We start from the raw sequence: 56,539 nt of genomic DNA on the forward strand, positions 1-56,539 counted from the left end.
ATCGTGATTTCCATGCTGCTGGCGTTGCGCTTCTCCCGGGCCGCGACCCTGGCGTTCGTCATGGGCGCCGGGTTTATCGCCGATACCGCGAGCCTGCCGCTGGTGGTGTCGAACCTGGTGAACATCGTTTCCGCGGACTTCTTCAACATTGGTTTCAACCAGTACGCGGCGGTGATGCTGCCGGTGAACCTGGTCAGCGTGGCCGCGACCCTGGCGGTGTTGCTGTGGTTCTTCCGCCGCGACATTCCGCAGGCCTACGACCCCGAAGAACTGGCACAGCCGGCCAGCGCGATCCACGACAAGGCCACCTTCGTCGCCGGCTGGTGGGTGCTGATCATCCTGCTGCTGGGGTGTTTTGCCCTGGAGCCGCTGGGCATTCCCATCAGCGCGATTTCGGCGGTGTGCGCGGCCCTGCTGCTGGGCATTGCGGCCAGGGGCCACAAGATTTCCACCCGCAAGGTGCTCAAGGAAGCGCCGTGGCAGATCGTGATTTTCTCCCTCGGCATGTACCTGGTGGTGTACGGCCTGCGTAATGCCGGGCTGACCACGCACCTGGCCGGCTGGCTCGATCGCTTCGCCGACTACGGCATCTGGGGCGCGGCCATGGGCACCGGGCTGCTGACCGCGGTCTTGTCATCGATCATGAACAACCTGCCGACGGTGCTGATCGGCGCGCTGTCCATCGACGCCAGCCAGGCCAGCGGCCTGGTCAAGGACGCGATGATCTACGCCAACGTGATCGGCAGCGACCTGGGGCCGAAGATCACCCCGATCGGCAGCCTGGCCACCTTGCTCTGGCTGCATGTGCTGGAACGCAAGAACATTCATATCGGCTGGGGCCGCTACTTCAAGGTCGGCATCGTGCTGACCCTGCCGGTGCTGCTGGTGACCCTGGCGGCGCTGGCCGTGCGCTTGTCGGTGATGTGAGGGTCCACCGCGCACCCCGTAGGAGCCAGCTTGCTGGCGATGCAGGCACCGTGGTGTGTCAGGTATGACGCTATCGCGAGCAAGCTCGCTCCTACAGGGGGCAGGCGGAGGCTCAACTGGTTCCGGGGACGTTCGGCCAGAGGTCCGCCACCAGGAACAGGCGTTCGGCTTCTTCCCAATCGCCGGCGCGGTTTTCCGTCAGGCGCACCAGCAATTGCGCCGGAGCGTGCGGGTCGAGTTCCTCCAGCCAGGCTTGCAGCCGTGGAGCGCTCCAGGTTTGTTCCGCCGGGTAGGACGCTGGCGCCAGCCAGGCCTGGCGCGGCAAGGGTTGCCAGCGCCCGGGCGGGCTTTGATCGATAAAGGCCGGCCAGTCGCGCTGGTGCAGCCAACGCCCGCGCAGGTGCTGTGGGTGGGCGCCGCGGGGCGGTTGCGTGGTGCCGGGCCAGGGGTAGAGCAGGTAGCCGCCGAGCCACAAGTGGGCGCTGAAGTCCTGGATATCCATGGCCGCCAGCACCTCCAGGCTGTCGGCCCGGGCGGAGATCGGCAACTGGTGTTCGTTCAGGTGCGCCAGCTTGCGGTCCAGGCGGTCGTGGCAGCCGGGGCCCAGCCATAACGCGGTGTCTGCGCCGTTGCCCGATTGCGGGCCGAGGTAGAGCTTGATCGCCAGTTCCAGGTGGTGAATGCCGTCGCGGTCGCGCAGCAGCATGTCCAGTTCGCCCAGGGTGTGGCCGGCGCGGCGGATCGGCAGGTTGGCCGCCAGCAGCTCGACACCGGGCGCGTGCTGTACGGCAAATTGCCACAGGCGTTCGTAGTAGAGCCCCAGGCGCTTGGTCGGCCCGAGGGCCAGCCAGCGGCGCAGGGCACGGCCGTCCTGGTCCAGCTGGCGCAGCCAGTGCGCCAGCAGCTGCGGCGCCTGCACCCAGTCGCTGCCGGCCAGTGGGTGGCGCTGCGGCCAGGGGGTCTCGTCGAGCATCGGCGGCGCGAGGATGACCCAGGCCAGGTCGCGCACTTCGGGGTGGCGCAACTGGCGGGGGAGGTCGAGCAAGCCGGGAAACAGGATCATTCTGCGAGCATAGCGCCTAACGTCGAGGCTGAAAGGATTTTGTCTATGGCCGGCTTTCGCCCATAATCTCTGCTTTGCCCGTCCCAGAACCCCTGCAGGAGCCCCATGGAGCAATTTCGCAATATCGGCATTATCGGTCGCCTGGGCAGTTCGCAGGTGCTGGACACAGTTCGCCGACTGAAAAAGTTTCTGCTCGCCCGCCACCTGCATGTGATCCTCGAAGACACCATCGCCGAAGTCCTGCCCGGCCACGGCCTGCAGACCTCCTCGCGCAAGCTGCTGGGCGAAGTCTGCGACATGGTGATCGTGGTCGGCGGCGACGGCAGCCTGCTGGGCGCGGCCCGTGCCCTGGCGCGCCACAACATCCCGGTGCTGGGGATCAACCGCGGCAGCCTGGGCTTCCTCACCGACATTCGTCCGGACGAGCTGGAGGTCAAGGTCGCCGAAGTCCTCGACGGCCACTACCTGGTGGAAAACCGCTTCCTGCTGCAGGCCGAAGTACGGCGCCACGCCGAAGCCATCGGCCAGGGCGATGCGCTCAACGATGTGGTGCTGCACCCGGGCAAGTCGACGCGGATGATCGAGTTCGAGATCTACATCGACGGCCAGTTCGTCTGCAGCCAGAAGGCCGACGGCCTGATCGTCGCCACGCCGACCGGCTCCACCGCCTACGCCTTGTCCGCCGGCGGGCCGATCATGCATCCCAAGCTCGACGCCATTGTGATTGTGCCGATGTACCCCCATACCTTGTCGGGAAGGCCGATTGTGGTCGATGGCAACAGCGAGCTGAAAATCGTCGTGTCCAAGGATATGCAGATCTACCCGCAGGTTTCCTGCGACGGGCAGAACCATTTCACCTGTGCCCCCGGTGACACCATCACCGTCAGCAAGAAGGCCCAGAAACTGCGCCTGATCCACCCGCTGGACCACAATTATTACGAGGTCTGCCGGACCAAGCTCGGCTGGGGCAGTCGACTGGGTGGTGGAGGCGACTGATGCTCGATCCCGCGCGTAGCTACGACCTGATCGGTGACGTGCACGGTTGCGCCCTGACCCTTGAGCACTTGCTGGACAAGCTCGGTTATCGCAAGCAGGGCGGCGTCTGGCGGCATTCGTCGCGCATGGCGGTGTTCCTCGGCGACATCATCGATCGCGGCCCACGGATCCGCGAAGCCTTGCACATCGTCCACGACATGGTCGAGGCCGGCCAGGCGCTGTGCGTCATGGGTAACCATGAGTTCAACGCCCTGGGCTGGGTCACCCCGGCAGCGCCCGGCGGCGGCAGGCAGTTCGTGCGCGAACACACGCCGCGCCATGCCCGCCTGATCAACGAGACCCTGGCGCAATTCGAGCATTACCCCAACGACTGGCACGATTTCCTCGCCTGGTTCTACAAGATGCCGCTGTTCGTCGACGCCGGGCGTTTTCGCGTGGTGCATGCCTGTTGGGACGCCGGCCTGATCGAGCCGCTGCGGGCGCAATACCCCGATGGCTGCATCGACGAGCACTTCCTCCAGGCCTCGGCGATCCCCGGCAGCTTCGCCAATAACGTGTTCGACCGCCTGCTGCGCGGCACCGACATGCGCCTGCCCCATGGCTTGACCATGACCAGCGGCGATGGCCTGACCCGTTCGTTCTTCCGCACCAAGTTCTGGGAAGACGACCCGCAGACCTACGGCGACATCGTGTTCCAGCCCGATGCGCTGCCCGAGCCGGTGGCCCGCACGCCGCTGTCCTCGGCGGAGAAAAACAACCTGCTGCGCTACGGCGTCGATGAGCCGCTGCTGTTCGTCGGTCATTACTGGCGCAGCGGCAAACCGGCGCCGATTCGCTCGAACCTGGCCTGCCTGGATTACAGCGCGGTGCTCTACGGCAAGCTGGTGGCTTACCGCCTGGACCAGGAAACCCGCCTGGACCCGGATAAATTCGTCTGGGTCTATGTCGAGCGGCCGGAGGAGTCCTTGCCATGAGTGCTGTTGCAGTATTGCGTCTGCCGTTGAATGTGGACCTGAGTGGCTTCGTCAAACTGTTGCAACGCATGCAGGTACCGCACCGGGTCAGCGAGGAAGCGGGGGAGCAGGTGCTCTGGGTGCCGGACGCCATCAGCGAGGATGTGCGTTCGTTGTACGAGCGGTTTCCGGCGGGCGACCCCGAGCAGCAACTGGACATCCCCGAGGCCGGTGCCGCCATGCGTCGTCCGGGGTTCGTCGAGCAATTGCACCGTAGCCCGGCCACCGCGCTGATCCTGCTGCTGAGCCTGATTGTCGGAGCCCTGACCCTGCTCGGCGAAAACCTCGGCACCCTGCGCTGGCTGACCTTCCTGGAATTTCGCGTGGTCGGCGACTACATCCAGTTCACGCCCCTGGCCGACAGCCTGGCGGCGGGGCAGTGGTGGCGCCTGGTCACGCCGATGCTGATCCACTTCGGCTTCCTGCACATCGCCATGAATGGCATGTGGTACTGGGAGCTGGGGCGGCGCATCGAACAGCGCCAGGGCAGCATCAACCTGCTGGGCCTGACGCTGCTGTTCAGCCTGGTGTCGAACTACGCGCAATACCTGTTCAGCGGGCCGAGCCTGTTCGGTGGCTTGTCCGGCGTGCTGTACGGCCTGCTCGGGCATTGCTGGATCTATCAGTTGCTGTCGCCCAACCCGGCCTATCGCCTGCCTCGCGGAGTCCTGGCGATGATGCTGGTGTGGTTGCTGATCTGTATGTCGGGGCTGATCTCGGTGATCGGCTTCGGTGAAATCGCCAACGCCGCCCACGTCGGTGGGTTGCTCGTCGGATGCCTCACAGGTTTGTTGGGCGGCTTGTACAGTCGCCGTAAACTGGCCCTCTAACGCTGGAGACCGCTTATGTCGTCGTTTGTTGAAATGATTGAAAACATCACCCCGGACATCTACCAGAGCCTGAAACTGGCGGTAGAGATCGGCAAATGGTCCGATGGCCGCAAGCTCACCGCCGAGCAGCGCGAGCTGTCCCTGCAGGCGATGATCGCCTGGGAAATGCAGAACCTGCCCGAAGAGCAGCGCACCGGTTACATGGGCCCGCAAGAATGTGCGTCGAAGTCGATCGAAGTGCCGAACATCCTGTTCAAGTCGGATGCCATCCATTGATCGAGATCGGCCGTGGCTCCATCAGTAAAATGTCGGCGCGCCTGGACGGGGCGGACGTGCAGTATGCCTTTCGCCTTGGCGACACCGAGGTGCCGGTCAACCCATTGATCGGCAGCACCGTGCGCCTGGAATACCTGGGGGCGATCCACTGCACCCATTGCGGGCGCAAGACCAAGACCAGCTTCAGCCAGGGTTACTGCTACCCGTGCATGACCAAGCTGGCCCAGTGCGATATCTGCATCATGAGCCCGGAACGCTGCCACTACGACGCTGGCACCTGCCGCGAGCCGTCCTGGGGCGAGCGGTTCTGCATGACCGACCACGTGGTGTACCTGGCCAACTCGTCGGGGATCAAGGTCGGCATCACCCGCGCCACCCAGCTGCCGACCCGCTGGCTCGACCAGGGCGCCAGCCAGGCGCTGCCGATCATGCGCGTGGCGACCCGCCAGCAGTCCGGTTTCGTCGAGGACCTGTTCCGCAGCCAGGTGGCCGACAAGACCAACTGGCGCGCCTTGCTCAAGGGCGACGCCGAGGCGGTAGACCTGGCGCAAGTGCGCGACCAGCTGTTCGCTTCCTGCGCCGAGGGCCTGCGCGCCTTGCAGGAACGCTTCGGCCTGCAGGCGATCCAACCGGTCAGCGATGTCGAGCCGATCGAGATCCGCTACCCGGTCAAGCAGTACCCGGCCAAGATCGTCAGCTTCAACCTGGACAAGAACCCGATTGCCGAAGGCACGCTGCTGGGGATCAAGGGCCAATACCTGATCTTCGATACCGGCGTGATCAACATTCGTAAATACACGGCCTACCAGCTCGCCGTGCATCAGTAGAAGGATTCGCCGCATGCGCACCGAACAACCGAAGATGATTTACCTGAAGGACTATCAGGCGCCCGAGTACCTGATCGACGAAACGCACCTGACCTTCGAGTTGTTCGAGGACCACAGCCTGGTCCATGCGCAACTGGTGATGCGCCGTAACCCGGCGCATGGCGCCGGCCTGCCGCCGCTGGTGCTCGACGGCCAGCAGCTGGAGCTGCTGTCGGTGTCCCTGGGCGATCGCGAGCTGACGGCCGCGGATTACCAGCTGAGCGCCAACCACCTGACCCTGCAGCCGACCAGTGAATCCTTCACCGTCGACACCAGCGTCAAGATCCACCCGGAAAGCAACACCGCCCTGGAAGGCCTGTACAAGTCCGGCGGCATGTTCTGCACCCAGTGCGAGGCCGAAGGCTTTCGCAAGATCACCTACTACCTCGACCGCCCGGATGTGATGAGCAAGTTCACCACCACCGTGGTGGCCGAGCAGCACAGCTACCCGGTGGTGTTGTCCAACGGCAACCCGATCGCCAGCGGGCCGGGCGAAGACGGCCGGCACTGGGCGACCTGGGAAGACCCGTTCATGAAGCCGGCCTACCTGTTCGCCCTGGTGGCGGGCGATTTGTGGTGCGTCGAGGACAGCTTCACCACCATGAACCAGCGCGAAGTCGCGCTGCGCATCTACGTCGAGCCGGAAAACATCGACAAGTGCCAGCACGCCATGACCAGCCTGAAGAAGTCCATGCGCTGGGACGAACAGACCTACGGCCGTGAGTACGACCTGGACATCTTCATGATCGTCGCGGTCAACGACTTCAACATGGGCGCCATGGAGAACAAGGGCCTCAACATCTTCAACTCCAGCGCCGTGCTGGCCCGCGCCGAAACCGCCACCGACGCCGCGCACCAGCGGGTCGAGGCGATCGTCGCCCACGAATACTTCCACAACTGGTCGGGCAACCGCGTGACCTGCCGCGACTGGTTCCAGCTGTCGCTCAAGGAAGGCTTCACGGTATTTCGCGATGCCGGCTTCTCCTCGGACATGAACTCGCGCACGGTCAAGCGCATCCAGGACGTGGCCTACCTGCGCACCCACCAGTTCGCCGAAGACGCCGGCCCCATGGCCCACGCCGTGCGTCCGGAAAGCTTTATCGAGATCTCCAACTTCTACACCCTGACCGTGTACGAGAAGGGTTCGGAAGTGGTCGGCATGATCCGCACCCTGGTGGGCGCCGAAGGCTTCCGCAAGGGCAGCGACCTGTACTTCGAACGCCACGACGGCCAGGCCGTGACCTGCGACGATTTCGTCAAGGCCATGGAAGACGCCAACGGCATCGACCTGGGCCAGTTCAAGCGCTGGTACAGCCAGGCCGGCACCCCACGCCTGGCGGTCAGCGAGGCCTATGACGCGAAGGCGAAGACCTACAGCCTGACCTTCCGCCAGAGCTGCCCGCAAACCCCGGACAAGGTGGAAAAACTGCCGTTCGTGATTCCGGTCGAGCTGGGCCTGCTGGACGCCAAGGGCGCGGCGATTGCCCTGCGCCTGGCCGGCGAAGCCGCCGCGCAAGGCACTTCGCGGGTGATCTCGGTGACCGAAGCCGAGCAGACCTTCACCTTCGTCGACATCGCCGAACAGCCACTGCCGTCCTTGCTGCGCGGTTTCTCGGCGCCGGTGAAGCTGAGCTTCCCGTATAACCGCGACCAGCTGATGTTCCTCATGCAGAATGACAGCGACGGTTTCAACCGTTGGGACGCCGGCCAGCAACTGGCAGTGCAGGTGCTGCAAGACCTGATTGCCCAGCATCAGCAGGGCCAGGCGCTGGTGCTGGACCAGCGTCTGGTCACCGCGCTGGGCACGCTGCTGGCCGATGACAGCCTGGACCAGGCCATGGTCGCGGAAATGCTTTCGCTGCCGGGCGAGGCCTACCTGACCGAGATCAGCGAAGTGGCGGATGTCGAGGCCATTCACGCGGCGCGCGAGTTCGCCCGCCAGCAATTGGCCGATAGCCTGTTCGATGCATTGTGGAAGCGTTACCAGACCAATCGCGAGGCCTCCAAGGCCACCGCTTATGTGGCCGAGTCCGAGCACTTCGCTCGCCGCGCCCTGCAAAACATCGCGCTGTCGTACCTGATGCTCACCGAGAAGCCGCAAGTGCTGGCGGCCGCCATCGAACAGTTCGACGCCGCCGACAACATGACCGAGCGCCTGACCGCGCTGGCGGTGCTGGTCAACTCGCCGTTCGAGGCCGAGAAGGCCAAGGCCCTGGCGGTGTTCGCCGAGCACTTCAAGGACAACGCCCTGGTCATGGACCAGTGGTTCAGCGTCCAGGCCGGCAGCACGCTGCCGGGCGGGCTGGAGCGGGTCAAGGCCCTGATGCAGCACCCGGCGTTCAACATCAAGAACCCGAACAAGGTGCGTGCCCTGATCGGCGCCTTTGCCGGCCAGAACCTGATCAACTTCCACGCCGCGGACGGCTCCGGCTACCGCTTCCTGGCCGACCTGGTGATCCAGCTCAACGGCTTCAACCCGCAGATCGCCTCGCGGCAACTGGCGCCGCTGACCCGCTGGCGCAAATACGACAGCGCCCGCCAGGCGCTGATGAAAGGCGAGCTGGAGCGCATTCGTGCTTCCGGCGAGCTGTCCAGCGATGTCTTTGAGGTCGTGAGCAAAAGCCTCGTCTGACGCCGGGCTTGGGCCTATGTAGGCTCGACAGCTGTAGCCGCTGCCGAGCCTGCGAGGCTGCGAAAAGCTCCGCAGGGGCTTGCCTGACGATCTCCCGTCCAGCCTCTTGCGTCCTTGCGGGCCGTTCGCAGCCTGCGGCAGCGGCTACAGGGTGGTGGTCAGGGCGCTGCTCAGGTCAGGGTGATAGTTCTTCGCGCCGATGGCGTGCAGGATGCCGACCCGCTCAAGCTTGGTGTGGACCTTGAGGTTGGCTTCGCACAGCTTCACCACGATCGCGCGTTTATGCAGCTGGCCAATCACTTCCTCCAGCATCTGCAAGCCCGTGATGTCCATGAAAGGCACGTGCCTCAGGCGAATGATCAGCACCCGCGGGTCGCTGTGGGTCTGCGCCAGCGCCCGCTCGAAAGTCTCCGCGGCCCCAAAGAACAGCGGGCCCTCGATGGTGTAGATCAGCACGCCCGGTGGCAGATGCAGCTGGCCGTTGCCGTGCAGCTCGTGCTGCAGGTCCTGTTCCACCACCTGTTGCACCTCCACCGAGGAGGCCATGCGCCGCAGGAAATGCAGCATCGCCAGAATCACCCCGATATTCACCGCGATCACCAGGTCGCTGAACACCGTGAGGGTAAAGGTGGCCAGCAGAATCGCCACGTCCGCCCGGGGCGCCCGTTGCACCATGCGCTTGAAGTGGTGCAGCTCGCTCATGTTGTAGGCCACCACGAACAGGATCGCGGCCAGGGCGCACAGCGGGATATTGGCCGCCAGTGGCGCGAGAAACAGGATGATCAGCACCAGGACCAAGGCATGGACGATGCCCGCCAGCGGGCTGCTGCCGCCGTTGCGGATATTGGTCGCGGTGCGGGCAATCGCGCCGGTGGCGGCGAATCCGCCGAACAGCGGCGTGGCCAGGTTGGCGATGCCCTGGCCGATCAGTTCCTGGTTGGAGTCGTGGCGGGTGCCGGCCATACCGTCGGCCACCACCGCCGACAACAGCGACTCGATGGCGCCGAGCATGGCGATGGCGAAGGCCGGGCCGATCAGGTCCAGCACCCGGGGCAGGCTGATCTCGGGCAGCTGCAGCGCCGGCAAACCCTGGGGAATGCCGCCGAAGGCACTGCCGATGGTGGCCACGCCGTCGAACTGGAACAGTGACTGCAGGGCCGTGGCCAGGGTCATGGCGACCAGGGGCGCGGGCAGGCGTTTGAGTTGCGCGACCCTGGGCACGCCCCACAACAGCGCCAGGCTGAGCAGGGCCAGCAGGGTGGTGGCCAGGTGCAGGTCGGGCAGAGCCTGCAGCAGGTGCCAGAGCTTCTGGTGAAAGTGCTCGCCGCCGACGGCGGGCAGGCCGAAGAAGTCCTTCCACTGGCTGACCCAGATGATCACCCCGATTCCGGCGGTAAAGCCGAGTATTACCGGGTCCGGGATGAACTTGATCAGGGCCCCCAGGCGGCTGATGCCCAGCAGGAACAGGATGATCCCGGCCATCATGGTCGCCAGTTGCAGGCCGTTGACCCCGTACTTGGCGGTGACCCCGGCCAGAATCACGATAAAGGCCCCGGTGGGCCCGGCGATCTGCAAGCGGCTGCCGCCGAACAGCGACACCAGCAGGCCGCCGACGATGGCGGTGTAAATCCCCTGTTCAGGCTTGACCCCGGAGGCGATGGCGAAGGCCATGGCCAACGGCAGCGCCACCACGCCGACAATCACCCCGGACACCAGGTTGCGGGCCCAGTGCGCGCGTCCCAGCAATCCGGCTTTCCACGCCTCGCGTATGGCAATCATGGCTCACTCCTGAAGTCCGGCTTGCAGAACACGCAGCTCAATCATAGCCAAAGCCGGGAGGCGCAGCCCATGGCCTGAGTCAGTCTTTGCGCGGCTATCGGCTGCAGATGCTTGGGGATCGAGGGGCGCAGTCCGCGGCGTTGGTGTTCCAGCCTCAGCTACGCTTCGTACGTTGCCTCAGTATCGACTGAGCAGTCAGGTTCCAGGCAGGGTGCGGTGGTTAACAAAAGATAACGTGGCGTCGATTGTCAGACGTTTCTAAAGCCCGATAGGATAGGTCAGCTTCCGAAGGGGCTCTAGATTGCAGGTTTCAGGACGGTGTCCTGGATCCCATGCCCCGAACGGCGCCCTGTAAAGGTTGAACGACCTAACAATAATAAATGGGGGAAAGGTCTATGAGTGAGCCTGTCATGGGTGTGAGTTCCTGCCGCCCGCCGGCCTTGCGCAGATTTGCGTTGCTGGCTACAGCGCTCTCGCTGTTGGGGGTCGCCCTGTTGCCGGCCCCCGTCCAGGCCGCTGCGTCCGCGGCGGACACTGTCTACTCCACCGAATCGGCCAAGGCCAGCAAGGGCCTGATGCTCGATGTCGTGCATGCCGGTTCGCGCCTGGTCGCCGTTGGCGATCGCGGGCACATTCTCTATTCCGACGACCAGGGCCAGACCTGGACCCAGGCCAAGGTACCGACCCGGCAGTTGCTGACCGCGGTGTACTTCGTCGACGCTCAGCACGGCTGGGCCGTCGGCCACGATGCCCAGGTGCTCGCCAGCGAAGACGGCGGCCTGACCTGGACCAAGCAATTCGAAGACCTCAAGCGCGAAGCGCCGCTGCTGGACCTGTGGTTCCAGGACACCAGCAACGGTTTTGCCGTGGGTGCCTACGGCGCGCTGCTGGCCACCACCGACGGCGGCAAGCACTGGGAAGACGCCAGCGACCGCCTGGACAACGAAGACCAGTACCACCTCAACGCCATCGCCGCGGTGAAGGATTCCGGCCTGTTCATCGTCGGCGAGCAGGGCAGCATGTTCCGCTCCGCCGACTGGGGGCAGACCTGGGAACGCCTCGAAGGCCCTTATGAAGGTTCGTTCTTCGGCGTGATCGGCACCGCCCAGCCCGCCACGCTGCTGGCTTACGGCCTGCGCGGCAACCTCTATCGCTCCACCGATTTCGGCAGCACCTGGGAGCAGGTCGAGCTCAAGGCGGCTCGCGGCAGCCTGGAGTTCGGCCTGTCTGGCGCCACGCTGCTGGACGACGGCTCGCTGGTGATCGTCGGCAACGGCGGCAGCGTGGTGCGCAGCACCGACAACGGCTTGACCTTCAGCGTCTACAACCGTCCGGACCGGATCTCCCTGGCAGCGGTGACGGCGGCCGGCAATGGCAACCTGATTCTGGCGGGGCAGGGCGGTGTGCGCTCGACCTCGGCGAATGGCGCCGATCTCGGAAAATAATCAGGGCAAGCAAGCCGGGCCAATAATAAGAAGGCGGGAACACTTCCATGAGCAGTCATCAAACCGACAAGGCGACGTTTCTCGAGCGTCTGATTTTCAACAACCGCCCGGCAGTGATCGTCATCTGCCTGCTGGTCAGCGTTTTCCTGTTCTGGCAGGCCACGCTGATCAAGCCGTCCACCAGCTTCGAAAAAATGATCCCGCTCGAGCATCCCTTCATCGAGAAGATGATGGAGCATCGCAACGACCTGGCGAACCTGGGCAACACCGTGCGCATTTCGGTGGAGGCCAAGGACGGTGACATCTTCACCAAGGAGTACATGGAGACGCTGCGGCAGATCCATGACGAGGTGTTCTACATCTCCGGCGTCGACCGCTCGGGCCTGAAATCGCTGTGGAGCCCCAGCGTGCGCTGGACCGAAGTGACGGAGGAAGGCTTCGCCGGCGGCGAAGTGATCCCGCAGAGCTACAACGGCTCGGCCGACAGCCTCGACCTGCTGCGCAACAACGTGCTCAAGTCGGGCCAGGTCGGGCGCCTGGTGGCCAACGACTTCAAGTCGAGCATTGTCGACATCCCGCTGCTGGAGTCCTACCCGGACCCGGAGGACCAAGGCAAGCTGCTGGCCCTGGACTACCAGAAGTTCTCCCACGAGCTTGAGGAAAAGATCCGCGACAAGTTCGAGGCGCAGAACCCCAATGTGAAGATTCACATCGTCGGTTTCGCCAAGAAGGTCGGCGACCTGATCGACGGCCTGATCATGGTGGTGATGTTCTTCGGCGTTGCCTTCCTGATCACCCTGGTGCTGCTGTACTGGTTCACCTGGTGCATCCGCAGCACCATTGCCGTGCTCATCACCACCCTGGTGGCGGTGGTCTGGCAGCTGGGCCTGATGCACGCCGTGGGCTTTGGCCTCGACCCTTATTCGATGCTGGTGCCGTTCCTGATCTTCGCCATCGGCATTTCCCACGGCGTGCAGAAAATCAACGGTATCGCCCTGCAATCCAGCGGTGCCGACAACGCCCTGACCGCGGCCCGGCGCACCTTCCGCCAGCTGTTCCTGCCGGGGATGATCGCGATCCTTGCCGACGCCGTGGGCTTCATCACCCTGTTGATCATCGACATCGGGGTGATTCGCGAACTGGCCATCGGCGCGTCCATCGGCGTGGCGGTGATCGTGTTCACCAACCTGATCCTGCTGCCGGTGGCGATTTCCTATGTCGGCATCAGCAAGCGCGCGATCGAGCGCAGCAAGAAGGACGCCACCCGCGAACATCCGTTCTGGCGCCTGCTGTCGAACTTCGCCAGCCCGAAAGTCGCCCCGGTGTCGATCTTCCTGGCCCTGCTGGCCTTCGGTGGCGGCCTCTGGTACAGCCAGAACCTGAAGATCGGCGACCTCGACCAGGGCGCGCCGGAACTGCGTCCGGACTCGCGCTACAACAAGGACAACAACTTCATCATCAACAACTACTCCACCAGTTCCGACGTGCTGGTGGTGATGGTCAAGACGGCCTCCGAAGGCTGCTCGCGCTACGAAGCCATGGCGCCGATCGACGAGCTGATGTGGAAGATGCAGAACACCGAGGGCGTGCAGTCGGCGATTTCCCTGGTGACCGTGTCCAAGCAGATGATCAAGGGCATGAACGAAGGCAACCTGAAATGGGAAACCCTGTCGCGCAACCCGGATGTGCTGAACAACTCCATCGCGCGGGCCGACGGCCTGTACAACAACAATTGCTCGCTGGCGCCGGTGCTGATCTTCCTCAACGACCACAAGGCCGAGACCCTCGACCGCGCGGTGCATGCGGTGCAGGAGTTCGCCAAGGAGCACAACAAGGAGGGCCTGGAGTTCCTGCTGGCGGCGGGTAACGCGGGGATCGAGGCGGCCACCAACGAAGTGATCAAGCGCTCGGAACTGACCATCCTGGTGCTGGTGTACATCTGCGTGGCGGTGATGTGCATGATCACCTTCCGCTCGTGGGCGGCAACCCTGTGCATCGTCCTGCCGCTGGTGCTGACTTCGGTGCTGGGTAACGCGCTGATGGCGTTCATGGGCATCGGCGTGAAGGTCGCGACCTTGCCGGTGGTGGCGCTCGGGGTGGGGATCGGCGTGGACTACGGGATCTACATCTACAGCCGCCTGGAAAGCTTCCTGCGTGCCGGCCTGCCGTTGCAGGAGGCCTACTACCAGACCCTGAAATCCACCGGCAAGGCGGTGCTGTTCACCGGCCTGTGCCTGGCCATCGGCGTGGCTACCTGGATCTTCTCGGCCATCAAGTTCCAGGCCGACATGGGCCTGATGCTGACCTTCATGCTCTTGTGGAACATGTTCGGCGCGCTGTGGCTGCTGCCGGCGCTGGCGCGGTTCCTGATCAAGCCGGAGAAACTGGCGGGGCAGAAGGGCAACTCGCTGTTCGCCCACTAAGCTTCGAGGCATCAAGCAAAACCGCGACCCAGGTCGCGGTTTTTTATTGCCCGCCAAGGCTCACCGGTCCCTGTAGCCGCTGCCGAGCCCGCGAGGCTGAGATCGACCGGCACGGTCGCGGCGGTCTTCCTGGCCCAGGAGGGCCTTCGGCCCTGGCGCAGCCTGCAGCAGCGGCTACAGGGGGCAGTAGATGGCGAACTTTGCAATGCCACTACAGCCGCGCCGCGCCGGACCCGCTATCATGGCCGCTTTCCATTGCTGACTGACGACCATGACTGCCGCTACAGACACTTTGCTGACTGCCCTCCAAGCCTGCGACATGCTGGAAATCGACGGGCTGCATGCCTTCGACTTCACCCTTGACGACCAACAGCTGCTGATCGAATGCATGGACGGCCGCGCGGCCAAGCGCTGGAGTTTCAGCCTGGCCCAGGTCAACGCCGCGACCTTCGACGATACCCTGCAGAGCTGGACCATCGTCGGCGATTCCGGTGAGCACCGCCTGGTGTGCATGAGTGCTTTCAGTGCCCGTAACGATGAGGAGGATGAACATGAGGATGCGTAACTTCTGGCCACTGCTGATGGCTGGCAGTGTCGGCGCCATGGCCGTGCAGGCCGCGCCGGTCGAGACCCAGGAACTGCTGGTCGGTTCCTACACCCAGGGCCAGAGCGAAGGCATCTACCGCCTCAAGTTCGACGGCCGCACCGGCAAGATCGACGCCAAGCCGCTGCAGGTGGTCAAGAGCGCCAACCCGTCCTGGCTGACCCTGTCCAAGGACCAGAAACAGCTGTTCGTGGTCAACGAGAACGGGCCAGGACAAGCCGACCCGATCGGCCGGGTCAGCAGCTTCGGCATCGAAGCCAAGAGCCGCAAGCTGAACCCGATCAACCAGGTGCAGAGCCTGGGCAACGAGCCGACGCATTCGAGCCTGAGCGGCGATGGCCGCTACCTGTTCGTCAGCAACTATTCGGTGGTCGCGGATCCAGGCGGCAGCCTCGCGGTGTTGCCGGTTGGTACCGATGGCAAGCTGTCGCCAGTGGTCCAGCTCAGCAGCCACCCAGGCAGCCGGGTCAACCCCGAGCGCCAGGTGGCGGCCCACGTGCATTCGGTGGTGTCGTCGCCGGACGGCCAGTTCGTGTTCGCCAGCGACCTGGGCGCGGACAAGATCTTCGTCTACCGCTACGACCCCAAGGCCAACGCCGAGCGCCCCCTGACCGCGGCCGAGCCGGCGTTCGTCGAGCTGCCGCCGGGCAGCGGCCCACGCCACCTGCTGTTCAGCGCCGATGGCAAGCACGCCTACCTGACCCTGGAAATGAGCGCCCAGGTGGTGATGTTCGATTACCAGGACGGCAAGCTGAGCCAGAAGCAGATCCTCGACTTGACCAGTGGCGGCAAGGACAAGAAGGCGGCGGGCGCGCTGCATGCCTCGAAAGACGGCAAGTACCTGTACGTGAGCAACCGTGGCACGGCCAATCAGTTGCTGGTGTTCGCCATCGACGAAGCCACCGGCCAGCTCAAGGAGATCCAGCGCCGTTCGGTGGAGGGCGATCACCCTCGTGAGTTCAGCCTCGATCCGAGCAACAAATACGTGCTGATCGGCAACCAGAAGAGCAACGAAATCGTGGTGATCGAGCGCGACGCCAAGACCGGTTTCCTCGGCAAGACCGTGCAGAAACTGCCGTTCGATTCACCCAGCGATATCAAGTTCCTGGTGCGTCAATAAGCCACAGGCCCCGGTTGACGGGGCCTGAGCCTTTCTATTAATGACGCTGATATCTGCTACTGCTGGAAAAGATTTCAACCCGCCAACCCTCGGGCGTAGTTTTGCTTCACGGCCCGGCGCATCAAGGCTTCCGGGCAAACAAGCCGACTGCATACGAGGGTTACCCAATGAACTTCAATCTCTTCTCCGTGATCGCCGCTTCCGCCATCTCCGCTACCGTGGCCCTGCCAGCCAGCGCCAACGTGGAAATCAGCGAGAAAAAATCCGCGACCAACACCTACACCCAGAAATACCTGCAACAGAGCGCCAACTTCTACGCCGCCCTGGATCACAAGATCCAACACTGAAATTCCCCGCAACGCCCAGGTATGCAGGAGCGAAGTCACTGGCTTCCCTGGATGGACTCGTTCATCCAGCGGACCGGCAGTGATGTCGCTCCTGCATCACCTGTATGCGACGTTTTCCCTCATGCCAGGCAAATTAGCTTGGTAATGTCATATCGCCATATGTTTAAATTTGACGCTAATTAATTGACTCCTCCTTTCCAAGGATCGACAGCATGGCGATGCGTCTGGCAGTGGTTCTTCTGTTCCTTTATTCCACCCCGATTCTTTCGGCTGCCCAGCCCGTCGAGGGCGAGCCGGAAACCTCCCGCGAGCGCATGCTGACCCTGCTTGAGGATTGATTGGCCGCGGATTCACGATCAATCCAACTGATGGTGACTATGCACCGAGGTTGTTTCTGCGGCGGGCGCTTTTAACGGATTCTGTGGGCACGCAAATATGCCCACGGAGACCACCATGGCCCACTCGATCCTCACCTCTGCCAAGCGCGGCGCCTATGTCGCCATTGGCCTGTACCTGGCCATGGTCCTCCTGGTCAGCCTCTCGGCCCAGACCCCGTCGGCAGTGCAGCCGCCGATCCAGGTCGCTTACCCGGCCATCCAGTTCGAACACCGCGCGCAAGCCGCCGAACACTCAGCGGATGCGGGAGTGGCGCTGCTATGAAAGGACGCAGGTTCTGGGTCATTGCCGTCCTGGCGTTCATGACCAATGGCGCGTCCTTGCTGGGGATCGGGCAGGGTTCGGCGGGCTCGTTGGCCCGGGCCATCGAATGCAATCACAACATCGCCCACAACATCGAAACCGCCAAGGCCCTGGGCCTGCTGGCCGGCAACCCGCCAGCCAAACCCAGGGCCGCGTTCTTCGGCCCGTTCAGCGTCGATTGCTCGGCGTTGCAGATGTGCAGTGTGCTGGCCTGATCCGAGGAACAACCCTGTAGCCGCTGCCGCAGGCTGCGATAGGTCCGAAGGACCTCCTGCGGTCGGGAGATCGCTACGCCCGTTCCGGTCGATCGCAGCCTTCGGCAGCGGCTACAGGTCGGGGCCAGCCAGATGCATTTCGCGGCATTTAAGCCCCGTTACGGCCAGCCTCAAGCGAGATTCGCAAACCCATGTAGCCGCTGCCGCAGGCTGCGATAGGTCCGAAGGACCTCCAGCGTCCGAGAGATCGCAGCGCCCGTTCCGGTCGATCGCAGCCTGCGGCAGCGGCTACAAGGGTGGTTTGGCCATCACCTGGGTGAACAGCTCTGACTCCAGGAACCGCTGCAACCAGCGCTGCAAATGCCGGTAAGGCGTCTGCGTGAACCATTCGCGATCGACATGGGCGAACTGCCGCACGAACGGCGCCAGGGCCATGTCCGCCAGGCTTGGGTGGTCCGCCAGCAGGTAGTCGCGCTGGCTCAACAGTTCATCCAACTGCCGTAGAAATACTTCTCCCTGGCCGCGGTAATGCTCCATCGGCTGCTCGGGATAACGCTCGGCGTATTTGTAGCGATTGAGGTGCAGCTTGAACACCTGGTCGTTTTCCGCGATCAGCGCGTCGATCCGGTGCTGCGCCGGCCCATCGTCCTTCAGTAACCAATCCTGCGGATCGTGCTGGGCCATGGCCCAGCGCATGATATCCAGGCTTTCGTCGATCACCCGGCCGTCAACATTGAGCACCGGCACCGTGCCCTTGGGCGACAGCGCCAGCATCGCCGCCGGCTTGGCCTTGAGGCTGACTTCGACGATCTCCAGCGGCACCCCGCTGTAGCGCAGCGCGAGGCGCGCACGCATGGCGTAGGGGCAGCGGCGGAACGAATACAACGTATTCATTTCACCTCCAGGGTACTCAGGCCGTTGCCCTGGCGCCGTACCTGGATCTGCACCGGAATCCGCTCGTGCATTTCCTGCACGTGGGAAATCACCGCCACCTTGCGCCCCTGGGCCTGCAAGCCGTCGAGGGCGTCCATCGCCAGTTGCAGGGATTCCGGATCGAGGCTGCCGAAGCCTTCGTCGATAAACAGCGACTCGATCTTCAGCGTGCTGGAAGCCATGGACGCCAGGCCCAGGGCCAGTGCCAGGGACACCAGGAAGGTCTCGCCGCCGGACAGCGAATGCACCGAGCGCAGTTCATCGCCCATTTCCGTGTCCATCACCAGCAGGCCGAGCATGCTGCCGCCGCGCTTGAGGCGATAGCGCCGCACCAGCTGGCGCAGTTGCGCGTTGGCGTGATGCACCAGCAGATCGAGGTTGTAGGCCTGGGCGATCTTGCGGAAGGTGTCGCCGCTGGCCGAACCGATCAAGGCATTGAGTCGTGCCCAGCGCTGCCATTCGGTGTAGGCCTGGGCGATCTGCTCGCCCAGCGCCTGGTTGGCGTCTTGCCGACGCTGGTCCTCGGTCTGCTGGGCGCGCAGTTCGGCGCTCAGCTGTTCGCTGGCGGCCAGCTGGTTGTGCAGCTCGCCCAGGGCGCCGGCCAGTTGTTCGGCGTCGAGCTGGCCGTCGTGCTGGGCCTGATGGCTGTGCAGGCGCTGCTCGCGTTCGGTGACCAGGACCTTGGCTTGCTCCACCGCTTTTTCGCGCTCTTGCAACTGCTGGCGCAGCGCGGCGACCTGCTGGTCGTCGAGGCTGAGCAGTTGCTCCAGCGCGCCGTCGTCCAGCTCCGGGTGCTGCTGGCGCCAGTCGGCGATCTTGCTGCCCAGTGCCTGCTGCTCGGCCTCCAGGGCCAGTAGGCGTTCCTCCTTGCCTTGCAGTTCCGCGCCCAGCTGCACCAGCAGGCGACGGACTTCCTGCAACTGCTGGTTGGCCAGCACCTCGGCGGCGCGCGCCTGTTCCACGGCCTGTTCCAGATGCTGCTGCCACTGCTCGGCACTGCTGTGTTCGCCCAGCAGTTGTGCGAGCTTGCTGCGGGCTGCTTGCTGTTGCTCGGCCAGGGTATTGAACTGCTCCTGGGCGGCTTGCAGTTGCTGCGCGCGGGTCTGCTGGCGGTCCTGTTCCTTGTCCAGGGCCAGCTGGCGCTGTTGCTGCTCTTGCGCTTCTTCCTTCTGCTGGTCGAGCTGCTCCAGGCGCTGCATGACCTGCTGGTCGATCTGCATGAACGTTGCGGCCGGGTCGTTGCGCAGGGCTTCGAGGGTATCGGCCGGCAGCAGGGTGGCGAAGGCCGACAGCTCTTCTTCCAGGCGCTGGCGATCCGCGCCCAGCTGCTGTTGCTGCTGGGTCAGGTGATGCGTGGCCTCGTGGCTGGCTTCGATCGCCGCTTGCAGTTGCTGTTGCAGGCGCCCGGCGTCCTTTTGCAGTTTCAGCAGGGCGCCTTGGCGCTGTTCGTCCTGCTGGATGCTCTGGTTCAACTGGCTCAGTTGCTGGTTCAGCCAGGCATCGCGCTTGCCGGCATCCTGGTCGAGCAGCGCCGCCGACAACGGATGGGCTTCGATACTTGGCGCCAGGGCCTGCTGCTGGCTTGCCAGGTGTTCCTGTTGCTGGAGGAATTCCTTCTGCTGGGCGATCAGGCCGCCGACCTGGCTGCGCAGCTCGGCGAGTTTCTCCTTGAGTTCATCCACCGCCTTGCGCGCGTTGGCTTCTTCGCTTTCGTCGTGGCGCCCCAGGCTCTGCAGCAGTGCCTCGGGCTGATGGTAGGGATGCTCGTGGCTGCCGCAGACCGGGCAGGGCTGATCGTCCTGCAACTGCTCGCGCAGCTCTTCGACACTGGCACTGCGCGCCAGGCGCTGGCGTTCCAGCAGTTGCTGGGTCACCGTCAGGGTCTGTTCGGCGACCGTGAGTTCCGCCTTGCTCTGCAGGCCGATCCGGTTCAGCTCTTCGCGCTGGCGCGCCGCGGCCTGCAGTTTGTCCGCCAGCTCCGCGCCGCGTTTGTCCAATTCCTGTTGGCTGGCCCACAGCCGCGCCAGTTCTTCGAAGGCGCGCTGTTGCTTGCGGTTGTCCTGCAGCAGGTCACTGAGGATCTGCAACTGTTCGGCCACCGCGTGGGGCTCGGCGCCGGCTTCGCTGTACAGCACTTGCAGTTCATCGCGTTGCGCGGCCAGTTGCTGCGCGGCGCTGGCGGCCCGTTGTTGCAGGCCGGGCAGTTCTTCCTGGCCCTTGTTCAGCCGGTTGCCGGCCAGCATCAGCTGTTGCAGGCGATCGCGGTAGGCGTTCCAGGCATCGCTCAGCGGCGCCAGATGAGTACTGTGTTCCAGCTGTTCGGCAATCCGCTGCAAGCGTTCGCCCACCAGGCGCTGCTGTTCGAGCATGGCCTGGATCGCCTGCTGGCCTTGCTCGCTGGCCTGTTGCAGCTTGTCCTTGAGTGCGCCGGCTTCACCGCAGGTCTTGCCCAGGTGGGCGAGGGTGCTTTGCTCGGCAAAGGCCTCGCGCAGCAGCGGCGCGCTGGTGTTTTGCTGTTCCTGGGCGCCGAGCAGCGCGGCCTGGGCCGTGCTCAGTTGTTGCTCCAGTTCGCTTTGGCGTTGTTGCTCTGCGCCTTGTTGCTGACGCTGTTGCTGGATCTGTTCGCGCAGCGGCGTCAGTTGCTGGTTCAGTTCCACCTGCCGGGCGAACTGATGGCGTTGCGGCGCCAACTGCTCCAGGCGGGTCAGCCGGGTCCGCTCGCTGGCCAGGCCTTCCCAGGCCATTTGCGCCTGTTGCAGTTGCTCGGCGGCGCTCTGCTGCTGGTCTTGCAACTGCTGCAATTCCTTGAGCCAGCCGTGTTGCAGCTCCAGCTGCTTGAGCTGCGCCTGCTGGGCCTTGAGCTGCTGCTGGGCGGCGTCGAAGCGCTGGTCCAGTTCGGCGCGGGCCTCGGGCTCCAGCGGGGTGATGCCGCTGGCCTGGGCCTTGAGGGTCTTGTGCTGTTCCTCGGCGTCCTTGCTTTTGCTGTAGGCGCGCCGCCCGAGCTGGCTGTAGATCGAGGTGTTGGTGAGCTTTTCCAGCAGCTCGCTGCGTTCCTTGTCGTCGGCCTTGAGAAAGGCGCTGAACTCGCTCTGGGCCAGCATCACCGCGCGGGTAAACTGTTCGAAGTTGAGCCCCAGCTTGGCTTCGATCAATTGCTCGTAGTCGCGCTTCTGGCTGGCCAACAGTTGGTTGCTGTCCAGGTCGTGCAGGCTCTGCTTGCTGGCCTGCAGCTTGCCGTTGGCCTTGTCCCGGGCACGGTTGGTTTCCCAGCGGGCGCGGTAGCGATGGCCGTCGATGCCGACAAAGTCGACCTCGGCGTAGCCGCTGCCGGTGCCACGGCGCAGCAGGGTGCGCGGGTCGCTGGTGAGCATTTCGCTGTCGACCTCCGGCACCTTGGTTTCGCGGCCGATATTGTTCAGCCGCGGCACCGCGCCGAACAGCGCCAGGCACAGGGCGTCGAGCAGGGTGCTCTTGCCGGCGCCGGTGGGCCCGGTAATGGCGAACAGCCCGGCGCTGGCCAGGGGCTCGGCGGTGAAGTCGATTTCAAAGGGGCCGGCCAGGGAGGCCAGGTTCTTCAGGCGGATGGCAAGAATCTTCATGGCTGCTCCTCCTCGTGCTGCACTTCCTGGAGCAGTTGCGCGAAGTCCTTGAGGGTCTGTTCGTCCACCTCGCTGCCGTAGCTGTCCAGCCAGGCGCGGCTGAACAGGTCCTGCGGGCTGAGCTGGTCCAGCTCCACCAGTTGCGCGGCGCCGTCGTCGCCCTCGCGGCCGCCATTGCCGGCGTATTCGGCGGCAATCCGCACCAGGCGCACGGCCTTGCCCTGCAGGGCGCTTTCCACTTGCTGGCGCAGGTCCGGCTGCGGCTCGTCCAGGCGCACCCGCACTTCCAGCCAGGGCTGGCGCTGTTCTTCGGCCAGCAGGTCGATGTCCGGCAACTCGGCCAGTTGCAGCAGGATCTCCGCCAGCGGTGCCGGGCCCAGGCGTTGCAGGTTGACCGCGCGCGGGATCAACCGCGGTTCGACGCTGACCAGGGTCTCGCCGTCGAGCTGGATATCGAGGATCTGGTGCTGGTAGCCGATCTCGGAGAACGACAGCGGAATCGGCGAGCCGCTGTAGCGGATGCGCTCCTCGCCGTTGACCTTCTGCGGCTTGTGCAGATGCCCCAGGGCCACGTAGCTGATGCTCGGGCCGAACAGACTGGCGGGCAGGGCCTCGGCGTTGCCGATGATCAGGCTGCGCTCGGAGTCCTCCGACACCGAGCCACCGGCCATATGCGCGTGGCTGATGGCGACCAGCGCCTGGCCCGGCTGGCGCTTGGCGTTGGCCGCGGCGATCAGCCATTCATGCACCTGGCCGATGCCCCGCAGGTAATCGTCGCCCAGGTGCGGCCCCGTGACTTCCGCCGGCCGCAGGAACGGCAGCGCCAGGCACCAACCGGCAATCGCGCCGCTGGCATCGGGCAACGGCAGCAACAGACGCTCACTGTCCAACTGCCCATCGTCCAGCCACAACACCCGGCCCAGGGCATGGGTGCGCAGACGCCGCATCAAAGGCGCCGGCAACTCGATGCGCGAACCCGAGTCATGATTGCCGGCGATCATCACAATGGTCAGGCCGGGCTGCTGTTCATGGGCGCTGACAATAAAGTCGTACAGCCGCTCCTGGGCTTTGACCGGTGGGTTGACCGTGTCGAAGATATCGCCGGCAATCAGCAGCACATCAGGGCTGTGCAGCACCAGCTGGCGCAACAGCCATTCAAGAAAGCAGGCATGCTCGAAATCGCGTTCCTGGCCATGGAGGTTCTGCCCCAGGTGCCAGTCGGAGGTGTGAAACAGACGCAAGGCAAACTCCGCAAACAATCAGGTGAGCCGCAGGGAAGAGGAGAGCGGCGTGAGGGGGGAGAGTTTAATGGTAAATCGGGTGTGGGGTTTGGTTGGATGGCGGTTGCGTTTAGCCGCAGGTTGCCGGTGTCTGGCTGGAACCTGCATAAAAGGCTGCTAGCACTCGCTCAACATTCTTTTTTACCAAGAGAGAGAGCGCCCTCTACACGGACATTCCCATCTCGAGTGCCTGGGGCTCGAACCCCAACTCTGTGTACATACGGGTTGCATGTGCATTGAACGTCCACACCGACAGCCTTAAATCTTTGGCATTGTGTTCGATTGCCCAGTCTTGAACGAGTCGTACAAGGGTTCGACCAATACCTTTTCCCCAAAATTGCTCGTCTACACACACCGATCCAATACGAACGAAATCCAGCGGTTGCATCAGTGGACCGGAGCTTGTCGACAGGCTGGCAGAAATAAAGCCAGCGGCCTGGTGGCCGATATTCGCAATGAAAACAACCTGGGTCGGTTTCTCGAAAAAACTCATCCAGTGCGGGAGGTCGCGCGAAAAGTCCTGGGTGGCAGCAGTGTAAATATCGGGACGGGCAGCGTGATGAATCGCGTTGAGTAATTGTCCCAACTCACAAATGGTCAGCGCATCCTCTACGGTCGCCGTTCGGTACGTGATGGCTGTATCCATGATGGGCAATTCTCCTTGAGTGTTAAGCCATTACCGCTAAGGGTTGAAATCAGTACACAACGAATGGCTTCGACGCTGTCACTTCATAGCGCTGACGCGGCACGAACCTTACAGTCAACTGATTCGGAAAAGACGGGATATCGCAACTAAAGCTTTCTCACCGTCGGCCTCATAGAGGCTATATAAGGTTGTTTGATCGGTAAGATGATGCAGGCGGAAATGGTTGTAGAAAGCTTGGCCTAGACGTTGTTCTTTGAAGAACCCTCGATTCCACAGGTCTAGAAACTCTTCATAGACGGCGCTCTCGATTTCCAGCGATCTGCTATCCATGTGAACCTCGATTGATGATGAGCGCTGGCGAGATCCTATAAAGCTCATGATGGTTGTGCAATGCCCCCTCAGTTGAACGTCCGCCTTTGGGTAGCCAATTGCGAAGGGCTGTAATCGAGCCTGAGTCAGCATCATCGGAAACTGGACAGTGATTATAGGAATCTTTGAATGGGTCATCAGAGTAATGACTTGAGAGCAGACTTCATTGATGTGCTTGATGAGGTCTCAATGCTGATGTTCAGCGAATACGAACAACTTGGCGTTGTGCCAGACAATCATGCGTTGGCCCAGGTAGGTCTGGAAAATGGCAGGGAAATAGTCCTTGATTATGTCGATCACGGGGAGGCTGGCATAGCGTTTGAACATCTGTGTTACATGATTAAGGAACCACCCCTCATTATTTCTGAACACTGTCGAGCGGCCTTGGCTCGAATCGCCAAGACTTTGGAAATGCCATTCACCGGATAGTTGAAGCGTTGCTTTGGCTACGGCTACTGGCGGAACGCAGACTGCCGGAGAAATTCAGATTGCCTATCGTCAGGCTTACCCGATAACGCACAAACTAGCTCACACCCGCGCCAGCAGTTGCAGGTACATCTTTTCAATCAGATTCCTGCATTCCCGCCAGGCAGCACCCAGCCCACGCTTTTCGTACTGCTCGAACAGTTCAAAACGTTCCAAATGCAATCCGGTAACGCATCGCATCATGCTGTCGGAACGCACCAGCCGGGATAGCCCGACATCAAGCTCTCGATAGGTCTGGCTCGATTGAATAAGCCACCCCAACTCAGTTTGCTCGGCATTGCAAAACAACAACTGGCAATTCGCGTTCAGCTCTCGGTCAAGAATCGAGCTCAGCCGCTCTCGCAGGAGGTCGGCTGGCTGGAGTGCGCTGCCCTTCAAATGGGTGACAAGCAGAAATCGGGCGCTGGAGGTGATGATCAAGATTCGTGGCCTGCCTCGACGGGAGAGAGCGGGGATTAGCTCACTCTCGGCCCGTGCTGAGGAAGGGGAAAATTCTGAAATGGAGGTGGGAATTGGCTCGGACGGTTGCCGGGTTTTCTCGATTATTTCGGATACAGCGGCGGCAGGCTGCTGGTGTCGGCCAGCGGGGTCTGTACATGTTCGGCGATCGGGATGGCGCGGATCGCGCGCCACAGTTCTTCGCCTTGCCAGTAGTGGCCGGTTTCGCTGTAGAGCGCGCCGTTGAGGCCGTCCAGGGCGTCGGACAGGGGCACGAAGCGGGCGGCCATGTCGGCCAGGGTTTCCGGTTGCTGGCGGGCCCAGGCATCCAGGGCCTGGCGGGTGGCTTGCGGGTCGTTGGCCAGGCAGGCGCGCTTGAGGTCGTCGAGCAGGGTGCGCGGGTTGGGGCCGGCCTGCACAGCGCGCAGGATTGCCGGTTGCCAGCGTGCGCGCCACCAGAGGCCGAAGCCGAGCAGGGTGGTGCAGGCGAGCAGCAGGGTGCTGAGTTTCCAGGCCCACAGCGTGCCGCTGTCGCCACCGGCGCCAGATGGCGTCGTGCCGGCCGGGGTGTCCACCACCAGGCTCGGGTTGTTCGCCACTTGCAGAGTGCGCGCCGGCAGGCTGCTGCGTTCCAGGTGGTCCTCATGGGTGTTCCACCAGACCACTTCCAGTGCCGGTAGGTCGATGCTGCCGCTGCGGTTCGGCACCAGGGCCTGGCTGTCTTCGCGGCTGCCGATCAGCCCGCGGTCGCTGACCTGGTTGCTCAGCTGCGGCTGGTCCGGGTAGCTGCGCAGGCCGTTGGCTTCGGTCACCGGCAAGGGTGGCAGCTGCGAGCTGGACAGGCCCTCGGCCTTGAGGGTCAGACTGCGAGTCAGCGAGTCGCCGACCTGGCTGTGGTCCGGCTCGGGGTTCCAGCTTTCCCCCAGGCTCAGGCTGCGGGCCGGCAGCCAGGGCGCGTCGGCCGGGTATTCGGCCGGCTTGGCCTTGACCGTCAGCGGCATCTGCGCCGAGCTCACGTGCATCAGCTTGCCCGGCTTCAGGCCCTGGGGCACCGGGTCCTGGGTGCTGGCAGTGTCGGCCAGGGTGGCACTGAAGGTCAGCTCCGGAATGTCCAGCACGCCGCTGTGCTGGGGGAAGATCGCGTAGCGGATCTCGATCACGCCGTGGCGCACGCCGTTGATGACTTTTTCATAGGTGCGCGACTCGCCGAGCTGTTCGACCCGGGCGTCGTCGATCTGCAACGGCGTCAGGCTGCTGTCGTCGTACAGCGACACCGAGTGATAGATGTGCAGGGTCAGCACTGCCTGGGCCTGCACGTAGACGCTGTCCTGGTCGAGGCTGGCGTCGATGAACACCGGCTCCAGCGGCGCGCTGTCGCTGCGGCTTGCGCTTTGCAGCACCTGCAGGGTGATCGGCTGGCTCTGTACGTCGCCCAGTTGCAGGGCCGGGATCACCACGGTGCCGGTGGTCCTGGGCAGCAGGGTGATGATCCAGCGGGTGATGGCGCGGTTGTCGCCGTTGAGGCTGGTCAACTGGTTGACCTGGCGCGTGCCCTGGACCTCGAACTGCGCTTGCAGCGGGGTCAGGTCGGGTTTGCCGAACAGCGTGACATTGTTGGATTCCAGGGTCAGCTCGACGGTTTCCCCGGAGTTCACGCGGCTGCGGTCGACACTGGCGACCAGCCCCTCGGCCCGGGCAGCAAAGGCGCCGAGTGTCAGCACAAGCGTGAGTAAGAGGGCGGTGAAGCGGGTCATCGAATTTTTCCCTGATCCTGATGTTGTTGCTGTTCGTACCAGAACTTGCGGCGCAGCAGTTCGCCCGGATCGTCCGGAATCTGCCGCAGCCATTGTTCCAATGCTTGACGGTGTTCGCCGTCGAAATTGTCCTGGGCATCGCGCAGCGGCGGCGTGGTGGTCTGTTCGTCGCCCAGTTCGCTGCCGGGAACCGCATCGTTGCCCGGGGTGGCGACCTCGTCGTCCGTCGCCTCGTCGGCGCTGGTGGGGTGGCTGTTCTCCGGCGGCTGCTGGCCTGGGGTGACCGGTGCCTGGGTCGCCGCGCCGGCTTGCGGCGGCTGGCGGGTTTCGTCGTTGTCCTGGCTTTCGCCCTTGGCTGGTTCTTCCGGCGGCGCGGGCTCGGTTTCCTGCAGCAGGCGTTCGACCAGGGCCTTGTTCTTTTGCGCGGCGGCAAGCTCAGGTTGCAGTTCCAGGGCCTGCTCGTAGGCATCCAGCGCGGCTTCCAGCTCGCCGCTCTTGGCCAGGGCGTTGCCACGATTGTAGTGGGCGCGGGCGTCGTTGCCTTCGGCAAAGCGCTGAGCGGCAGCGGCGTAGTTGTCGGCCTCGTACAGCGCCACCCCTTGCCACTGTGGGTCTTCAAAATGCTGCGCCGCCTCGCCGGGCCGCTTCTGTTCCAGCAGGCGCTGGCCCTGCTGGTCGGGGCGCAGCCACAGGTCGTTGAACTCGAAGGCGTAGCTGGGCTGCGGCACGGCGAACAGCAGCAGCGGCAGGCAGAACAGCCAGCCGCGGCGCCCGGCGCAGGCGGCCAGCAGCAACAGCGGCAGGAGCAGCCAGTAACCCTGGTCGGCCCAGGTGTCCAGGCGCAGGGTCTGGCCGTCGCTGCGCAGGTTCTGCGGACCGCTGAGCAGGCCCAGGCCGCGCAGGTCGTTATCGTCCAGGCGCGCCGGGCGATAGCGGCCGCCTATTTCGCCGATGAAGCGCTTCAGGCTCGGACCGTCGAGGCGCGACATGAGGATCGCGCCCTGTTCGTCCTTGAGAAAGCTGCCGTCTTCCTGGGCCACCGGCGAGCCCTGGCGGCTGCCGATCCCGAGCATCAACAGCTGCGGTGCCTGGCCACCGAGGGCCTGGCGGATGCCTTGGCGTTCCTGCTCGCTCAGGGACGAGCCGATCAGCAGGATCCGGCCCTGGCCCAGTGCACCCTGGTCCAGCAGCTTCAAGGCTTTTTGCAGGGCCAGGTCGGCGCGATGGCCGGGCTGGGGCATGATCGACGGCTTGAGGGCTTCCAGCAGGTTGCGGCTGGTGGCCAGGTCGTCCGACAGCGGCACCAGGGTGTGGGCGCTGCCGGCATAGACCACGATTGCCGTCTGCGCATCGCTGCGTACCTGCAACAGGTCCAGCAGCTTGCGCCGGGCCTGTTCCAGGCGATTGGGCGGGACGTCGCCGGCGAGCATTTCCGGGGTCAGTTCCAGCAGCACCACCAGCGGGTCGGCCGGTTTCTGGCTGGTCTGTTCGACCCGCTGCCAGCCAGGGCCGAGCAGGGCCAGCACGGCGAGAATCCAGGCCAGGCCGAGGGCGATCCACGGCAGTTTGCTTTCGCGGCCGTTGCCGCCGCTGAGCAGGGCGGCGTGAAAGGCCAGCGGCAGGATCATCTGCCAACGGCCAGCGCGTTTCTGCCGGTGCCACAACTGCCACAACAGCCAGCCGAGCAGCGGCAACAGCAGCAGCCACCAGGGACGGAACCAGTGGGGCCAGAGTTCGGCCCAGAACGGCGCGCTCATCGACGCCTCCGCAGGCGCAGGCGTTTGAGCCGTTCGCGCCAGTCTGGCAAAGGTTGCAGAAAGCGCTCGCGGGTGAAGAAGCGTTGCAGCGGATGGTCCGGCCAGCGCTCGCGCACCACCAGCAGCATGCTCAACAGCAGCGCCGCGGCCAGCGGCCAGCTGTACAGCGCCTGCGCCGAACGAGCCTGGGTCGGCTGCTGGGTCACCGGTTCCAGTTGGTCGAGGGTGTCCTTGATCGCTTGCAGCTCCTGGCTGTCGCGGGCGCGGAAGTAGCGCCCGCCAGTGGCTTCGGCGATGGCCTTGAGGGCCGGCTCGTCGAGGTCCAGGCTCGGGTTGAGGCCGAGGAAACCCAGGGTGCCGCTTTGCTCCGGGTCGGCGCCGATGCCGATCGGGTAGATCTTCACGCCTTCTTCGGCGGCCAGGCGGGCGGCGGTCAGCGGGTCGATTTCGCCGCCGTTGTTGGCGCCGTCGGTGACCAGGATCAGCACCCGGCTCTGCGCCGGACGCTGGCGCAGGCGCTTGAGCGCCAGGCCGATGGCGTCGCCGATGGCGGTGTTCTTGCCGGCGATGCCGATCTTCGCTTCGTCCAGCCAGACGCGCACGGTGTGCCGGTCGAAGGTCAGCGGCGCTTGCAGGTAGGCCTTGCTGCCGAACAGGATCAGGCCGACGCGGTCGCCTTCGCGGCTTTCCAGGAAGTCGCCGAGCAGGTGCTGGACCAGGTTCAGGCGGCTGACGTCTTCGTCCTGCCACTGCATGTCGGGGAAGTCCATGGAGCCGGACACATCCACCGCCACCAGCAGGTCGCGACCGCTGGCGGCCACCGGCAGCGGTTCGCCCAGCCATTGCGGGCGGGCGGCGGCCACCAGCAGCAACAGCCACAGCAGGATAAAGGGGGCCTGCTGGCGCCAGGTCGGCAGGTTGGCTCGGGCGCGGCGTTTGGCCAGGCCTTCCAGGTCGCTGAGGAAGCTGACTTTTAGCGCCGGTTCGCCGCTGTCGGCCACCGGCAGCAGCACCCGCAGCAGCCAGGGCAGCGGCAGCAGGGCGAAGATCCACGGCCAGGCGAACTCAAACATGTTTGCGAATCCAGATTTCCACCGCCTGGGTCAGGCCGGCGATGGCCTTGTCGTCGAGCTTGCACTCGGGCTTGTAGGCGCCTTCCACCAGGACCATCCAGCGCGTGAGGCCGGCCGCCGGGCAGCGGTTGTCGAGGAACGCCAGCCACTTGCGGCCGTTGAGGGTATGGCTCTGGCTGTAGGGGTAATGGTTGCGGCACAGGCGCTTGAGCAAGCCATTGAGCTGTTGCAACCAGGCACCGGCGGGCGCGCCGTCGTAGGGCTTGGGCAGCAGCGCCAGTTCGGCGAGGGCGGCCAGGCGCAGCGGGTCCAGCGGTTGTTCGGCGCGGGGCAGGGCGCGTTGGCGCGGCCAGAAGCGCTTGAGCCGCCACAGGCCGAAGCCGAGCAGCGGCAGCAACACCAGCAACAGCCACCAGCCCGGTGCCGGCGGCCACAGGCCGATGGCGGGCGGGGCGATCAAGGGTTGCAGTTGCTCGAGGCTGCTCATCGGGTTTTCCCCGGGCGTTGCGGGTTCAGGTACTCGCGCAGTTGCTCGACCATTTCGCTCTGGGTGCTCAGGGGCATCAGCAGCACCCGCAGCTTCTGCGCCAGCAGTTCCCAGCGGGCGATGCGCGCTTCGCTCTGCGCCCGGTAGGCCTGGCGCAGTTCGTAGTTGAGGGTGTCCAGCTCCAGCTGCGCGCCGCGTTCGGCGAAGCGCAGCAGGCCGGCGGCGGGCAGGGCGTGGTCCAGCGGGTCGGACAGCGGCATCAGCAGCAGGTCGCAGTGGCGCGACAGCAGGCTCAGTTGCTGTTCGGCGGCGTCGCTCAGGGCACGCTCGTCGCAGATCACGATCACCAGGCTGCCCGGGCGCAGCACTTCGCGGCCACGGCGCAGGGCGGTGCCGAGGGCGTCGCGCTCGGGTTCGGTTTCGCTGTGCAGCGACTGGTTGACCCGCACCAGACGGTTGAGCAGTTGCAGCAGGCTCTGTTTGCTGCGCCGCGGCTTGATCTCGTAGTGCTCGTCGTCGCCGAACACCAGGCCGCCGACCCGGTCGTTGTGGCCCAGGGCGGCCCAGCCGATCAGGCTCGCGGCCTGGGCGGCGAGCACCGACTTGAACATCAGCCCGGAACCGAAGAACAGCCGCCGGCTCTGCTCGACCATGATGAAGATCGGCCGTTCGCGCTCTTCGTGGAACAGCTTGGTGTGGGGTTCCTGGGTGCGCGCGGTGACGCGCCAGTCGATGCTGCGCACGTCGTCGCCGGCCTGGTAGACCCGCACCTGGTCGAAGTCGACGCCACGGCCGCGCAGCTTGGAGTGGTGCAGGCCGACCAGCGGGCTGCGCTGGCTCGGCGTGGAAAACAGCTGCACTTCGCGCACGCGATGGCGCATCTCGATCAGCTCGGCGAGGCTGACGCGGATGCCCGGGGCATCGACAGGGCTGGCGTTCATCGGGGTCAAGCGACGGCTACGACGTCGAGAATCCGCTGGACCACCCGGTCCTGGTCGATGCCGGCGGCTTCTGCTTCGAAAGACAGAATGATGCGGTGGCGCAACACATCGAACAGCACCGCCTGGATGTCCTCGGGGCTGACGAAGTCGCGCCCGGCCAGCCAGGCGTGGGCCCGGGCGCAGCGGTCGAGGGCGATGGAACCGCGCGGGCTGGCGCCATAGGCGATCCATTCGGCCATCTCCGGGTCGAACTTGGCCGGGGTGCGGGTGGCCATCACCAACTGCACCAGGTATTCCTCCACGGCGTCGGCCATGTACAGGCCGAGGATTTCCTTGCGCGCGGCGAAGATCGCCTGCTGGCTGATGCGACGCTCGGGCTTGGTTTCGCCGTTCAGCGCCTCGCCACGGGCCTGTTGCAGGATGCGCCGTTCGACGGCGGCGTCGGGGAAGCCGATCTTGACGTGCATCAGGAAACGGTCGAGCTGGGCTTCGGGCAGCGGGTAGGTGCCTTCCTGCTCGATGGGGTTCTGCGTGGCCATCACCAGGAACAGCGGCGACAGCTCATAAGTGCTGCGGCCGACGCTGACCTGGCGCTCGCCCATGGCTTCGAGCAAGGCCGACTGGACCTTGGCCGGGGCGCGGTTGATTTCGTCGGCCAGCACCAGGTTGTGGAAGATCGGCCCTTGCTGGAATACGAAGCTGCCGGTTTCCGGACGATAGATTTCGGTGCCGGTGATGTCGGCCGGCAGCAGGTCGGGGGTGAACTGGATGCGATGGAACTGCGCTTCGATGCCTTCGGCCAACTCTTTGATGGCCTTGGTCTTGGCCAGGCCCGGGGCGCCCTCGACCAGCATGTGGCCGTCGGCGAGCAGGGCGATGAGCAAGCGCTCGATGAGTTTTTCCTGGCCGAGAATCTGCGTTGAAAGAAAGGTTCGCAGCGCGAGTAGCGCTTCACGATGTTCCATCGATGACTGTTCCTGCAGAGGGTGACCGAGGGCGTTCGAATAACGCCAAGGCTGGGGGCGTTACTTTAATCCATCCGGGCCCCCGGCGACTAACGGCACCTGGCAAATTTCTGTAAATAACCGGCAACCCCCGGGTCGTATCACGAGACCTGGGGGGGAGGAAGGCGGCAGGTGCCTGGCGCGTCGCCCTGACGGCCGCTGTGTCGGAATGCCTGCGCACTGGGTCTACCTGAAACTCCGCGACGCCCGGTTGACGGCCGCTGCGCGCCCGATCGCAGCCTCGCTGCGCTCGGCAGCGGCTACAGGTAAAGGCCAGGGCCAGCGCCGCCCCGTGGAAACCGGAGTCGTGCGTGGTCCTGTAGCCGCTGCCGAGCCCGCGAGGCTGCGATCGAGGACGCAGTCCTCGCAAGGCCTGCGCACCGGGCCTACCTGAAACTCCGCGGCGTCCGATTGACGGCGCGTCAGTGGCGGGCGCTCAGTTCTTGAAGCTGGAGTGCTTGCGGCCCTGGTCGCACAGGGCGAAGACCACCACCATCACCGCCGAGACCGCCAGGATCAGCGCCACCCCGTCGGTCGAGTGAGTCGCCGAGTTGGCCACCAGGGCCAGCCCGCCCAGGGGCGCCAGGCCACCGGCGATGGCGGTGCCGATTTCACGGCCGGTACCGAAGCCGGAGGAGCGGGTCTGGGTCGGGAACTGGCGGCTGAGGAACGAGCCCTGGGGCGCGAACATCATCGGCGCCAATACCCCGGTGCCGATGGCGATGGCCAGGTAGATCATCAGCGGCTCGCCGGTATTGAGCAGGCTCAGGAACGGATAGGCGAACAACACCGAGCACAGGCCGCCGAGCATCAGCACCTTCTTGCTGCTCCACTTGTCGCAGAGCCAGCCGAAGCAGGGCACGGCGACTATCGCCACCAGGCTGGCGATGGTCACCGACAGCGAAGTGACATGGGCCTCGACGCCTTTGTACTGGGTCAGGTAGGCCAGGGAGAAGGTCTTGAAGATGTAGCTCAGGGCGTTGTAGCCGATGGCCACGAACAGCACCACGGCCAGGCCCTTGAGGTCGTTCTTGAACAGCAGCTTGAGGGGCGAGGCCTGGGCCTTGGCACTGTGCTTTTCCTGCGCCTTGTCCAGCTTCTCGAACTGCGGGGTTTCCGGAATGCTGCGCCGTACCCACAGGCCGACGCCGACCAGGGCGATGCTGCAAACGAACGGAATGCGCCAGCCGCCGGAGAGCAGGAAGTCGTTGCCGTTCATGGTCAGCAGGTAGACGGTCAGCGACGACAGCAGCAGGCCCAGGTTCAGGCCCAGCGCCGGCCAGGCCCCCTGGCTGCCGCGCTTGCCTTCGCTGGCGTGCTCATAGGAGGTCACCGCCGCGCCGGACAGTTCGGCGCCAGCACCGAGGCCCTGGATGATCCGCACCAGCACCAGGATGATCGGCGCCCAGATGCCGATCGAGGCATAGCTGGGAATCAGGCCGATCAGCGTGGTGCACACACCCATCATGCAGAAGGTGATGACCAGCACCTGCTTGCGCCCGAACCGGTCGCCCAGATAGCCGAACAGCACGCCGCCGAAGGGCCGGGCGATAAAGCCGATGGCAAAGGTGGAGAACGCCAGCAGCGAGGCGACTTTCGGGTTGCTGGGGTCGAAGAAGATTTTCGAGAAGACGATGGCCGCCATGGTGGCGTACAGATAGAAGTCGTACCACTCCAGCATCGAGCCGAAGATGGTCGCCGCCGCGACCTTGCGCAGGCGTTTTTGTTTTTGTTGTGGCGTTTCGCATGCGGCCGGGGCCGCCTCATGGACTGACATCTGAGGGTTCCTTGTTGTTTGTAGTTATTTTCAAGCGGGCGCCAGGCACCCGTGCAGCGGGGATCAACGGGCTTTGAGGATTCTCTCGGCAATCATCTGGCCGATGGGGATGGCCGAGGTCGCGGCCGGCGAGGGGGCATTGCAGACGTGGACCATGCGCGGGGTTTCGGCGAACAGGAAGTCGTGCACCAGGGTGCCGTCGCGCATCACCGCCTGGGCGCGAATCCCGGCCTCATACGGCAGCAGGTCGGCGACTTCCAGGGACGGGCAGTATTTGCGGCACTGCTCCAGGTAGCCGCGCTTGAACAGCGAGTTCTTCATTTCCGTGGTGCCGGAACCGAGGTTGTTCCAGATGGTTTTCCAGAAACCGGGGAAGGTTGCGTACTCGGCCACGTCGCGCCAGTTGATGGAGAACTTGCGATAGTTTTCCCGGCCCAGGCCGAGTACGGCGTTGGGCCCGACCGTGACGCTGCCGTCTATCATCCGGGTCAGGTGCACGCCGAGAAACGGCAGCTCCGGATCGGGGATCGGGTAGATCAGGTGATTGACGATGGCGTTCTTCGCCGCCGGCAGGCGGAAGTACTCGCCGCGGAACGGGATGATCTGGTGGTCGATCCTGACCCCGGCCAGGGCCGCCAGGCGATCCGATTGCAGGCCGGCGCAGGCCACCAGCTGGCGGGCGCTCCAGACCTTGTCGTCGCTGCTGATGGTGACCTTGTCGGTGGTTTCTGCGATGGCGCGCACCGTGGTTTGCAGCTGCACTTCGCCGCCGGCCTGCTGAATGACCCGGGCCATGGCTTCGCACACCTGCTTGTAGTCGACAATACCGGTGGCATCGAGGAACAGGCCGCCGAGGCCGACGATGTTCGGTTCGCGCCGCTGCAGCTCTTGCGCATCCAGCCGTTCGACCTTCAGGCCGTTCTGCTGCGAGCGCTCGTACAAGGCATGCATGCGCTCGACTTCCAGCGGCGTGGAGGCCACCAACAGCTTGCCGCAGACCTCGAACCTGATCCCGTGCTGGATGCAGAAATCCTTGGTCGCCTGGGCGCCGCGCTTGCACAGGTCGGCCTTGAGGCTGCCCGGGGCGTAGTAGATGCCGGCGTGGATCACGCCGCTGTTGTGGCCGGTCTGGTGCCGGGCCAGGAGGTTTTCCTTTTCCAGGATCAGCAGCGAGGCGCCGGGCTGGCGTTCGAGCAGCGCCATGGCGGTGGCGAGGCCAACGATGCCGCCGCCGATGATGCAGTAGTCGTAGATCATGCAGATGTCACCTTGGTTATTCTTGTTTGGGTCTGATCATCAGGTTGTCAGACAAAGCTAAGCAAACAAAAGACGCCGCGCGGCAGCGTCCGCCAGACAGTGGGTTTCAGGGGGTTAATCGATACTCGGCAGGTCGATTTTCAAGCGTTTGGCCGCGGCTCGCAGGTGCGCTTCGGCGCAGGCGGCGGCCTGCTGCCGGTCACCGGCGGCGATGGCTTCGTACAGCGCCTGGTGTTCGCGGCCGGCATCGGCGGAACCGCCGACCGAATGGGCCGCCGAGTTTTCCCAGGCGGTGCGCCGCGCTTCGGCCAGCTGGCCACGGAGAAAATCATGGAAGGCGACGAAGTAGTGGTTCTTGCTGGCATCGGCGATGGCCCGGTGGAACTCCACGTCGGCCAGGGCGGCCGCGGCCAGATCGCTGCGCTGGTCGTGCATCTCTTGCAGGGCGCTGCGCATGCGTTGCAGGTCGGCGTCGTCGCGGCGCTGGGCGGCAATGGAGGCGGCCTGGGTCTCGATCCACAGGCGCATTTCGAACATCTGCACCAGGTCGGGCTTGCGGCCCTTCTGGCTGGGAAAACGGAACACGCTGCCGTTGGGATTCTGCGAAATGAACGAGCCCAGCCCGCGGCGGCTGACCAGGATGCCGTCGGCCTTGAGTTGCGCCACGGCCTCGCGCACCACCGAGCGGCTGACGTTCAGTTGCTCGGTTAGTTGCTGTTCGGTCGGCAGGCGCGATTCGGCGGTCAGGCGGCCGGCGTCGATCTCCTTGCGGATCGCGTTGACCACTCGTTCGACCAGGGTGTCGGGGCGCTGGAGCTGAAGCATGGAAGAGGGGGCTCGTAAGTCAGGTTGTCAGACAATGCCGGGGCGCCGGTTTCTTGTCAAGAAACCAGTCGGTGGCTCAAAGCGGGTTGAATCAAAGCTCGTCGATCAGAGCTCGTAAAATCAGAGCTCGTAAAATCGCAGAGCTCGTAAAAATCAAAGCTCGCTGATATAGGTGCCGGTGCCCTTGAGGATGTTCTGCAGGGTTTGCTCGACTTCCGCCAGGTCTGTCGCCGCGGTGTTGTGCAGGATCTCCAGGTGATCGCTGCCATTGAGCGCGTCGGCGTCGGCCGCGGCGATTTCGATCAGCAGGCGGGTCGGGCCCAGGGTGACTTTCACCCCGTCCAGGGTCGAGGGTTCGCCGTCCAGGGTGATCTCCAGTTCGTCCTCGTCCGGGTAGCGGGTCATCAGGAACATCTCGCCCTGGTTGCTGTGGCAGCAGAGCATGGCCATGTTGTCTTCTTCGTCGTCGCACGGGTTGGCGATCAGGTGGGCGGTGGTCATTTGCATGGGGCGAGTCCTGGGGCTGGCTCCGGTGGGGGAGCGGGGCGAACAAAGTGCAATTCTGCCAGCCCGGGGGAATTTCTGCTGCTTTGTGTGTCAGAGAGTGGGTTCCCGATGCAGACTGTTTCTGGTACGACAGTCCCGTAAAGCCTCGGCGCGACCGCCGTTTTGTCCGGCGGCTGCTAGTGTTGTTCAAGGCCTGGCCCGCCAGTTGCCTGCCAATGACCGAATATGTCGCAGCACCGCAAGCAGCGCGCTTGCCGCACTCGTTAAGCTGCGCAACGGATGAGCACCTGTAAAGGCATTGCCCGGCGCACCGTGGCAGTCGTTTTTGCAGATGCCCATCCGGGAACGGTGAATGTGACCTGAGCGTCTCGTACAGCTTCACCACCCTGTCATCCTGCGACCTCTGCCCGAGATCCAGGAGCAGGATGACCGACACCCCCGCAAGGGGATTGCATGCGACGCTTTACTCAATAACAAGCCCAAGCGGAGTACCACAGATGGCGTTCTTCACCGCAGCCAGCAAGGCCGACTTCCAGCACCAACTGCAAGCGGCACTGGCGCAGCACATCAGTGAACAGGCACTGCCACAAGTGGCGCTGTTCGCTGAACAATTCTTCGGCATCATTTCTCTGGACGAACTCACCCAGCGTCGCTTGTCCGACCTGGCGGGCTGCACCCTTTCTGCCTGGCGCCTGCTTGAGCGCTTCGACCACGCGCAACCGCAAGTGCGCGTCTACAACCCCGATTACGAACGTCATGGCTGGCAGTCGACCCACACCGCGGTCGAAGTGCTGCACCATGACCTGCCGTTCCTGGTGGACTCGGTCCGCACCGAGCTGAACCGCCGCGGCTACAGCATCCATACCCTGCAGACCACCGTGCTGAGCGTGCGTCGCGGGAGCAAGAACGAGCTGTTGGAAATCCTGCCCAAGGGCACCCAGGGCGAAGGCATCCTGCAAGAATCGCTGATGTACCTGGAGATCGACCGCTGCGCCAACACCGCCGAGCTCAATGTCCTGAGCAAGGAACTGGAGCAGGTGCTTGGCGAGGTGCGCGTCGCCGTGGCCGATTTCGAGCCGATGAAAGCCAAGGTCCAGGAACTGATCGATGGCATCGGCAACAGCCAGTTCGAGATCGACGCCGATGAAAAGGGCGAGATCAAGAGCTTCCTGGAATGGCTGGTGGGCAACCACTTCACCTTCCTCGGCTACGAAGAGTTCGTGGTGCGCGAGGACCACCACGGTGGCCATATCGAGTACGACCAGGACTCCTTCCTCGGCCTGACCAAGCTGCTGCGCGCCGGCCTCACCGTCGACGACCTGCGCATCGAAGACTACGCCGTGAACTACCTGCGCGAACCGACGCCGCTGTCGTTCGCCAAGGCCGCCCACCCAAGCCGTGTACACCGTCCGGCCTACCCGGACTACGTGTCGATCCGCCAGATCGATGCCAATGGCAACGTGCTCAAGGAATGCCGCTTCATGGGCCTGTACACCTCGTCGGTGTACGGCGAAAGCGTGCGGGTGATTCCTTATATCCGCCGCAAGGTGGAAATCATCGAACAGCGCTCCGGCTTCCAGGCCAAGGCGCACCTGGGCAAGGAACTGGCCCAGGTCCTCGAGGTGCTGCCGCGCGACGACCTGTTCCAGACCCCGGTCGACGAGCTGTTCAACACCGTGATGTCGATCGTGCAGATCCAGGAACGCAACAAGATCCGCGTGTTCCTGCGCAAGGACCCGTACGGTCGTTTCTGCTACTGCCTGGCCTATGTGCCGCGCGACATCTATTCCACCGAAGTGCGGCAGAAGATCCAGCAGGTGCTGATGGATCGCCTGAAGGCCACCGACTGCGAGTTCTGGACCTTCTTCTCCGAGTCCGTGCTGGCGCGTGTGCAACTGATCCTGCGGGTCGACCCGAAGAACCGCATCGACATCGACCCGCTGCTGCTGGAAAAAGAAGTGGTGCAGGCCTGCCGCAGCTGGCAGGACGACTACGCCGCGCTGACCGTCGAAAGCTTCGGCGAAGCCCACGGCACCAATGTCCTGGCCGACTTCCCGAAAGGCTTCCCGGCCGGCTACCGCGAGCGCTTCGCCGCGCATTCGGCGGTGGTCGACATGCAGCACCTGCTGAGCCTGTCCGAGGCCAACCCGCTGGTGATGAGCTTCTACCAGCCGCTGACCCAGTCCACCAGCCAGCCGCTGTTGCACTGCAAGCTGTATCACGCCGATACCCCGCTGGCGCTGTCCGACGTGCTGCCGATCCTGGAAAACCTCGGCCTGCGCGTGCTCGGCGAGTTCCCATATCGCCTGCGTCACGCCAGCGGCCGTGAGTTCTGGATCCACGACTTCGCCTTCACCGCGGCCGAAGGCCTGAACCTGGATATCCAGCAGCTCAACGACACCCTGCAGGACGCCTTCGTCCACATCGTGCGTGGCGATGCCGAGAACGATGCGTTCAACCGCCTGGTGCTGACCGCCGGCCTGCCATGGCGCGACGTCGCGCTGCTGCGTGCCTATGCCCGTTACCTGAAGCAGATCCGCCTGGGCTTCGACCTGGGCTACATCGCCAGCACCCTGAACAACCACACCGATATCGCCCGCGAGCTGACCCGGTTGTTCAAGACCCGCTTCTACCTGGCGCGCAAGCTCGGCAGCGATGACCTGGAAGACAAGCAGCAGCGCCTGGAGCACGCGATCCTCAGCGCCCTGGACGATGTCCAGGTGCTCAACGAAGACCGCATCCTGCGTCGCTACCTGGACCTGATCAAGGCCACCCTGCGGACCAACTTCTACCAGACCGACGCCAACGGCCATAACAAGTCGTACTTCAGCTTCAAGTTCAACCCGCACTTGATTCCCGAGCTGCCCAAGCCGGTGCCGAAGTTCGAAATCTTCGTCTACTCGCCGCGCGTCGAAGGCGTGCACCTGCGCTTCGGCAACGTTGCCCGTGGCGGCCTGCGCTGGTCCGACCGCGAAGAAGACTTCCGTACCGAAGTCCTCGGCCTGGTAAAGGCCCAGCAAGTGAAGAACTCGGTGATCGTGCCGGTGGGCGCCAAGGGCGGCTTCCTGCCGCGTCGCCTGCCAGTGGGCGGCAGCCGGGACGAGATCGCGGCCGAAGGCATCGCCTGCTACCGCATCTTCATCTCCGGCCTGCTGGACATCACCGACAACCTGAAGGACGGCGCCCTGGTGCCGCCGGCCAACGTGGTACGTCACGACGACGATGACCCGTACCTGGTGGTGGCGGCGGACAAGGGCACCGCGACTTTCTCCGACATCGCCAACGGCATCGCCATCGACTACGGCTTCTGGCTGGGCGATGCGTTCGCTTCCGGCGGTTCCGCCGGTTACGACCACAAGAAAATGGGCATCACCGCCAAGGGCGCGTGGGTCGGCGTGCAGCGCCACTTCCGCGAGCGCGGCATCAATGTCCAGCAAGACAGCATCACAGTAGTAGGCGTCGGTGACATGGCCGGCGACGTGTTCGGCAACGGCTTGCTGATGTCCGACAAACTGCAGCTGGTCGCGGCCTTCAACCATATGCACATCTTCATCGACCCGAATCCGGACCCGGCCACCAGCTTCGCCGAGCGCCAGCGCATGTTCGACCTGCCGCGTTCGGCCTGGAGCGACTACGACACCAGCATCATGTCCGAAGGCGGCGGCATCTTCTCGCGCAGCGCGAAGAGCATCGCCATTTCGCCGCAGATGAAAGAACGCTTCGACATCCAGGCCGACAAGCTGACCCCGACCGAGCTGCTCAACGCCTTGCTCAAGGCGCCGGTGGACCTGTTGTGGAACGGCGGTATCGGTACCTACGTCAAGGCCAGCACGGAAAGCCACGCCGATGTCGGCGACAAGGCCAACGATGCACTGCGCGTGAACGGTAACGAGTTGCGCTGCAAGGTGGTGGGCGAGGGCGGCAACCTCGGCATGACCCAGCTGGGTCGTGTGGAGTTCGGCCTCAATGGCGGTGGTTCCAACACCGACTTCATCGACAACGCCGGTGGCGTGGACTGCTCCGACCACGAAGTGAACATCAAGATCCTGCTCAACGAAGTGGTGCATGCCGGCGACATGACTGACAAGCAGCGTAACCAGCTGCTGGCGAGCATGACCGACGAAGTCGGTGGCCTGGTGTTGGGCAACAACTACAAGCAGACCCAGGCCCTGTCCCTGGCGGCCCGTCGTGCCTTCGCCCGGATCGCCGAGTACAAGCGCCTGATGAGCGACCTGGAAGGCCGTGGCAAGCTGGACCGCGCCATCGAGTTCCTGCCGTCGGAAGATCAACTCAACGAGCGCGTCGCCGCCGGCCACGGGCTGACCCGTCCGGAACTGTCGGTGCTGATCTCCTACAGCAAGATCGACCTCAAGGAGCAGTTGCTCAACTCCCTGGTACCGGACGACGACTACCTGACCCGCGACATGGAAACCGCGTTCCCGCCGACCCTGGTCAGCAAGTTCGCCGAGGCCATGCGCCGTCACCGCCTGAAGCGCGAGATCGTCAGCACCCAGATCGCCAACGACCTGGTCAACCACATGGGCATCACCTTCGTGCAGCGCTTGAAGGAGTCCACTGGCATGAGTCCGGCCAACGTGGCGGGCGCCTATGTGATCGTGCGTGACATCTTCCATCTCCCGCACTGGTTCCGCCAGATCGAAGCCCTGGACCACCAGGTCTCGGCTCAGGTGCAACTGGAGCTGATGGACGAGCTGATGCGCCTTGGCCGTCGCGCCACCCGCTGGTTCCTGCGCAGCCGTCGCAACGAGCAGGATGCCGCCCGTGACGTCGCGCACTTCGGTCCGCACCTGGCGGCGCTGGGCCTCAAGCTCGACGAACTGCTGGAAGGCCCGACTCGCGAAGGCTGGCAGACCCGCTACACCGCTTACGTCGAAGCCGGCGTGCCTGAGCTGTTGGCGCGCATGGTGGCAGGTACCACCCACCTGTACACCCTGTTGCCGATCATCGAGGCCGCGGATGTCACCGGGCACGACGCCGCCGATGTGGCCAAGGCCTACTTCGCCGTGGGCAGCGCCCTGGACCTGCCGTGGTACCTGCAGCAGATCAGCGATCTGCCGGTGGCCAACAACTGGCAGGCCCAGGCACGCGAAGCCTTCCGCGACGACGTGGACTGGCAGCAGCGGGCGATCACCATCTCGGTCCTGCAAATGGCCGACGCGCCGCAAGACATGGAAGCCCGCGTGGCCCTGTGGCTTGAGCAGAACCAGAGCATGGTCGAGCGCTGGCGCACGATGCTGGTGGAAATCCGTGCCGCCAGCGGCACCGACTACGCCATGTACGCGGTGGCCAACCGCGAGTTGCTGGACCTGGCCATGAGCGGTCAATCGGGCCTTGTAGCGGCCTGATCGAGTGGTAAATGAAAAAGCCCCGTATCGCGAGATACGGGGCTTTTTTCATGGCCTCACGAAATGTCGTAGCTGCCGCAGGTTGCGATGGTCCGACCATGCTGGTCGCAGGGTCTCAGGCGCCTGCAAGATCCCTGCGAGCGTTCCGCTCGATCGCAGCCTGCGGCAGCGGCTACAAAAAGCACACCGCTCCTACGGGATATCTGTCGTTACGAAACCCGCCGCTTCTGTAGGAGCGAAGCTTGCTCGCGATGACGCCAGAACAGGCAACACCATTTCCCAAATCGATGAAAAAGGCGCCTGGCCGCTGCGCGGATCGCGGGCAAGCCTCGCTCCTACGGAGTATCTGCTGCCAGGCGCTTACTGCTTCAGCGGCGTCAGCACGTCGTCCTTGGCGTCCTTGAGCATGAACACCAGCAGCCTGGCGGGTTTGCTGGCGCTGGCGTTGGCCGACACCGGGTGCTGCGAGCCGGCCGGTTCGTACCAGGATTCGCCCGCCTTGTAGGTGATGGCCGGTTCGTCGTTGACCCGCGAGGTGATCTCGCCTTCGAGCACATAGGCCAGGGCCGCGCCCTTGTGCATGTGCGGCACCGTGGCCTGGCCCGGTGCGTAGTCGACGGTGAGCATCAGCGCGGTCTTGCCCGGCAGGTTGTTCAAGGCATGTTCCTGCAGGATCCTGGTTTTTTCCTGGCCGTACTCCGGGTCATGGGCGGCAACGCCCAGGGAGGTGAGCAGGGCCAGGCCGGCGAGGGCGCAGGTCAGGGCAGCGAGGGGTTTCATGGTCGGATTCTCCGGTGCGAAAGGGGCCGGCTCAAGGTAAGCCCGCTGGCGCGACCGGCCTATAACCAATCCCGGCAAAGAACGGCAGACCAATGCCTCAATGTTCGAAGTCGAGGGCGCAGGCCAGGCGGCGGTCCAGCAGGTCGATGAAACCCTGGGCCGCCGGCAGATGGAAATGCGCCTGCATCTCGGCCGCCGAGCGCCACTGGCCGCGCACGGTCCAGTGCTGCGGGTCCGCTGTGTTGCACTGGGCGCTGTACGTCAGGCAACCGGGAGCCTCGCGCAGGGCGGCGAGAAGCGTGGTCAACTGCTGGCCAAGCTCCTCCGAACGGCCCTGGACGGCCCTGATCTGCACGATATTGATGGCTGGACTGGACATCTAGAACCCTCCGCGACCTGTAGCCGCTGCCGCAGGCTGCGATCGGCTTGGGCGGCACTCCGACGTAGCAGGTGCGGGATCTCAAGATCGCAGTTGCAGTCACGGCGTTTGCTGGAGGCTCAGAATAGGGCCACAAGATTGCAACAAAAATAACCAATCCCCGGGAAAAGCCCGGGACCAATCAGGCGATCTGTTGCAGGATGTCGCGCACCTTGTCCAGGGCCGGGTCGATGTCCAGAGTCTCGATGGCACCAAAGCCGATGAACAGCCCGTCCCTGGCCGGCTCCTGATAATAGAAGCCGTGCAGCGGGTAGAGCCCGACCTCGACCTTCTTTGCCAGCTCCAGCAACAGCGGGATATTCACCGGCACCTTGCACAGCGCCGCCATGTGGAAGCCGGCGGTGGACGGCACCGCCTGCAGCCAGGGCGAGAGGTCGCCGTTCAGGCGCTGCAGAATGCGCTCGCGGCGCCCGGCGTACACCGTGTGGCAGCGGCGGATGTGCTTGAGCAGGTAGCCCTCGGCGATGAACTTGGCCAGCGCCCATTGCGGCAGGGTCGAGGTGTGGCAGTCGGTGAGGCGCTTGGCCTTGATCACCGCGCCGAGGATCGCCGGTGGCAGCACCGCGTAGCCCAGGCGCAGCTGCGGCAGCATGGTCTTCGAGAAGGTCCCGACATAGGCCACCACGCCGCGCTTATCCAGGCTTTGCAGGGAATCGGTGGGGCGCCCCTCGTAGCGGAAGTCGCTGTCGTAATCGTCCTCGATGACGATCGCCCCCAGCTCCCGCGCCCGCTCCAGCAAGGCCTCGCGGCGGGCCGGGCTCATGGGCATGCCCAGGGGGAACTGATGGGACGGGGTGACGTAGATCAGCCGTACGCCATCGGGAATCCGCTCGACCTGGAGGCCCTGGTCGTCCACCGGCACGCCGATCACCGTCGCGCCCTGGGCACTGAACAGCAGGCGCGCCGGGGTGTAGCCGGGGTCTTCCATGGCCACCAGGCTGCCGGGTTCGAGCACCACCCGGGCGATCAGGTCCAGGGCTTGTTGCGCGCCGTTGCAGACCACGATGTCGGCGTCGCTGCAGACCACGCCGCGCGAGAACGAGACATGCCCGGCAATCGCATTGCGCAGCGCCGGCAGGCCTTCCGGCTGGCTGTAGAAACCGCCGCTCTGGGCGATCCGCCGCAGGGCGTCCTGGGTGCAGCGCCGCCACTCTTCCTGGGGGAACTGATTGCGGCTGGTGGCGCCGCCGATGAACTCGTAGCGCGAGGTGCCTTCCAGGGTCGGATGGCGCAGGGGCGAGGGCAGCTCCCGCCATTTTTCCAGGCTCTGTGCGCAGGCCAGGTCGCCGGCGCTCTGCTTGGGTTCGGCCTTCACCGGCCGGGCATTGACGAAGGTGCCGCGGCCGATCCGGCCGATCAGGAAGTTCTCGTAGGTCAGCAGGCTGTAGGTGTCCGACACCGTCTTGCGCGAGATCCCCAGTTGCTCGGCCAGCAGGCGGCTCGGCGGCAATTGCGCGCCCGCCGCCAGCCGCCCGCACTCGATGGCGTCGCGCAGTTGCCGATACAGCTGGTCGGCCAGGTCCTTGCGCCCGTTGATGACGACATGCAGTTCCATCGATGACATTCCAAAACGATCAGTGCCCGCCAGATTACCCGCAAGCCCGGGGTTCGTGTAGCGCCCCGGGATCGGCCTGCGGCCTTGGCGCGGGCTGCGCCCGCGATCGCAGCCTTCGGCAGCGGCTACACCGATTGGGGAAACCACGAGTCCCGCGCCACAACCACCCCCTGTAGCCGCTGCCGCAGGCTCGGGCCGCGTTCGGACGATAAGCCCGAAGGGCTTCGGCGGTATTGAATCCGACACGGCCCCCGGTGGACTGCCGATAAACCCCCGGATTGGCTATAGGGGCAGGCCGACGCGGACCTTAGGCTAGGGAACACCAACACACGCTCAGGGTGACTCTCGATGGAACCCCGCCTGGATTACTACAGCGCCTCGCCGGAAGCCCTCAAGGGCCTGTTGATGCTCGAGGCACAAAGCTTCGACCTGTCCATCGAGAAACCCCTGCTGGAGCTGGTCAAGATCCGCGTCTCGCAACTCAACCACTGCGCGTTCTGCGCCGACATGCACGCGGTGCAGGCGCGCCAGAACGGCGAGAGCGAGCGGCGCCTATACGCCCTCGGCGTGTGGCGCGATTCGGCGTTGTTCAGCCCGCGGGAACGCTCGGCGCTGGCCTGGAGCGAGTCGGTGACCCTGTTGTCCGAGTCCGCGGTGCCGGATGCGTTGTTCCAGGCCGTGCGCGGCGAATTCAGCGAGCGTGAGCTGGTCGACCTGACGGTCGCGGTGGCGGCGATCAACTGCTGGAACCGCCTGGCCGTGGCGTTCCGCCAACAGCCCAGCGTCTAGCCCGGATTCCTTTTCCATCCACGCCAGCCAATGTTCGGCAAACGGCTGCTCGCGACAGGGCCCGAACACACAACCTCAAGGCCGTTGCGGCTTCACCGAGGTGCCGAAGGTATTGCCCATCCGCGTGCTGGTGGCCGCCGGGGTGGCCAGGCCCATCTGGTTCGGCGGGCGTTTGTGGATCGGCACCTGCAGGGCTTCCTGGTTCTTCTGCCCGGCCTTGGCGCCGTCGGGGTTGTTGCCCATTTGCTGGCTCAGGCAACCGTAGTCCGGGGCCTTGTACCCACCCACGCTGACGTCGATACAACCCTCTGTGGGCGTTTTGCCGGAAGCGGCGGCGGGCGCTTCGACGGGCGTGGCGGCGTGGCCGGCCAGCGGCAGGGCGCCGAGCATCAGGCTGGCGGCAAGGGTGCGAAGCTGTTTCATCGGGGGCCTCCTGGCGGGCCCGGGAGGGGCCGTTGCGGTCCTTGAGTGTAAAGCAAGGCGGGTGGCGCAAAGGTGATGGTTTTTTTGCGGGCACCGTCACATCAGGTTCATAAACTGGCCTCAGGATGACGGTTTTCAGGGACAGGTAGCCGTGCAGCGACGCCGAGCAAAGGTCGGGTATCGGTCTTTCTTTCACGCGGTGTTCGCGCGCTGGGGGCTTGCGCTGCTGTTGGCGCTGGCCGCCTCGGGCGGGTTGCGGGCGGCGCAACCCGCGCCGCCGATGGTGGATTCGCACCGGCTGCTGGACCTGGACATCGCCGCGCAAGACCTGGCCGAAGCGCTTGAACTGTTCAGCCGCTCGACCGGGATGGCGGTGCTGGTGGACCGCGAGCTGACCCGAGGGCGTCGCTCGGTACGGGTCCAGGGGCGCTACAGCGCCCGGGACGCCCTGAGTCGCCTGCTGACAGGAAGTGGTTTGATGGCCCGTTACGCCCGCTCCGATGCCTTTACCTTGCAAGTCGCCCAGCTCAGCGATGCACCTGCCTCCAAGGGGACGGGCGGCAGTGCCGGGGCCTGGGCCAGCGACAGTTTCGCCAGTGCGCTGCAACGCGCGGTGGAGGCCGGCCTGTGCCGTTCGGAACTGACCCGGCCGGGGCGTTATCGCGCGGTGCTGCAACTGTGGATCGACCGCGGCGGGCATATCGAGCACAGCCGCCTGGTCACCACCACCGGCGATCTGCGGCGCGACGAGGCACTGGTGCAGAGCCTCAGCGAAACCTGGGTCGAACGACCCGCGCCAAGTTCGCTGCGCCAGCCAGTGACCTTGCTTCTGATACCCGACAGCGCAGGAAAACGCATGGATTGCAGACAACGCCAGGGAGCCTCCGGGGCATGAAGAATACCGGGCACAGTGCGATGGTCAGGTTGTTCCTGACCTCCTACGACGACTTCAAGGTGCGTCTGCGTCGGCGCCTGGGCTCGGAGGATCTGGCCAACGATGTGCTGCACGAAACCTACCTGCGGGTCGACCGCATGGAGGAGCCGCCGAACCTCGCCCAGCCCAATGCCTACCTCTATCGCATGGCCCTGAACATCGCCGCCGACCGCCGCGAGGCCGATGCCCGGCTGCTCACCGGCAGCGAGGTCGAGGAACTGCTGCAGGTCAGCGACGAGGCCCTGGACCCGTCGCGGGTGGTGGGCGGGCAGAAGGAAATCCAGTCGCTGCTCAAGGCGCTCTACGAACTGCCGGCGCGCCGCCGCAAGATCTTTATCGCCGCGCGCCTGGAGGAGGCGCCGCACCTGGAAATCTCCCAGCGCTTCGGCATTTCGACACGGATGGTCGAGAAGGAAATCAAGGCTGCCCTGGGCCACTGCGCCTCGCGCCTTGAAAGAAAAGTGATTCAGCGGTTCGGTCCCGGCGCCGGAAAACCGTCCTAGTCACTAAAGGCCCCGATTAATCCGTGAGTACCCGCACGCTTGAACATCTTTAGTATCTCCACTTCTCGGGCGACACCGGACCACCGGCTGCGCAACGAGGCCCAGGACTGGCTGCTCCTGCTGACCTCGGGGCGGGCCACCGCGGCCGACGCCCGGGCCTTGCAGCAGTGGTGCGCGCAGAGCCCGCAGCATGCCGAGGCCTTCGAGCAGGCCAAGTTGCTGTGGCACAGCCTGAAGCCGGCCGCCGAACACTGCCAGCAACAGGCCCAGCCGCGGCGCTTCGGCCGCCGGGCCTTTCTCGGTGGGGCGCTGGCGGCCTCGGTGGCCCTGGTGGCGGTGCGGGTCTCGGTGCCCGGCGGTTTTGCCGGGCTGGGCGCCGACTACCGCACCGAGGTCGGCGAGCAGCGCCGGGTCGAACTGGAGGACGGGCTGAGCCTGGAACTCAACACCCAGACCCGCATCAGCCGGCGCGAACTGGCCGACGGCGGGCAGGGCATCGAACTGCTCGAAGGCGAGGTCGAGGTGTTGAGCCAGAGCGCGCTGCCGGTACGGGTCCAGGCCGGCAACGGCTGGCTGAGCGCCTCCCAGGCGCGCTTCAACGTGCGCAATACCAACCACAGTGTCTGCGTGACCTGCATCGATGGCGCGCTGCAGGTCGAGGTCGCGGGCCGGCTGATCCGCCTGGACAGCGGTCGCCAGCTGACCTACGACAGCCGCCAGGTCGGCGAGCCGCAGGCGGTGGACCCGACGGCGGTGATCGCCTGGCGCGAGCAGGTGCTGGTGTTCGACAACGCCACCCTCAACACGGTGATCGACGAGATCAACCGCTACCGTCCGGGCATGCTGGTGCTGCTCAACGCCGAGCTGGGCAAGCGCAAGGTGCAGGCGCGTTTCAACCTCAACCAGCTGGCCGGCGTGGCCCTGCTGATCCGCGACGCCTACGGCGCCAAATGCACCGAATTGCCGGGCGGCGTGGTGTTGTTGAGTTGAGCTGAGACGTGGCACCTGGCATCTGTAGCCGCGAAGCTTGCTCGCGATAGCGTCCGTGCAGACAGCCCGCGTGGCCTGGATCGCGGGCAAGCCTCGCTCCTACAGAATCGCCGTCGACCCAAATCCCCGTGGCCGCTGCGTTAACGTGCGTTGCTGTTGTAGCCGCTGCCGAGCGCAGCGAGGCTGCGATCGGCTGCGCAGCGGCCGTAAACCGGACAATCCAGTTTTCCTGGCAAACCGCGTGCTCAGGTTTGGCGAGGACTTCGTCCTCGATCGCAGCCTCGCAGGCTCGGCGGCGGCTACAGGTGCGGTGTCCAACCCGGCGTTGTCCTTACTCCAACGGCCCCAGCACCTGACGGTAACGCTCTTCGCCCTGGGGCGTCTGGCGCACCAGGCGGATCTCCAGGCCTGGCGGGTTTTCCTTGCGGTTGCCGCTGAGCTGGCGCCAGCCCTTGTCCCGATCCCAGACCCGCAGTTGCAAGTCGCTGACATGCTCCAGTACTGCCACGCCGTTTTTCGGCGCGGGCAGCGGATAACGATCGCGGGCCGGCGCCGCCGCGCGGTACAGGGTGTCGCCCTTGAGCCACCAGCGCACCCGTTGCAGGCCCTCGCCAGGCGTCGCCGAACTGCGGATCACATCCAGGCGGAAGGTGCCGCTGTCGGCGCTGCGCACGGTGAGGGCCGCTGGCACATCGACGGCTTCGGCATCGGCCCCGGCCAGCACCGGCTCCATCAGTTCGACACTGGCTCGCAGCGCCACGTCCCGTTCCAGCTGGTGCAGGGTGCGCAGCAGCTCCTCGGTCTGCTCGCTGCTGGCCTGCAAATGGCTGTCGGCCCGGCTGACGCTGTCCAGCCCGCGCCAGGCGATCACGCTGACCACCGCCATCAGCAGGATCGCCACCATCACCTCGATCAGGGTAAAGCCGCCTTGGCGCTGGTTGGTCCGCGCCCTCATGGCTGTGCCACCACCCGGACTACTCCGGTGGCGGTACGTTGCACCGTCAGGCTGTGCCGGCCGTCAGACAGTTGCACCTGCAGCGGCGCGTCTATCCATTCGGCGTTGAGCACCAGCCGCGGGCCGGGCTCGATGCGCACTTTGATCGTCGGGCTTTCCCAGGGCCGCGGGCGCAGTTGCGGGTCGTCCTTGAACTGATCGAGGCCGCGACCGTCGTCGCTGGGCCGGCTGAAGGCGAAACCCTTGGCATCCGCCCGCCAACTGATGGGCCGGCCATCCACGCGGGCCTCGGCCTGGGCCACCTGGAGCAACTGCGCCAGGCGCTCGGCATCTTTGCGCAGGCCCTGCAGCGGGTCGGGGCGGATGCTCAGGCTGATGGCGGCGCTGGCGATCCCGATGATCACCAGCACCACCATCAGCTCGATCAGGGTGAAGCCCTGTTGTCGGGATGGGGTCATGGGGCGCGCTCCTGTGCGTCGGTTTTCATCCTGCCCGGCGAATGTGAAATAAAAACGTGACCATTGCGCGCTAGGCTGCGAAGACGGACAAACAGGAGGTCCTTGCCATGGCATTCGTCCATCGATTTTCCCCGCCGCAGCTGGTGCAGTCCGTGGCCCTGCTGGCGATCGTGGCCGGGGTGGCGACCTGGTCGTCGCTGCTGCTGACCCCCGCCGAGTCGCGCACCCCGCAGGCGCCGCCGCAAGCCCTGGCCGCCCAGGCCCAGAGCCCGGCGCAGCAGTGGTTTTCCAACCAGCCGCTGGCGCTGGACATCAAGGTCACCGGGCTGATGGCCAGCCCCCGCGGCGCGGTGGCGATCCTCAGCCTCAACGACGCGCCGCCGCGCAGCTTCCTGGTGGGCGAGCGCCTGGCCCAGGGCGTGCAACTGGTGGCCATCGAGGGCGACGGGGTGGTGATCGAGCGCGGTGGCGAGCGCTCGCGGCTGGATGTCAGCAAGTTGCCGGATAGTCCGGCGTTGCCGGTGCTGACCCGGCAGTGATGGTTCTGTACGACAAGCGGCTGCATGCTGGAGCCGTCGGCGCTACGCAGGCCATGCCTAGCGGAGTCCCCTGTAGGAGCGAGCAAGCTCGCTCCTACAGGGTTATTCCTTAGCGATTGGAGTTTTTCGGTGTCCGCGCGACCAGGGTATCCAGGCGCGCCAGGGGCGGGGCCTCGCGGCTGCGGTCGAGGACCAGCACGCTGACCCGGGACAGCCGTGGGTCGGGGCTGGGGGCGATGTTCTGTTCGCAGCGCAGCTTGAGCCGGCCCTGATCGCATTCGATGTTCTTGGTCCCGGGCGGCAGGCGGCCTTCCAGGCGCAGCTCCGCCAGGCGCGACTGGGCCGCCAGCAAGGCGATGGATTTATCCCGCAACAAACCATTGCTCTGGGTCATCAAGCCGGCCACGCGGATCGCCGCGGACATGGCCACGGCGATGATCGCCAGCGCCACCAGCACCTCGATCAGGGTGAAACCCCGCTGTTCAGCGGCTGGCGGTCCGGCGGGTCGTTTGAGTAGTGGCTGGCGTGGCCCCGGCATGGACGTCTCGTGGCACAAATGAAGGCTTGCAGGCTACATGGCAAATTTGACCGATTGGCTACGGACGCTCCCGGGCAACGTCAATATCACTGACATATTTTCTTGTAACACTGCCCGACGAATCGAAATCAAGCCAAGGAACGTCGAGATGGATGTCGTGCGCTTCACGTCACACCCCCAGCCTCATCTTCAGCCCCGCCGCCCACGCGGACAGGGCGGTTTCACCCTGATCGAGATCATGGTGGTGGTGGTCATTCTCGGGATCCTCGCCGCGATGGTGGTGCCCAAGGTACTCGACCGTCCGGACCAGGCCCGGGCCACCGCGGCCAAGCAGGACATCGGCGGGCTGATGCAGGCCCTCAAGCTCTATCGCCTCGACCACGGCACCTACCCGAGCATGAACCAGGGCCTGAAAGTGCTGGTGGAGCGCCCGGCGGATGCCAAGAACAGCAACTGGCGCTCCTACCTGGAACGCCTGCCCAACGACCCCTGGGGCCGTCCTTACCATTACCTGAACCCGGGGGCCAATGGCGAAGTGGATGTGTTCTCCCTGGGGGCCGACGGCCAGCCAGACGGTGACGGCGTGAATGCCGATATCGGCTCCTGGCAGTTGTAAGCGCCGCCATGACAGCCCGTTCGCCGACAGCGGCGAAACAGCGTGGCATGGCCATTATCAGCGCCTTGTTGATCGCCGCCGTGGTGGCGGTGATCGCCGGCGGCATGCTGACCCGCCAGACCCTGTTCACCCGCGCACTGGAAAGCGAGCAACTGCGGGTCCAGGGCAGCTGGCAGTTGCAGGGCGGCATGGAGGTCAGCCGCCAGCGCCTGTGGGAAGACCGCCAGCGCGACGTGCTGACCCGCCTCGACCAGAACTGGGCGCGGCCGATCCAGCTCGCGGCCCTGGGGCCGGGCGCCGGGCCGTTCGAGGGGCGGCTGGAGGACGAGCAGAGCAAGTTCAACCTGCGCAACCTGCTGGCCAATGACCGGCTCGACCCGTTGCAGATAGAGAATTTCCAGCGCCTGTGCGAGCTGCTCGGGGTCAGCGCGACCCTGGGCCAGCGCATCAGCCAGCGGGTGATCGCTTCCTACCCACGGCAGTTGAGCCCGGAAGGCACGGCGGCGCCGGTCAATAACGGTTTCCACAGCGGTCGCGACACTTCGCCCGAGGCCGCGCGCAAACCGCTGCTGGCCAAGCAACCGATGCTGCGCAGTCTCGACGACCTGCTGGGGGTGAACGGCGTCGACGAAAAGCTGCTGGCGCGCCTGCAACCCTTTGTCACCATCCTGCCGGCCAATACCTGGGTCAACGGCAACACCGCCAGCGCCGAAGTGCTCGCCGCGACCGTGCCGGGGCTGGCGCTGCCACGGGCCAAGGCGCTGATCGCCGAGCGCGACAGTGGCCAGTGGTTCATCAACCAGGGTGACTTCATCAATCGCCTGCGCATGCCGCAGGTACCGGCGGACGCGGTGCGGGTCGGCATCACCAGCGAATGGTTCCGCCTGCAAGGCCAGGCCCGTGGCGAGCGGCGCCGGGTCAAGCTGCTGGCCTTGCTGCACCGCAGCGAAGACAACATGCCCCGAGTGATCTGGTCGCGGGTGGGCGTATGAGCCGCTTGCGCGTCAGCCTGCCGCCCTTGCATTCGCTGACGGCCGAGAGCCGGGTGAGCTTTGCCCGGCTCCAGCTCAAGGAAGGCCAGGTCAAGGAAGCCGGCGAAGCCAGCCTGATGCAATTGGGGCAGATGCCCAAGGCGCCGGCGGTGGAGTGTTTCCTGCACCCCGAGGACAGCCTGCTGGCGAGTATCGAGCTACCGGCCCTGGCTCCGGCCAAGGTCAGCGCGGCGGTGGCCTGCGCCGCCCAGGCGCTGATTCTCGGCCACAGCGACAGCCTGTACGTGGCCCACAGCCCGCGCGACAGCGACGGCCAGGTGCACATCAGCTGGCTGCCGCGCGAGGCGCTGGCGCGGCTCGGCCAGGTGCTGGAACAGGCCGGCCTGAAACTGCGCGGCCTGTACCCGGCGCCCTATGCCTTGCCGGTATCGGCGGCGGGCCAGTTGACCGCCTGCCTGCAAGACCAGCACCTGTTGCTGCGCCATAGCCCGCGGCAGGGCAGTGTGCAACCGCTACCCGAAGACGCTTTGCAGGCGTTGTTGGCCAACGGCACTGGGCTGCAATGGATAGGCGAGGCGGCCCCGCCAGCGGCCCTGGAACAACTGCCGGACAGCTGCCGCTGGACTGGCCAGGCACCCGACTGGGGCCTGCACGGCGGGGTGCAGGACAACAGCGCTCGCCAGCAGGGCTGGGGCCGTGCCGCGGCGCTGTGCGCGGTGGCGCTGGTGGTCTGGACCCTGGGCCTGAACCTGTACGCCGCGCGCCAGGCGGCCCAGGGCCAGCAGCTCAAGGCGCAGATGAGCCAACGGGTGCAGCAGGTGTTCCCGGAATTGCCGGTGATCCTCAACCCCCTGCAACAGGCGCGTCAGCAACTGGCGGCGCGCCAGAGCGGAGCCAGCGGCGACGCTCCGCACAGCTTCAACAGCCTGGTGCTGCAGGCCAGCAATGCCATGCCTTTCGTGATCGGCGGGGTCGAGCGTTTGAACTATCAGAACGGCGAATTGCAGCTGAGCCTGCTCAGCGACACCCGTGTCCCTGCGCCCGACAGCGGCTGGCAGGGCCTGCTGACCCAGGCCGGGCTCGAAGCCAGCCCCGGCGACCAGGGCTGGACCCTGCGCGCCGCCACAGGCACGGCGACCGGCGCGGTGCCGATGGAAGCCGACGACAGCGAGGAAGACGAGGATGAATAAGCTGAACCTCAGCCGTTACCGGCAACGCTGGCAGCGTCAGGCCGCCCAGGCGCAGCTGTACTGGAACGGCCTGGCCCTGCGCGAGAAACGCCTGCTGGCCGGAGCGGCGGCGCTGCTGGGTGGTTTGCTGGTGTGGCTGGTGCTGATCGAGCCGGCGCTGGACAAGATCGATTACTGGCAGGCCGAGATCCCCAAGCTGCGCTCCCAGTCCGAAGCCCTGGAGCTGGTGCTGCACCAGGCCGGCGGGCCCCGTGGCGGCGAGCCGGGGCAGAGCCTGGAGCAGTCCTTGCGCCAGACCCTGGATGCCGCCGGCCTGCAGGGGCTGTACCAGTTGCAGCTGGCGGGCGAGGGCGAGTCCCAGGCCTGGCACTTGAGTTTTCAAGAGGCCCCGGCGGATGCCGTGGTCGGTTGGCTGCTGGGCAATCCCCGGCAGTTTTCCCTGGAAGTGGTGGAGGCCCGCCTGCAACGCGCGGGGCCGGCCGACATCGATGGCACGGCAGGCAAACTGTCCGGAACCGTTCGCATGGATCAGGCGCTTGGCGCTAAGGAAGCTTCATGAAGTGGTCAGGTTCTTTTTACGCCCGCCAATCGCGCAAGGCGTTGCCCTTGCTCCTGCTGGGGCCGCTGGCCCTGGCACTGGCGGCGTGCAGTAACAGCAAGGAGCCACAGCCACCGTTGCTGGTGGACAGCGAACTGGGGCGGCCCCTGGGCGAGACCAATCGCAGTGGCGGCGATGTGGTGGCCGAGCGGGAGCGGGCCCAGGCGCAACAGACCCAGCGTCCCAAATTCCAGCATCCGATCAGCCGTGCGGGACGCCCCCCCGGTGCTCCCGCCGCCAGCAGCACGGTGGTGCGCAATCCTCTGGGCGACCAGCCGGTGCGCCTGAATTTCGTCGATGTCGATATCCAGGCCGTGGTCCGGGCGCTGGCGCGTTCCACTGGCCAGCAGTTCCTGGTGGACCCGCGGGTCAAGGGCAACCTGACCCTGGTCAGCGAAGGCGAAGTGCCGGCCCACCAGGCCTACGACATGCTGCTGGCGGCCCTGCGCATGCAGGGTTTCAGCGTGGTGGATGTCGGCGGCGTGGCCCAGGTGGTGCCGGAAGCCGACGCCAAGCTGCTCGGCGGGCCGATCTACAACGCCGGCAAGCCGTCGGCCAACGGTATGCTGACCCGCACCTTCCGCCTGCAATACGAAAACGCGGTGAACCTGATCCCGGTGCTGCGCCCGATCGTGTCGCCGAACAACCCGATCAACGCCTATCCGGGGAACAACAGCATCGTCATCACCGACTATGCCGAGAACCTCACCCGGGTGGCGCAGATCATCGAAGGCATCGACATTCCCAGCGCCCTGGACACCGATGTGGTGCCGGTGCAGAACGGCATCGCCGTGGACATCGCCGGCATGGTCTCCGAGCTGCTGGAAACCCAGGGCGCCGACCCGACCCAGAAGGTCAGCGTGGTCGGCGACCCGCGTTCCAACTCGATCATCATCCGCACCGGCAGCCCCGAGCGCACCGAGCTGGCGCGCAACCTGATCTACAAGCTGGACAACGCCCAGAGCAACCCGAGCAACCTGCACGTGGTGTACCTGCGCAACGCCCAGGCCGGCAAGCTGGCCCAGGCCCTGCGCGGCCTGCTCACCGGCGAGAGCGACAGCGGCACCGGCGACAACGCGCGGGCCATGCTCGGCAGCATGGGCGGCATGAGCCAGGGCGGCAGTTCCAGCAGCGGCCAGAGCGGCAGCACCAGCTCCACCAGTGGCAGCTCCAGCCTCGGCGGCGGCAGCTCCAGCAGCGGTTATGCCCAGGGCGGCAGTTCCAGCAGCAGCCAGGGCGGCACCCAGGCCTCCGAGCAGAACACCGCCTTCAGCGCCGGCGGCGTGACCATCCAGGCCGATGCCACCACCAACACCTTGCTGATTTCCGCGCCGGAACCGCTGTACCGCAACTTGCGCGAAGTCATCGACATGCTCGACCAGCGTCGCGCCCAGGTGGTGATCGAAAGCCTGATCGTCGAAGTCAACGAAGACGACGCCGCCGAATTCGGCGTGCAGTGGCAGACCGGCAATCTCGGTGGCAGCGGCGTCATCGGCGGCGCCAACCTCGGCGGCAGCGGCCTCAACCTCAACGGCAAGACCAGCATCGACGTGCTGCCCCAGGGGCTCAACGTCGGCCTGGTCAACGGCACCGTGGACATCCCCGGGATCGGCAAGATCCTCGACCTCAAGGTGCTGGCCCGGGCCCTGAAGAGCAAGGGCGGGAACAACGTGCTGTCGACCCCGAACCTGCTGACCCTGGACAACGAAGCGGCGAGCATCTTCGTCGGCCAGACCATTCCCTTCGTTACTGGCAGCTACGTCACCGGCGGTGGCGGCAACAGCAACAACCCGTTCCAGACCGTGCAGCGTGAAGAAGTCGGCCTGAAGCTGAATGTGCGGCCACAGATTTCCGAGGGTGGCACGGTCAAGCTCGACATCTATCAGGAGGTCAGCAGCGTCGACCAGCGCGCCTCGGTGCAGGCTGGCACCGTGACCAACAAGCGCGCGATCGACACCAGCATCCTGCTCGACGACGGCCAGATCATGGTCCTCGGCGGCCTGCTGCAGGACGGCTACAGCCAGAGCAACAACGCGGTGCCGTGGCTATCGACTATCCCCGGGATCGGCGCGCTGTTTCGCAACGAAAGCCGCTCGACCAACAAGACCAACCTGATGGTGTTCCTGCGGCCCTACATCATTCGCGACAGCGCCGCGGGGCGCAGCATCACCCTCAACCGCTACGACTTCATGCGCCGCGCCCAGGGCGGCCTGCAGCCGGACCGCAGCTGGGCCATGCCGGACATGCAGGCGCCGCAATTGCCGACGGCGGAGCAGGGGGTGCCGGGGGCTGTGCCGGTGTCGGTGCCAGCGCCGAGGGCGAGGATCAAAGCGGTGCCGGTGCAATGAGTTCGCCTGTTGCGTTTATGCGCTCGGCGTCTGGTGCGCTGGGTGCTGGGGGATATATCCGTTGCTGCGGTAACGGCCGCCTATGGTTCCGCTTTTATAGCGGGGTGGGGGTACATATCCGTTACTGCGGTCACGGCTGCTGGCGGTTCCGCCCTTAC

At 65.0% G+C, this 56,539-nt stretch carries 52 protein-coding genes (1 of these 52 only partly in view); 27 read left to right on the top strand and 25 right to left on the bottom strand.

Annotated features, from left to right (window positions below):
• Positions 1-927: the 3' portion of an arsenic transporter gene (locus AC07VU_RS28305; protein WP_274306662.1), read on the top strand. The gene continues 360 nt to the left of window position 1, outside the view; only the last 927 of its 1,287 coding nucleotides appear in the window; its start codon lies beyond the left edge, outside the window; it ends in the stop codon at positions 925-927.
• Positions 928-1,039: 112 nt separating this feature from the next.
• On the opposite strand, the gene AC07VU_RS28310 is transcribed toward AC07VU_RS28305, so the two are convergent.
• Positions 1,040-1,990 (bottom strand): DUF1853 family protein, encoded by a 951-nt coding sequence (locus AC07VU_RS28310; RefSeq protein WP_085531083.1) that lies wholly within the window; start codon positions 1,988-1,990, stop codon positions 1,040-1,042.
• A 105-nt stretch (positions 1,991-2,095) separates the two neighbouring features.
• Between AC07VU_RS28310 and AC07VU_RS28315 the strand changes: the two genes are divergently transcribed.
• From AC07VU_RS28315 to pepN, 6 genes are read left to right on the top strand one after another with little or no spacing between them, the layout of a single operon-like run.
• Entirely contained in the window at positions 2,096-2,986 is an 891-nt protein-coding gene (locus AC07VU_RS28315; RefSeq protein WP_007920913.1) for an NAD(+) kinase, read from the top strand.
• Positions 2,983-3,960 (top strand): metallophosphoesterase, encoded by a 978-nt coding sequence (locus tag AC07VU_RS28320; protein ID WP_495030913.1) that lies wholly within the window; start codon positions 2,983-2,985, stop codon positions 3,958-3,960. Before AC07VU_RS28315 ends, AC07VU_RS28320 begins: the two co-directional genes overlap by 4 nt.
• A complete protein-coding gene (locus AC07VU_RS28325; protein ID WP_274306663.1) occupies positions 3,957-4,829 on the top strand; it encodes a rhomboid family intramembrane serine protease in 873 nt (290 codons plus the stop codon). The genes AC07VU_RS28320 and AC07VU_RS28325 overlap by 4 nt, the downstream gene beginning before the upstream one ends.
• Positions 4,830-4,844: 15 nt before the next feature.
• Positions 4,845-5,105, top strand: a complete 261-nt coding sequence (locus AC07VU_RS28330) for a YeaC family protein (protein WP_007920905.1) — start codon at positions 4,845-4,847, stop codon at positions 5,103-5,105.
• Positions 5,102-5,932: a DUF2797 domain-containing protein gene (locus tag AC07VU_RS28335; protein ID WP_053260928.1), complete on the top strand. Its 831-nt coding sequence runs from the start codon at positions 5,102-5,104 to the stop codon at positions 5,930-5,932. Before AC07VU_RS28330 ends, AC07VU_RS28335 begins: the two co-directional genes overlap by 4 nt.
• Before the next feature lie 13 nt (positions 5,933-5,945).
• On the top strand, positions 5,946-8,603 hold the full coding sequence (pepN, locus tag AC07VU_RS28340) for an aminopeptidase N (RefSeq protein WP_495030892.1): 2,658 nt from the start codon (positions 5,946-5,948) through the stop codon (positions 8,601-8,603).
• Positions 8,604-8,747: 144 nt separating this feature from the next.
• Here the strand turns inward: pepN and AC07VU_RS28345 are convergent, their stop codons facing one another.
• Positions 8,748-10,382, bottom strand: a complete 1,635-nt coding sequence (locus AC07VU_RS28345) for a SulP family inorganic anion transporter (RefSeq protein WP_457276298.1) — start codon at positions 10,380-10,382, stop codon at positions 8,748-8,750.
• A gap of 395 nt (positions 10,383-10,777) precedes the next feature.
• On the opposite strand from AC07VU_RS28345, the gene AC07VU_RS28350 reads away from it, so the two are divergent.
• The 8 genes from AC07VU_RS28350 to AC07VU_RS28385 all read left to right on the top strand — a co-directional run bounded on the left by AC07VU_RS28350 (position 10,778) and on the right by AC07VU_RS28385 (position 17,235).
• Positions 10,778-11,827, top strand: coding sequence for a WD40/YVTN/BNR-like repeat-containing protein (locus tag AC07VU_RS28350; protein ID WP_007923215.1), 1,050 nt, complete (start codon positions 10,778-10,780; stop codon positions 11,825-11,827).
• Positions 11,828-11,874: 47 nt separating this feature from the next.
• Positions 11,875-14,250 (top strand): efflux RND transporter permease subunit, encoded by a 2,376-nt coding sequence (locus AC07VU_RS28355; RefSeq protein ID WP_009043611.1) that lies wholly within the window; start codon positions 11,875-11,877, stop codon positions 14,248-14,250.
• A gap of 271 nt (positions 14,251-14,521) precedes the next feature.
• Entirely contained in the window at positions 14,522-14,815 is a 294-nt protein-coding gene (locus tag AC07VU_RS28360) for a DUF5629 family protein (RefSeq protein ID WP_016704661.1), read from the top strand.
• A complete protein-coding gene (locus AC07VU_RS28365) occupies positions 14,802-15,974 on the top strand; it encodes a lactonase family protein (RefSeq protein WP_495030893.1) in 1,173 nt (390 codons plus the stop codon). Before AC07VU_RS28360 ends, AC07VU_RS28365 begins: the two co-directional genes overlap by 14 nt.
• Positions 15,975-16,141: 167 nt before the next feature.
• Complete coding sequence (locus AC07VU_RS28370; RefSeq protein ID WP_007923220.1) at positions 16,142-16,321, top strand: hypothetical protein; 180 nt, start codon at positions 16,142-16,144, stop codon at positions 16,319-16,321.
• 212 nt (positions 16,322-16,533) lie between these two features.
• Complete coding sequence (locus AC07VU_RS28375; protein WP_007923222.1) at positions 16,534-16,659, top strand: hypothetical protein; 126 nt, start codon at positions 16,534-16,536, stop codon at positions 16,657-16,659.
• Between the two features lie 115 nt (positions 16,660-16,774).
• Positions 16,775-16,981: a hypothetical protein gene (locus AC07VU_RS28380; RefSeq protein WP_495030894.1), complete on the top strand. Its 207-nt coding sequence runs from the start codon at positions 16,775-16,777 to the stop codon at positions 16,979-16,981.
• Positions 16,978-17,235, top strand: a complete 258-nt coding sequence (locus AC07VU_RS28385; RefSeq protein WP_096374037.1) for a hypothetical protein — start codon at positions 16,978-16,980, stop codon at positions 17,233-17,235. The genes AC07VU_RS28380 and AC07VU_RS28385 overlap by 4 nt, the downstream gene beginning before the upstream one ends.
• 288 nt (positions 17,236-17,523) lie before the next feature.
• On the opposite strand, the gene AC07VU_RS28390 is transcribed toward AC07VU_RS28385, so the two are convergent.
• From AC07VU_RS28390 to AC07VU_RS28410, 5 genes are all read right to left on the bottom strand, one after another.
• Positions 17,524-18,129, bottom strand: coding sequence for a glutathione S-transferase (locus AC07VU_RS28390; protein ID WP_495030895.1), 606 nt, complete (start codon positions 18,127-18,129; stop codon positions 17,524-17,526).
• Entirely contained in the window at positions 18,126-21,767 is a 3,642-nt protein-coding gene (locus tag AC07VU_RS28395; RefSeq protein ID WP_495030896.1) for an AAA family ATPase, read from the bottom strand. Before AC07VU_RS28395 ends, AC07VU_RS28390 begins: the two co-directional genes overlap by 4 nt.
• Positions 21,764-23,008 carry an exonuclease SbcCD subunit D C-terminal domain-containing protein gene (locus tag AC07VU_RS28400; RefSeq protein WP_495030897.1) on the bottom strand — a complete coding sequence of 415 codons (1,245 nt, stop codon included), beginning with the start codon at positions 23,006-23,008 and terminating at the stop codon, positions 21,764-21,766. Before AC07VU_RS28400 ends, AC07VU_RS28395 begins: the two co-directional genes overlap by 4 nt.
• A gap of 202 nt (positions 23,009-23,210) precedes the next feature.
• Positions 23,211-23,693, bottom strand: a complete 483-nt coding sequence (locus AC07VU_RS28405) for a GNAT family N-acetyltransferase (RefSeq protein ID WP_495030898.1) — start codon at positions 23,691-23,693, stop codon at positions 23,211-23,213.
• Positions 23,694-23,807: 114 nt separating this feature from the next.
• Positions 23,808-24,023, bottom strand: a complete 216-nt coding sequence (locus tag AC07VU_RS28410; RefSeq protein WP_274306672.1) for a hypothetical protein — start codon at positions 24,021-24,023, stop codon at positions 23,808-23,810.
• 168 nt (positions 24,024-24,191) lie between these two features.
• On the opposite strand from AC07VU_RS28410, the gene AC07VU_RS28415 reads away from it, so the two are divergent.
• Positions 24,192-24,491, top strand: a complete 300-nt coding sequence (locus AC07VU_RS28415; protein WP_274306673.1) for a MafI family immunity protein — start codon at positions 24,192-24,194, stop codon at positions 24,489-24,491.
• Between the two features lie 99 nt (positions 24,492-24,590).
• Here AC07VU_RS28415 and AC07VU_RS28420 read toward each other — a convergent pair whose 3' ends face one another.
• From AC07VU_RS28420 to AC07VU_RS28470, 11 genes are all read right to left on the bottom strand, one after another.
• Positions 24,591-24,968 (bottom strand): hypothetical protein, encoded by a 378-nt coding sequence (locus tag AC07VU_RS28420; protein WP_274306674.1) that lies wholly within the window; start codon positions 24,966-24,968, stop codon positions 24,591-24,593.
• Positions 24,969-25,090: 122 nt separating this feature from the next.
• On the bottom strand, positions 25,091-26,740 hold the full coding sequence (locus AC07VU_RS28425) for a BatD family protein (RefSeq protein ID WP_495030899.1): 1,650 nt from the start codon (positions 26,738-26,740) through the stop codon (positions 25,091-25,093).
• A complete protein-coding gene (locus tag AC07VU_RS28430) occupies positions 26,737-28,497 on the bottom strand; it encodes a vWA domain-containing protein (RefSeq protein WP_495030900.1) in 1,761 nt (586 codons plus the stop codon). The genes AC07VU_RS28425 and AC07VU_RS28430 overlap by 4 nt, the downstream gene beginning before the upstream one ends.
• Entirely contained in the window at positions 28,494-29,570 is a 1,077-nt protein-coding gene (locus AC07VU_RS28435) for a vWA domain-containing protein (protein WP_053260943.1), read from the bottom strand. The genes AC07VU_RS28430 and AC07VU_RS28435 overlap by 4 nt, the downstream gene beginning before the upstream one ends.
• Positions 29,563-30,057 (bottom strand): DUF4381 domain-containing protein, encoded by a 495-nt coding sequence (locus AC07VU_RS28440; RefSeq protein ID WP_007925765.1) that lies wholly within the window; start codon positions 30,055-30,057, stop codon positions 29,563-29,565. The genes AC07VU_RS28435 and AC07VU_RS28440 overlap by 8 nt, the downstream gene beginning before the upstream one ends.
• The gene (locus AC07VU_RS28445; RefSeq protein WP_007925772.1) at positions 30,054-30,998 is read right to left on the bottom strand and encodes a DUF58 domain-containing protein; all 945 of its coding nucleotides are present in this window, start codon (positions 30,996-30,998) and stop codon (positions 30,054-30,056) included. Before AC07VU_RS28445 ends, AC07VU_RS28440 begins: the two co-directional genes overlap by 4 nt.
• Before the next feature lie 5 nt (positions 30,999-31,003).
• The gene (locus AC07VU_RS28450; RefSeq protein ID WP_007925774.1) at positions 31,004-31,963 is read right to left on the bottom strand and encodes an AAA family ATPase; all 960 of its coding nucleotides are present in this window, start codon (positions 31,961-31,963) and stop codon (positions 31,004-31,006) included.
• A 475-nt stretch (positions 31,964-32,438) separates the two neighbouring features.
• Positions 32,439-33,779, bottom strand: coding sequence for an MFS transporter (locus tag AC07VU_RS28455; RefSeq protein WP_495030901.1), 1,341 nt, complete (start codon positions 33,777-33,779; stop codon positions 32,439-32,441).
• 63 nt (positions 33,780-33,842) lie between these two features.
• Positions 33,843-35,036, bottom strand: coding sequence for an L-2-hydroxyglutarate oxidase (lhgO, locus tag AC07VU_RS28460; protein WP_495030902.1), 1,194 nt, complete (start codon positions 35,034-35,036; stop codon positions 33,843-33,845).
• Positions 35,037-35,150: 114 nt separating this feature from the next.
• Positions 35,151-35,861, bottom strand: a complete 711-nt coding sequence (locus AC07VU_RS28465) for a FadR/GntR family transcriptional regulator (protein WP_007925785.1) — start codon at positions 35,859-35,861, stop codon at positions 35,151-35,153.
• 153 nt (positions 35,862-36,014) lie between these two features.
• On the bottom strand, positions 36,015-36,368 hold the full coding sequence (locus AC07VU_RS28470; RefSeq protein ID WP_274306679.1) for a hypothetical protein: 354 nt from the start codon (positions 36,366-36,368) through the stop codon (positions 36,015-36,017).
• A gap of 497 nt (positions 36,369-36,865) precedes the next feature.
• Here AC07VU_RS28470 and AC07VU_RS28475 point away from each other — a divergent pair, with 497 nt between their 5' ends.
• The gene (locus tag AC07VU_RS28475; protein ID WP_495030903.1) at positions 36,866-41,734 is read left to right on the top strand and encodes an NAD-glutamate dehydrogenase; all 4,869 of its coding nucleotides are present in this window, start codon (positions 36,866-36,868) and stop codon (positions 41,732-41,734) included.
• Between the two features lie 360 nt (positions 41,735-42,094).
• Here the strand turns inward: AC07VU_RS28475 and AC07VU_RS28480 are convergent, their stop codons facing one another.
• The 3 genes from AC07VU_RS28480 to pdxR all read right to left on the bottom strand — a co-directional run bounded on the left by AC07VU_RS28480 (position 42,095) and on the right by pdxR (position 44,508).
• A complete protein-coding gene (locus tag AC07VU_RS28480) occupies positions 42,095-42,514 on the bottom strand; it encodes a cupin domain-containing protein (protein WP_495030904.1) in 420 nt (139 codons plus the stop codon).
• A 97-nt stretch (positions 42,515-42,611) separates the two neighbouring features.
• Positions 42,612-42,893, bottom strand: coding sequence for a putative quinol monooxygenase (locus AC07VU_RS28485; RefSeq protein WP_277588950.1), 282 nt, complete (start codon positions 42,891-42,893; stop codon positions 42,612-42,614).
• Positions 42,894-43,074: 181 nt separating this feature from the next.
• Positions 43,075-44,508: a MocR-like pyridoxine biosynthesis transcription factor PdxR gene (pdxR, locus tag AC07VU_RS28490; RefSeq protein WP_495030905.1), complete on the bottom strand. Its 1,434-nt coding sequence runs from the start codon at positions 44,506-44,508 to the stop codon at positions 43,075-43,077.
• Between the two features lie 348 nt (positions 44,509-44,856).
• On the opposite strand from pdxR, the gene AC07VU_RS28495 reads away from it, so the two are divergent.
• Entirely contained in the window at positions 44,857-45,297 is a 441-nt protein-coding gene (locus AC07VU_RS28495; RefSeq protein ID WP_007925797.1) for a carboxymuconolactone decarboxylase family protein, read from the top strand.
• Positions 45,298-45,372: 75 nt separating this feature from the next.
• Here AC07VU_RS28495 and AC07VU_RS28500 read toward each other — a convergent pair whose 3' ends face one another.
• A complete protein-coding gene (locus tag AC07VU_RS28500; RefSeq protein WP_495030906.1) occupies positions 45,373-45,720 on the bottom strand; it encodes a hypothetical protein in 348 nt (115 codons plus the stop codon).
• 280 nt (positions 45,721-46,000) lie between these two features.
• On the opposite strand from AC07VU_RS28500, the gene AC07VU_RS28505 reads away from it, so the two are divergent.
• The 3 genes from AC07VU_RS28505 to AC07VU_RS28515 are packed head-to-tail and all read left to right on the top strand — an operon-like array spanning position 46,001 to position 48,147.
• The gene (locus AC07VU_RS28505; protein WP_495030914.1) at positions 46,001-46,615 is read left to right on the top strand and encodes an STN domain-containing protein; all 615 of its coding nucleotides are present in this window, start codon (positions 46,001-46,003) and stop codon (positions 46,613-46,615) included.
• Positions 46,612-47,157, top strand: coding sequence for an RNA polymerase sigma factor (locus AC07VU_RS28510; protein WP_009043644.1), 546 nt, complete (start codon positions 46,612-46,614; stop codon positions 47,155-47,157). The genes AC07VU_RS28505 and AC07VU_RS28510 overlap by 4 nt, the downstream gene beginning before the upstream one ends.
• Before the next feature lie 39 nt (positions 47,158-47,196).
• The gene (locus AC07VU_RS28515) at positions 47,197-48,147 is read left to right on the top strand and encodes a FecR family protein (protein ID WP_495030907.1); all 951 of its coding nucleotides are present in this window, start codon (positions 47,197-47,199) and stop codon (positions 48,145-48,147) included.
• A gap of 331 nt (positions 48,148-48,478) precedes the next feature.
• On the opposite strand, the gene AC07VU_RS28520 is transcribed toward AC07VU_RS28515, so the two are convergent.
• Both AC07VU_RS28520 and gspH read right to left on the bottom strand, forming a co-directional pair.
• Positions 48,479-49,102, bottom strand: a complete 624-nt coding sequence (locus AC07VU_RS28520; RefSeq protein WP_169897570.1) for a type II secretion system protein GspJ — start codon at positions 49,100-49,102, stop codon at positions 48,479-48,481.
• Positions 49,099-49,560, bottom strand: a complete 462-nt coding sequence (gene gspH / locus AC07VU_RS28525) for a type II secretion system minor pseudopilin GspH (RefSeq protein ID WP_092418651.1) — start codon at positions 49,558-49,560, stop codon at positions 49,099-49,101. Before gspH ends, AC07VU_RS28520 begins: the two co-directional genes overlap by 4 nt.
• A gap of 107 nt (positions 49,561-49,667) precedes the next feature.
• Between gspH and AC07VU_RS28530 the strand changes: the two genes are divergently transcribed.
• The gene (locus AC07VU_RS28530) at positions 49,668-50,099 is read left to right on the top strand and encodes a type II secretion system protein N (RefSeq protein WP_169897571.1); all 432 of its coding nucleotides are present in this window, start codon (positions 49,668-49,670) and stop codon (positions 50,097-50,099) included.
• A 109-nt stretch (positions 50,100-50,208) separates the two neighbouring features.
• Here the strand turns inward: AC07VU_RS28530 and gspI are convergent, their stop codons facing one another.
• Positions 50,209-50,637, bottom strand: a complete 429-nt coding sequence (gene gspI / locus AC07VU_RS28535) for a type II secretion system minor pseudopilin GspI (RefSeq protein WP_274306688.1) — start codon at positions 50,635-50,637, stop codon at positions 50,209-50,211.
• Positions 50,638-50,785: 148 nt separating this feature from the next.
• Here gspI and gspG point away from each other — a divergent pair, with 148 nt between their 5' ends.
• Genes gspG through gspD form a run of 5 tightly spaced genes read left to right on the top strand, consistent with a single transcriptional unit; the run spans position 50,786 to position 56,381 of the window.
• Positions 50,786-51,253 carry a type II secretion system major pseudopilin GspG gene (gene gspG / locus AC07VU_RS28540; RefSeq protein ID WP_180921575.1) on the top strand — a complete coding sequence of 156 codons (468 nt, stop codon included), beginning with the start codon at positions 50,786-50,788 and terminating at the stop codon, positions 51,251-51,253.
• A gap of 8 nt (positions 51,254-51,261) precedes the next feature.
• The gene (gene gspK / locus AC07VU_RS28545; protein ID WP_495030908.1) at positions 51,262-52,245 is read left to right on the top strand and encodes a type II secretion system minor pseudopilin GspK; all 984 of its coding nucleotides are present in this window, start codon (positions 51,262-51,264) and stop codon (positions 52,243-52,245) included.
• The gene (gene gspL, locus AC07VU_RS28550) at positions 52,242-53,435 is read left to right on the top strand and encodes a type II secretion system protein GspL (RefSeq protein WP_169897573.1); all 1,194 of its coding nucleotides are present in this window, start codon (positions 52,242-52,244) and stop codon (positions 53,433-53,435) included. The genes gspK and gspL overlap by 4 nt, the downstream gene beginning before the upstream one ends.
• A complete protein-coding gene (locus AC07VU_RS28555; RefSeq protein ID WP_495030909.1) occupies positions 53,428-53,994 on the top strand; it encodes a type II secretion system protein M in 567 nt (188 codons plus the stop codon). The genes gspL and AC07VU_RS28555 overlap by 8 nt, the downstream gene beginning before the upstream one ends.
• The gene (gene gspD / locus AC07VU_RS28560) at positions 53,991-56,381 is read left to right on the top strand and encodes a type II secretion system secretin GspD (RefSeq protein ID WP_495030910.1); all 2,391 of its coding nucleotides are present in this window, start codon (positions 53,991-53,993) and stop codon (positions 56,379-56,381) included. Before AC07VU_RS28555 ends, gspD begins: the two co-directional genes overlap by 4 nt.
• Positions 56,382-56,539 lie beyond the last annotated feature (158 nt).

Source organism: Pseudomonas sp. GW821-FHT02B10 (genome assembly GCF_059421865.1).

Coding starts and splice junctions, on each gene's coding strand:
- AC07VU_RS28310 (WP_085531083.1), bottom strand. CDS start 1,990: ATGATCCTGTTTCCCGGCTTGCTCGACCTCCCCCGCCAGTTGCGCCAC.
- AC07VU_RS28315 (WP_007920913.1), top strand. CDS start 2,096: ATGGAGCAATTTCGCAATATCGGCATTATCGGTCGCCTGGGCAGTTCG.
- AC07VU_RS28325 (WP_274306663.1), top strand. CDS start 3,957: ATGAGTGCTGTTGCAGTATTGCGTCTGCCGTTGAATGTGGACCTGAGT.
- AC07VU_RS28330 (WP_007920905.1), top strand. CDS start 4,845: ATGTCGTCGTTTGTTGAAATGATTGAAAACATCACCCCGGACATCTAC.
- pepN (WP_495030892.1), top strand. CDS start 5,946: ATGCGCACCGAACAACCGAAGATGATTTACCTGAAGGACTATCAGGCG.
- AC07VU_RS28345 (WP_457276298.1), bottom strand. CDS start 10,382: ATGATTGCCATACGCGAGGCGTGGAAAGCCGGATTGCTGGGACGCGCG.
- AC07VU_RS28350 (WP_007923215.1), top strand. CDS start 10,778: ATGAGTGAGCCTGTCATGGGTGTGAGTTCCTGCCGCCCGCCGGCCTTG.
- AC07VU_RS28355 (WP_009043611.1), top strand. CDS start 11,875: ATGAGCAGTCATCAAACCGACAAGGCGACGTTTCTCGAGCGTCTGATT.
- AC07VU_RS28360 (WP_016704661.1), top strand. CDS start 14,522: ATGACTGCCGCTACAGACACTTTGCTGACTGCCCTCCAAGCCTGCGAC.
- AC07VU_RS28365 (WP_495030893.1), top strand. CDS start 14,802: ATGAGGATGCGTAACTTCTGGCCACTGCTGATGGCTGGCAGTGTCGGC.
- AC07VU_RS28370 (WP_007923220.1), top strand. CDS start 16,142: ATGAACTTCAATCTCTTCTCCGTGATCGCCGCTTCCGCCATCTCCGCT.
- AC07VU_RS28375 (WP_007923222.1), top strand. CDS start 16,534: ATGGCGATGCGTCTGGCAGTGGTTCTTCTGTTCCTTTATTCCACCCCG.
- AC07VU_RS28380 (WP_495030894.1), top strand. CDS start 16,775: ATGGCCCACTCGATCCTCACCTCTGCCAAGCGCGGCGCCTATGTCGCC.
- AC07VU_RS28385 (WP_096374037.1), top strand. CDS start 16,978: ATGAAAGGACGCAGGTTCTGGGTCATTGCCGTCCTGGCGTTCATGACC.
- AC07VU_RS28390 (WP_495030895.1), bottom strand. CDS start 18,129: ATGAATACGTTGTATTCGTTCCGCCGCTGCCCCTACGCCATGCGTGCG.
- AC07VU_RS28395 (WP_495030896.1), bottom strand. CDS start 21,767: ATGAAGATTCTTGCCATCCGCCTGAAGAACCTGGCCTCCCTGGCCGGC.
- AC07VU_RS28405 (WP_495030898.1), bottom strand. CDS start 23,693: ATGGATACAGCCATCACGTACCGAACGGCGACCGTAGAGGATGCGCTG.
- AC07VU_RS28410 (WP_274306672.1), bottom strand. CDS start 24,023: ATGGATAGCAGATCGCTGGAAATCGAGAGCGCCGTCTATGAAGAGTTT.
- AC07VU_RS28415 (WP_274306673.1), top strand. CDS start 24,192: ATGGGTCATCAGAGTAATGACTTGAGAGCAGACTTCATTGATGTGCTT.
- AC07VU_RS28425 (WP_495030899.1), bottom strand. CDS start 26,740: ATGACCCGCTTCACCGCCCTCTTACTCACGCTTGTGCTGACACTCGGC.
- AC07VU_RS28430 (WP_495030900.1), bottom strand. CDS start 28,497: ATGAGCGCGCCGTTCTGGGCCGAACTCTGGCCCCACTGGTTCCGTCCC.
- AC07VU_RS28435 (WP_053260943.1), bottom strand. CDS start 29,570: ATGTTTGAGTTCGCCTGGCCGTGGATCTTCGCCCTGCTGCCGCTGCCC.
- AC07VU_RS28440 (WP_007925765.1), bottom strand. CDS start 30,057: ATGAGCAGCCTCGAGCAACTGCAACCCTTGATCGCCCCGCCCGCCATC.
- AC07VU_RS28445 (WP_007925772.1), bottom strand. CDS start 30,998: ATGAACGCCAGCCCTGTCGATGCCCCGGGCATCCGCGTCAGCCTCGCC.
- AC07VU_RS28450 (WP_007925774.1), bottom strand. CDS start 31,963: ATGGAACATCGTGAAGCGCTACTCGCGCTGCGAACCTTTCTTTCAACG.
- AC07VU_RS28455 (WP_495030901.1), bottom strand. CDS start 33,779: ATGTCAGTCCATGAGGCGGCCCCGGCCGCATGCGAAACGCCACAACAA.
- lhgO (WP_495030902.1), bottom strand. CDS start 35,036: ATGATCTACGACTACTGCATCATCGGCGGCGGCATCGTTGGCCTCGCC.
- AC07VU_RS28465 (WP_007925785.1), bottom strand. CDS start 35,861: ATGCTTCAGCTCCAGCGCCCCGACACCCTGGTCGAACGAGTGGTCAAC.
- AC07VU_RS28470 (WP_274306679.1), bottom strand. CDS start 36,368: ATGCAAATGACCACCGCCCACCTGATCGCCAACCCGTGCGACGACGAA.
- AC07VU_RS28475 (WP_495030903.1), top strand. CDS start 36,866: ATGGCGTTCTTCACCGCAGCCAGCAAGGCCGACTTCCAGCACCAACTG.
- AC07VU_RS28480 (WP_495030904.1), bottom strand. CDS start 42,514: ATGAAACCCCTCGCTGCCCTGACCTGCGCCCTCGCCGGCCTGGCCCTG.
- AC07VU_RS28485 (WP_277588950.1), bottom strand. CDS start 42,893: ATGTCCAGTCCAGCCATCAATATCGTGCAGATCAGGGCCGTCCAGGGC.
- pdxR (WP_495030905.1), bottom strand. CDS start 44,508: ATGGAACTGCATGTCGTCATCAACGGGCGCAAGGACCTGGCCGACCAG.
- AC07VU_RS28495 (WP_007925797.1), top strand. CDS start 44,857: ATGGAACCCCGCCTGGATTACTACAGCGCCTCGCCGGAAGCCCTCAAG.
- AC07VU_RS28500 (WP_495030906.1), bottom strand. CDS start 45,720: ATGAAACAGCTTCGCACCCTTGCCGCCAGCCTGATGCTCGGCGCCCTG.
- AC07VU_RS28505 (WP_495030914.1), top strand. CDS start 46,001: ATGGTGGATTCGCACCGGCTGCTGGACCTGGACATCGCCGCGCAAGAC.
- AC07VU_RS28510 (WP_009043644.1), top strand. CDS start 46,612: ATGAAGAATACCGGGCACAGTGCGATGGTCAGGTTGTTCCTGACCTCC.
- AC07VU_RS28520 (WP_169897570.1), bottom strand. CDS start 49,102: ATGAGGGCGCGGACCAACCAGCGCCAAGGCGGCTTTACCCTGATCGAG.
- gspH (WP_092418651.1), bottom strand. CDS start 49,560: ATGACCCCATCCCGACAACAGGGCTTCACCCTGATCGAGCTGATGGTG.
- AC07VU_RS28530 (WP_169897571.1), top strand. CDS start 49,668: ATGGCATTCGTCCATCGATTTTCCCCGCCGCAGCTGGTGCAGTCCGTG.
- gspI (WP_274306688.1), bottom strand. CDS start 50,637: ATGCCGGGGCCACGCCAGCCACTACTCAAACGACCCGCCGGACCGCCA.
- gspG (WP_180921575.1), top strand. CDS start 50,786: ATGGATGTCGTGCGCTTCACGTCACACCCCCAGCCTCATCTTCAGCCC.
- gspK (WP_495030908.1), top strand. CDS start 51,262: ATGACAGCCCGTTCGCCGACAGCGGCGAAACAGCGTGGCATGGCCATT.
- gspL (WP_169897573.1), top strand. CDS start 52,242: ATGAGCCGCTTGCGCGTCAGCCTGCCGCCCTTGCATTCGCTGACGGCC.
- AC07VU_RS28555 (WP_495030909.1), top strand. CDS start 53,428: ATGAATAAGCTGAACCTCAGCCGTTACCGGCAACGCTGGCAGCGTCAG.
- gspD (WP_495030910.1), top strand. CDS start 53,991: ATGAAGTGGTCAGGTTCTTTTTACGCCCGCCAATCGCGCAAGGCGTTG.